This is a genomic window from Echinicola sediminis (assembly GCF_054777495.1).
Window position 1 is genome coordinate 57,672 of sequence record NZ_BAAHAP010000004.1, and the last position, 44,559, is coordinate 102,230.

The following is a 44,559-nucleotide window of genomic DNA, read 5'->3' on the forward strand; positions in this document are numbered from 1 at the left end:
ATTGGCGCAGCTTTGCTGGCCAAAAAGAACGGCTATGAGGTGTTTGTCTCAGACGGGGGCAAAATAAATTCAGAGAGAAAAGAGAAGCTGGAAAAGGCCGGGATAGATTATGAGGAGGAGCAGCACAGTGCCGATAAGATCCTAAGTTATCCGGAGCTGATCAAAAGCCCAGGGATTCCTTTTTCAAATCCTATCGTCTCGGAAGCCCAAGAAAGAGGTGTTCCTGTGATCGATGAATTGGAATTTGCCTATGGTTTTACCAATGGAAAAGTCATTGCCATTACCGGAACCAATGGAAAGACCACGACGACTTTGCTGACTTATCACTTGCTGAAGAAGGGGGGCATTGATGTGGGCATGGGAGGAAATGTAGGACAAAGCTGGGCTGCTCAGCTAGTGGATGGAGACCATGAATGGTGGGTGCTGGAAGTAAGCAGTTTTCAGATTGATGGCTTCAAGACGCTCAAACCAAAGGTGGCCGTCCTGACCAATATTACACCGGACCATTTGGACCGGTATGGTTATCAATTGGATAAATACATCCATGCCAAGTTGAATTTGTTGAAACAGATGGGAGAAGAAGATCATTTCATCTATTTCAGGGAAGATAAAAATATCTGGAAGGGCCTGAGTGAACTGATAGTGAAGCCGAAGATACATGAGGTCTCGCTGGAGAAGATTGTGAAAAACGGTAGTTTTTTCAACGGTACAGAGGTGAAAATAAACTACTGTGATCACATGATTTCGGTGCCCGAAAGCGGAATGGCCTTGAGGGGAAACCATAATATGCTGAATGTGATGTGTGCTTCCAATGCAGCTTTGCTGGCAGGTGTGGAAGAGAAGGCTATTGTGGAGGGACTGGGAGATTTTAAGAATGCTCCCCATAGGATGGAAAAGGTGGAGGAGATCAATGGAGTCCTTTTTGTCAATGATAGTAAGGGAACCAATGTGGATGCCACCGTTTATGCCTTGTCCGCCTATAAGGAGCCATTGGTGTGGATAGCAGGAGGGGTGGACAAAGGAAACGATTACAAAACACTAATGCCTGAGGTAAAGGATCATGTGAAAACGCTGATTTGCCTTGGAAAAGATAATAAAAAGCTGAAGGCAGCTTTTGAAGGTGTGGTGCCGGAAATTCTGGAAACACAAGATATTCAGGAAGCCGTAAAGTGGGGGCTGGATAAGGGAGCAAAAGGCGATGTGGTCTTATTGTCTCCGGCTTGCGCCAGTTTTGACCTGTTTAGAAACTATGAGGACAGGGGAAATCAGTTTAAGGAAGCAGTTAGAAAATTGAAGTCATAAGGAATGGTAGCCGTCAAAGCATGGATCGATAAAAACTTGAAAGGAGACCCCGTCATCTGGGGGATCGTGCTGGTGCTTTCCATCATCAGTATTTTGGTGGTGTATTCGGCGACCGGTTCACTGGCTTATCGAAGAATGGGCGGTAACACCGAAGCCTATCTGATCAAGCATTCTTCTTTGGTGTTGCTGAGTTTGCTGGTCATGTGGGCCGCGCACCGATTGCCTTATAAGTTCTATTCCAAATTGAGCTTGATGGCTTTATGGGTGTCTGTACCTTTGTTGGCTTTTACCTACCTCTTTGGCTCCAATGTCAATGATGCCAATCGGTGGCTGACCATTCCGCTGATCAACCAGGCTTTTCAGCCTTCGGATTTGGCCAAGTTGGCCCTGATTGCGGCAGTGGCGGGGATGCTGGCCAAAAGGCAGAAGAATATCCAGGATTTCAAGAAAACCTTTATTCCGGTGATGATCTGGATAGGGATGATCTGCATGCTGATAGGCCTGGCCAATATGTCCACAGCAGTCATGCTGTTGAGCACCTGTTTATTGCTGATGTTTATTGGGCGGGTACCGGTGAAGTTTTTGATTGCCGTTTGCCTGATAGGTTTTCTGGCCCTGACCTCGGCGATTTTCCTGGGGCAGCGTGGAGGGACGTTCTTTTCAAGGATAGAGAATTTTATGTCTGATGAGGAAATTCCTTATCAGGCACAACAATCTTATATGGCCATTGCTACCGGCGGTATTGCCGGTAAAGGTCCTGGAAACAGTGAGCAGAGAAATTCTCTGCCCCATCCCTATTCCGATTTTATCTATGCCATCATCATAGAGGAATATGGTATGATCGGGGGAGGAGTGGTACTGTTTCTCTATTTGGCCTTGCTCTACCGTGGGATGCGGGTGGTGGCGGTTTCCAACCGGCCATTTGGGGGGCTGTTGTCCGCAGGGCTGAGTTTTGCCCTGGTGATTCAGGCGATGGTAAACATGGCCGTGGCCGTGGGGCTAGGGCCGATTACCGGTCAGCCTTTGCCCTTGCTGAGTATGGGAGGAACCTCTTTGTTGTTTACAGGAATTTCTTTGGGGATCATCCTCAGTGTAAGCCGGGGGGATCAGGAAGATGGTTTTGCCGGTGATGGAAATGCCGTGAGAAAAAATGTCATGCAAATGGCACAATAAATAAAAGCGTATCGAAAAGAAGGAAACATATCGCATCATGATCAGTGGTGGAGGCACCGGAGGACATATTTATCCGGCCATCGCCATTGCCAATGCCTGGACGGAAAAATTTCCCGAAAGCGAGATCCTTTTTGTTGGGGCGGAGGGCAAGATGGAAATGCAAAAGGTACCTGAAGCGGGATACACCATTGAAGGCTTGCCTGTGGCGGGCCTCCAAAGGAGCTTGACGCTGAAAAACCTGAGTTTTCCCTTCAAGCTTTGGGAAAGCATCAACAAGGCCAAAAGGCTGATCAAGCATTTCCAGCCCCATGCGGTAGTCGGTGTGGGGGGCTATGCGAGCGGACCATTGCTCTATGTGGCTCAGGGAAAGGGCATTCCTACCCTGATTCAGGAGCAAAATTCCTATGCGGGCCTGACCAATAAATTATTGGCCAAAAGGGCCCAGGCTTTTTGTGTGGCCTATGACGGAATGGAAAAGTTTTTTCCGAAAGACAGGATACATTTTACCGGTAACCCGGTAAGGAAGGATATACTGGACCTGGAGGATAAAAAGGCAAAGGCATTAGCGCATTTTGGCTTGGATGCAGAAAAGCCGGTGATACTGGTGCTGGGGGGAAGTTTAGGAGCCAGGACGATCAACAATGCCGTGGTGGCATCCATGAGGCATTTTGAAGAAAAGGGCTATCAGGTGCTTTGGCAGACGGGCAGGTTTTATTTTGAGGAGATGACCACAAAGCTCAAAAAGTCTGGGCTTAAACATATTCATGCACTTGAGTTTATCAGAGAGATGGATATGGCCTATGCAGCAGCTGATGCGGTGATTTCCCGGGCCGGGGCACTTTCCGTGTCTGAACTGAGCCTGGTGGGCAAACCGGTGATATTTATCCCTTCGCCCAATGTGGCAGAGGATCACCAAACCAAGAATGCCCAGGCCTGCGTGGAGCATGATGCTGCATTGATGTTGAAAGACAGCGAGGCGGTGGAGGAATTGTCGGGCAAAGTAGACGAATTGATGGAGGATCCTGCCTTGCAGAATCGATTAGGGAAAAATATTAAAAAGATGGGCAAGCCGAATGCAGCCCAAGAAATAGTTAAGGAATTGGAAGCTTTGATCAAATGAAGTGGGATAAATTACATAGCGTATACTTCTTAGGAATCGGCGGTATTGGGATGAGTGCCATTGCCAGATGGTTTAACCATGTGGGGATACCGGTAATGGGGTATGACCGTACACCTTCACCTTTGACCAAAAAGCTGGAAGAGGAAGGAATGCAGATTACCTATGAGGATACAACAGATACGATTCCCGGTCAAATTAAGGATGATCAGGAGAACGTGTTGATTGTCTGGACACCTGCCATTCCCAAGGACAGTGTACAGCTGAACTTCTTTAGGGACAATGGATTTGACCTCAAGAAGCGATCAGAGGTATTGGGCATGATTACCCACAGCATGTATACAGTAGGCGTGGCAGGTACCCATGGTAAGACCACTACTTCTTCCATGGTGGCCCATATGCTGAAGCATGCAGGAAAGAATATAGCGGCATTTTTGGGAGGACTTACCCAAAACTATGAGAGTAATCTGATTCTACATGATGAGGAAACTGAGGAAAAGCCCATTGTGGTAGTGGAGGCAGATGAGTTTGACCGCTCCTTCTTGAGACTGCACCCTAATGTGGCGGTAGTGACAAGTGTAGATGCTGACCATCTGGATATCTATGGTGACGCTCAGGAGCTTACCCGGAATTTTGAACAATACATTGGCTTGCTGCCGGAAGACGGCTTGTTATTTATTCAAAAAAATGCGCTGGAAAAGCTGAATAGGAACGGTTTTGGCGGTTTGACCCTGCGTCAATACGGGCTAGGAGAAGGAGAGGTCAGAGCGGAAAATATCAGTGCAGGTGTGGCCTCATTTGAGTTTGATTATGTAAGTGAGGAAAGCACGATTAAAGGGTTGGTTTTAAAAGTTCCAGGTTTTCACAATGTGGAAAATGCATTGGCATCCATTTCCATTGCCTTGCATTTTGGCATAGAGGAGGAACTTATCCGTGAGGGTTTGAGCACTTTTAAGGGCGTAAAAAGGAGGTTTGAAATCAAACGACAGGATGAAAAAGGGGTTTTTATCGATGATTATGCCCATCATCCCGAGGAGATCAAGGCCTTTTTGGGCTCGGTAAAAGCAATGTATCCGGATAAGAAGCTTACGGCCATTTTCCAGCCGCATCTGTTTACACGTACCCGTGATTTTGCGGAAGGTTTTTCTGAAGCCCTTTCCATCGCGGATGAAGTGATTCTATTGGAAATTTACCCTGCCAGAGAATTACCCATAGAAGGGGTAAATGCTGCCATGCTGATGGATAAGATTACTGCTGAGGAAAAATCCCTTTTAAGCAAAGAAGAGCTGTTGGGGGTTTTGGATCAAAAGCGGCCTGAAGTTTTGGTGACTTTGGGAGCGGGAGATATAGACCGACTGGTGGAGCCGATCAACAAGCTAATAGAAGGATGGGATTAATGAAGTTCAAAATAAAGCAATCGGCAGTCTTTACCGCGCTTTTGTTGGTGTTGGTCGTCTTTATTGGCTTTGTGGAAAAGAAAGGTGCTGAAAGGAGCTACCGCGGCTTGTCGGTGAAGGTCAAAGGCATCAGTGATGTGTATTTTGTGGAGGAGGATGAGATCAGTGCCATGCTCTTGAAGGAGTTTCCAGCTTTGTCCAAAGGGGAAAAGCTGCAAAACATTGAATTGAGGACATTGGAAGAAAAGGTGGAGAGCCATCCTTTTGTCAAGAACGCGGAAGTGTACACGGACCTGAAAGGGGAGGTGTTGGTGGCCATAGATCAGTTCAGGCCCATCGCCCGTATCAGCCGGCCGCTTGCAGCGGATGGCTATGTTTCAGCAGAGGGCCTGATATTGCCCACTTCGGCGCATTATACTTCCAGGGTACTTATCATCAACGGGGCCCGGGCGGATGAGCTGCTGGCCGCCAAGGATCTTAACAAGGAGTACAAGGACCTGTTGGACCTGATCTATTTTATAGATAAAAATGAGTTTTGGAATGCTCAGATAGCCTCAGTAGAGGTGGATAGAAAAGGTAAAATCAAGCTTTACCAACAGGTAGGAAGACAGGTGATTGAGTTTGGTAAGCCGGTGGACATTGAAGAAAAGTTTGAAAAAATAAACCTCTTTTATGAGGAGATTATACCCGAAAAAGGCTGGGAGGCCTATAGCAGGGTAAACGTGGAATTTAAGGATCAAATCATTTGTGAATAATTGATATAGCTATGGAAACTGAAAAATTAATCGTAGGACTGGACATTGGAACCACGAAGATCTGTGCGATCATCGGGCGCAAAAATGAGTTTGGCAAACTAGAGGTACTCGGTATGGGCAAAGCCGTGTCTGACGGGGTTATCCGGGGGATCGTCACCAATATCGATAAGACCGTCAATGCCATCCAGAAAGCGGTGAATGAGGCCGCGGATATGGCCGAGGTGGATATCAGGGAGATCATCGTTGGGATCGCCGGCCAGCATATCCGTAGTTCCGTACACCATGGAGTGATCATCAGAAATACCAAAGACGATGAGATCACCATCGAGGACGTACGCCGCCTTTCCAATGACATGGAGAACATTGTGGTTCCTCCTGGTAATACGATTATCCATGTGATGCCACAGGACTATACTGTAGATTATGAGGATGGCATCAAGGATCCGGTGGGCATGTCCGGAGCCCGTCTTGAAGCAGATTTTCACATTATCACTGCCCAAACCACAGCTATAAATAATATCAACCGATGTGTGAAAAGAGCCGATCTTCATTCCAAGGATTTAATCTTGGAACCCCTTGCCAGTTCGCTTTCAGTCCTCAGCGACCTGGATAAGGAGGCAGGGGTTTGCCTAGTGGATATTGGCGGGGGAACCACCGACATAGCTATTTTCTACGACAATATCATTCGCCATACTGCTGTGATTCCTTTTGGGGGTAATATCATTACTTCCGACATCAAGGAGGGCTGCTTGGTCATGCAAAATCAGGCAGAACTTCTGAAAACCAAGTTTGGCCGCGCCATCACGGAAGAGGCCAATCCCAATGAGATTGTATCTATTCCGGGATTGAGAAACCGTCCGCCAAAGGAGATCTCCGTAAAGAACCTGGCCAGTATCATTGAAGCCAGGATGGAGGAAATCATTGAAATGGTGCAGTCAGAAATCATGACCAGCGGATTATATAAAAAGCTGGCAGCGGGCATCGTGCTTACCGGAGGCGGTTCTCAACTGCAGGGAGTAGGCCAGTTGTTTGAGTACATGACAGGGCTTGATACACGCATTGGATATCCCAATGAGCATTTGGGTAAATCCAAAATTGAGGAGGTGAAGAGCCCTATGTATGCCACTACAGTCGGTTTGGTACTGGCCGGGTTTAAGGCTTTGGACGACCGCGAAGATTATTACCGACAGCGTCAGTCTATTCCGGTAGGGACCAAGCAGGAAAGGGCCAAGATGGAAATGCCAGGAAAGGATATTTTTGGTAGTATCCGGAAAAGACTCAAGGACTTCATCACCGATGATATTGGGGATGAGGGGAATTATTGAGCCGGTTGATTGTAAGATTTTAGAGACAACGAAAAGTATTTAGAAATAACAGTTCACCAAAATTGAGGAAATAATGTCAGAGATTATGAAAGATTACAAATTTGATATTCCTAAAAACCACAAGTCTATCATCAAGGTGATAGGTGTAGGTGGAGGTGGTTCCAATGCCGTGAACCACATGTTTGGTCAAGGGATAAAGGATGTGGAATTTGTGGTAGTCAACACAGATGCACAGGCCTTAAAGAGTAGCCCAGTGCCTTTAAAACTTCAGATCGGGACCAACCTGACCGAAGGTTTGGGTGCCGGAGCAAACCCTGAAAGGGGCCGGAACGCAGCGCTGGAAAGCAAAGAAGAAATCAGGGAGCTTTTGGCTGACAATACCAAAATGGTCTTTATCACTGCCGGTATGGGTGGTGGTACGGGTACCGGTGCGGCCCCTGTGATTGCCAAAATCGCCAAGGATATGGATATCCTTACCGTGGGGATTGTGACTGCCCCCTTTATTTTTGAAGGCCGGAAAAAAACCGGTGCCGCCCAAAGAGGGATCGAGGAATTGAGAGACAACTGTGATACTGTCCTGGTGATCCTTAATGACAAGTTGCGGGAGGTATATGGTAATCTGCCTATCCGTGCGGCTTTTGGTAAAGCGGACAATGTATTGACTACAGCTGCCAAGTCCATTGCAGAGATTATTACGGTTCATCAGGATGTAAACGTCGATTTTGAAGACGTAAAGACGGTAATGAAGGACGCAGGTGCTGCCGTGATGGGCTCTGCTACTGAAGAGATGGAAGGCAGGGCTATCAAAGCAGCAGAGAAGGCCATCGCTTCTCCGTTGTTGAACAATGTGGATATCAAGGGGGCACAAAAGATCCTATTGTCCATCATGTCCGGCGAGGAAGAAGAACTTTCTATGGATGAACTGAGCGAAATCACTGAATATATCCAAGACAGAGCTGGAGATGATGCTGAGGTGATCTTTGGTCAGGGCATTGATCCGGATTTGAAGAAGTCTATTCGTGTGACCGTGATTGCTACAGGTTTCGAGGCAGGTGAATTGGCTAAAAAGGAGACAAAGGAAGAGCCTGAGGTGGAAGAGAACACCAAAAAAGTAATCGACCTGGACTCGGGAAAGACGACTAAGGTGGAAGAAGAGAGTTCTGCCGCAGCAGGTCAGACATTTACGTTTACGATCCAGCAGCCTACTCCTGCAGAACAAAAACCTGTGCAGACGCCAAATCCTCAGCCGGTAAACAGGCAGTCGACTACTTCTGTGGAGGTGGACGAGAATGAGAACGAGGCGCCAAATGCTTCCCATGAGAGTGACTTCGAGTTTGTGCCTGCCAGTTCTACTCCAGATAGGAAAGTGACGCCATTGTACGAGGAAGAAGAAACACAGCCACAGCAGCCTATGTCATCCAGACCTGAGGAGCCTAGCACTGCCAGTGGCGCATATGCAAATGATTATTACGAGCAAATCAAGCAGAAAGCCATGCAGCGAGCACATGAGCGATTTGAGCGTCTTAAAAACCTTCGGGCAGTGAATCAAACCCCAGAGGAGTTCAAGGAAAAGCTGGATACACCTGCTTATTTAAGAAAAAATGTAAAACTCCAGGATGTGCAACATAGCTCAGAAACCAATATCTCAAAATTCAATCTTAACGATGATAATGAGATTCTGGGCAATAACCGGTTTTTACATGATAATGTTGATTAATTAAAAGTTGATCAGCATTTCCGCTTGGGTTTTCAAAAGGTCTATGTAAAACTTGTTGGTGAGCAAGTTATTAGACATGTTTTCCTCAATTTTGGCAAGTTTTGGCTTATTGGCCAGGACATGCATGCCCAAGTAATGGAATATGTCGGTAAGGTGGCTCAGAGCGATGCCACCGCCGCCTATTCCTGAGGATAATCCCACCAGTGCACATTTTTTATTCCTGAAAGTGTTGGGATAGGTCATACCATCTATAAATGACTTTAATATCCCTGGAAAAGATCCATTATATTCTGGAACGATAAAGACGAATTTATCCCCATCCTTTATCTTGTCATGAAGTTCATTATAGGCTTCGTTTTGTCCGTTGTTTTCGTACAAAGCTGAAAAAACAAAATCATCAGGAAGGTCCCTTAAGTCGATCAGTTCCGAGTCCGTGCTCATTTCCTGAAGGATTTCCTGATAGTGATTGCCGATTGTTTTGGAAACGGCATTTTTTCGGTTTGTGCCGATAATTATTTTTATCATGGATGAATTACTTATACTTGCAAATCTGATGTCTTTAATACAATATCGCTGAAGATAAAGTTTCTGATGCGGTTTGGAATCATCGCCTTAGTAGTCTTTTGGCGGGGCTTTTGAAACTGTAAGATGTCAGAAATACCGATTTTCAAGACGTAATCGGTTTCAAAAGTAAGATGTAAATCATTTCATAACCAAATATTAATGACAAAAGCGACAGAATTACCTTACCTAACCAAAATCAAGGAAGCTGCTGAGTATATCCAGGGAATTTGCAACTGCCAGCCAGAAGTGGGGATTATAATAGGAACGGGCTTGGGCAACCTGGTCAAGCACATTGAAATTGAGAGGGAAGTGGATTATACCGATATTCCTCATTTTCCGGTTTCCACGGTGGAAACCCACAGCGGGGTATTGATTTTTGGAAAGTTGGCAGGTAAGCAGATTGTAGCGATGAAGGGACGCTTTCATTATTATGAAGGCTATGACATGAAAGAGGTGACCTTTCCAGTTCGTGTGATGAAATTATTGGGGATTCATCACTTGATGATATCCAATGCCGCCGGGGGACTGGATCCCGCTTTTGAAGTTGGGGATGTGATGATCATTGATGATCATATAGACCTGTTTCCAGAGAATCCCCTCAGAGGAAGTAATCTAAATACTTTTGGCGTGCGTTTTCCGGACATGAGTGAACCTTACGATCTGCAATTGGTGGAAAAAGCCATCCAAGTGGCGGGGAAAAAGGGGATCAAGGTGCATAGGGGAGTGTATGTGGGGGTTCAGGGACCTAATCTGGAAACCCGGGCAGAATATAAATACCTAAGGACCATAGGTGCAGACGCTGTGGGCATGAGCACCGTTCCCGAGGTGATCGTAGCCCGACAGATGGACATGCCAGTGTTCGCACTTTCCGCCATTACCGATCTTTGCTCCCCGGAAAAGGTGAAAAAGATTTCCATCCAGGAAGTGATCGCCGCAGCAAGTATCGCTGAACCAAAAATGGTAAAGATCATCAAAGAACTGATGGAAAGTTTGTAGAGAAGGCATGGGCTGGAATTCTTTCAGATACTTAAAGGGAGGATTTTAAAAGCGCCTGTTTTTTTGTAAGTTGAGGAATGGCAACTTACAGACTAAAAATTTTAGAAAAGGAGCCGGTGACACATGATGTCAACCGGTACAAGTTGGAAAAACCTCGGGGCTTTCAGTTTACCCCTGGACAGGCCACAGAGGTGAGTTTGCTAAAGGCAGGGTGGGAAGCGGAAAAGCGTCCCTTTACATTTACAAATTTACCCTCAGATGATTATTTGGAATTTACCATCAAGTCCTACAAAGGACATGAAGGAGTGACCAAGCGCCTGGGAGAAATAGAAGTAGGGGAGGAGATAGAAATAGGAGATCCCTGGGGAACGATAAGTTTTAAAGGGGAAGGAGTTTTTATAGCTGGGGGAGCTGGTATAACCCCGTTTATCTCCATTCTCAGGAGTCTGAGGAAGAAAAACAAGATTGGAAACAGTGCCCTGATTTTTGCCAACAAAACCAATGAAGACATCATCCTTTATGAAGAACTTAAAGCAATACTAGGGCACAAGTTTTTTAACATCATTTCCCACCAAAAGGACACTGCTTATGACAAAGGTCTGATCGATAAGGAATATTTGAAAAGAAAGATAGGGGATTTTGACCACCAGCATTTTTATGTGTGTGGCCCCAGTGGCTTTATGAAAGCGGTGATGGGCAGTTTGAAAGAGTTGGGAGCCAAACCGGATGCCTTGGTTTTCGAGAAGTAGAATGGATATAACCACGGAGGGCTCAAAGGTTTCACGGAGGACTCAACGTTTTTATTTAAAAGATTAACTAGTGCTATGTTAAGCGTGATTTGCCGATACTTTTCGGAGTCACCTTCTTGTTAAATCGGTTACCTGCCTCCCGCAGGTGCGGTTTGTTTACCTTGCCTACCGGCAGGCAGGACTGATGGATTTCACATAACTAAACGTGATTTTTCAGTTAAGCAGTTAAACAAGCAGCCTTGTCCCGCATAGCGGGACAGCTGCCTAAACTGTTAAACCCGTTCCACCCAATATCTCGAAACAAAGGATTCGACATGTTTAAAACGCCTGTTTACGATTAACTTAACACCAGGCATAACATCATCGGTTAGGCTTAGGGAATAGCTTTTCTAACAGATGAGCTTGTCGGGGGTGACAAATCCGGACAGTTCCCAATTGAGGTGGGCGCTTATGACTGTTAAAAGTAGTCCTTCCTATCAAAGGGGAGGACTTTTATGTTCTCAATCTCTCTTGATTATGTGTTGAGCTGTGTGAATCCATCTGGGGAGACAAGCTGTTGACCGCTGGCCGTTGTCCCTGAAAAGCCGAATTTAACCACAGAGGGCTCTAAGTTTTTATTTTAAATGGTTTTGAAAAGTTTAATGAGATTCCATATAGTCCACTGTAAGGTAGCTTAGCGCCCTTACGCCTAAAATCAGCCCTGATTCATCAATGAAGAAATCCGGTGTGTGGTGGGCCGCTACTTCTGTAGGATCTTTGCCTTTTGGCATTCCTCCCAAGAATATAAATAGGCCTGGGGCTTCCATTTGATAGTAGCTGAAGTCCTCGGCGCCTGTTATAGGGTCGTGGTAAATGATGTTTTCTTCACCCGCTACAGTTTTCAATGTGTTGACCATCTTTTCGGTGAGTTCAGGATCGTTGATGGTGGCAGGATAGATTTTCTCGATTTCCACATCGACATTGGCTCCTGCTGCCTCCCCTGTTTTGGTGGCGATGTCTGTAAGCCGTTGATGAATAAGTTCTTGTTGCTTTGTTCCATAGGTTCTTATCGTGCCGAGCATTTCCACTTTTTCTGGGATGATGTTTTGCCTGACACCCCCATGGATACTGCCGATAGTAACGATGGCGGGGTTTTCTGTAATGTTTACATTTCGGCTGATTATGGTCTGGAGGGAACTGATGATCTGGGCAGAAGTGACAATGGGATCGACAGAGGACCAGGGATAGGCTCCGTGGGCCTGTCGGCCGTTTACGGTGAGTTTGAGGTTGTCCACTGCGGCCATGGCGGGACCAGATCGGTATTTGATTTTGCCTACTTCAGTCTGGGAGTTGATATGCAATCCAAATATGGCATCCACTCCATCCATAACCCCTTCCTCGACCATCTGTTTGGCTCCCCAAGAGGTCAGCCCTTCCCCAAATACCCCCTCCTCGGCCGGCTGGAAGATGAATTTTACGTTTCCATGTAACTCCTCTTTTATACCGGCAAGTAGTTCAGCAATTCCCATTAGGATGGCTACATGTGTATCGTGGCCACAGGCATGCATGACGCCGATTTCCTGGCCATTATAGTTAGTGGTTTTGGTGGACTTGAAGGGCAGGTCATTTCTTTCTGTAACCGGCAGGCCGTCCATGTCTGCCCTCAAGGCAACTGTTGGGCCGGGGAAGCCCCCTTTTAATAATCCCACCACGCCGGTTACCGCCACTTTTTCAGTGACCTCCAACCCTAGGGATTTCAGGTGGGCGGCAATTAGTCCGGCCGTCCTTGTTTCCTGATTGCCAAGCTCAGGATGCTCATGAATGTCCCTTCTCCATTCGATAACTTTGGCCTCTAGGGATAAAGCTTTTTGGTCAATGGTTTGGTGCAGAGGGGATTGGCCGAAAACCATCGGGCAAAGTAAGGAGAAAACTAAAAACAGGTATATTTTTTGCATGGTGCTTGCGTTGAATTTGACTAAAATAAGGAAAAGATGATATGAATTGAAAGAGTGGTTTAAGAACTTTTAATAAGTTTTTAGTTTGAAATTGTTTTTTTCCTCCCAAAAAAGGGACAATTTGTGATGATTTTCATTCAAGCCGCTTTCCTAAAACCTAATTAGATGTCTTTGGAAGTCAACACACTGAGCAAGTATTATAAGGATCAAAAGGCCCTGGATCAGGTAAGTTTTAAAGCAATACCGGGTCAGGTGCTGGGCTTTTTGGGGCCTAATGGGGCGGGTAAATCCACCACCATGAAAATTGCCGCAGGTTATTTGCTTCCGGATGAGGGCGATGTTTTGGTCCACGGTATTTCCGTGATCGAAAAGCCAAAGGAAGTAAGTAAATTGATCGGCTATCTCCCGGAACACAATCCCCTTTACCTGGAAATGTATGTCCGGGAATTTTTGACCTTTATGGCAGGAATGTACGGTTTGCGGGGGGCGAAGGCCTCCGAGAGGGTGAATGAGGTGATTGCAAATTGCGGCCTTGAACCTGAACAGCACAAAAAGATAGGGGCTTTGTCCAAAGGTTACCGTCAACGGGTCGGCTTGGCCAAGGCATTGGTGCATGATCCAAGCGTGATTATTTTGGATGAACCCACCACCGGACTGGATCCGAATCAGTTGGTGGAAATCAGAAAGCTAATACGGGAAATCAGCAAGGAAAAAACATTGATATTGAGCACCCATGTGATGCAGGAAGTGGAGGCTCTCTGCGATAAAGTGGTCATTATTCATAAAGGTAAGGTAGTTGCTCAGGATTTGATAGCGAAATTAAAAGCCGTAGAAGGAGAAGTAATTCTCTATTTGGAAACGCAGGAAAGACTAGAAAAGAGATGGTTTGAAGGGATGAAGGGGCTAAGCCAGTTAAAGGTTTTGGGAGATAGCTATTATCAGTTTTCCACTAGCGATGCCCCGGGGCTTCGCAGAGCTATTATGGAACTTGTAAACAGCAGACAACTTTCGCTCATAAGCCTGCGGCAGGAAGAAAGGAATCTGGAAACTATTTTTCACCAGCTTACAGGGACACGGGTATGATCAGTTTGGTGTATAAGGAATTCAACGCTTTTTTTAATAACCTCACAGGCTACCTTATCATTTCGGTCTTTTTGGTGGCCTTGGGACTGCTGGTATGGGTTTTTCCGGATACCAGTGTATTGCAGTATGGCTTTGCGGATTTGGAGGCCATGTTTGTCTATACCCCTTATGTATTTGTTTTCTTGGTTCCGGCAATTACCATGCGGATGATCGCCGAGGAGAGAAAAAATGGTACCTGGGAACTGCTGATGACTTCTCCGATCAAGCCCTATCAAATCGTCATAGCCAAATACCTTGCTGCGGTACTGGTGATAACTCTCGCCTTACTGCCTGGCTTATTGTATTACTATAGCGTTTATCAATTGGGTGATCCTGTAGGAAATATCGATTCTGCCGGATTCTCGGGTTCTTTTATAGGAATGGTATTGATTGGGGCGGTTTTTGCCGCAGTAGGGCTATTTAGTTCTGCTTTGACAGATAATCAGATTACAGCTTTTGTGATTGGGGCTTTTCTTAGTTTTGTCCTTTATTTTGGCCTTTCCTCACTCGCCAATTTAATGGAAATGAGCCCTTTTGTGCTTTTGATAGAAGAGCTGAGTTTGGGCTACCACTATGAGCGTATGAGCAGAGGGGTGATTGCCGGCAGTGATTTGTATTACTTTTTAGCGTGGATCATTTCAATGGTTGTTTTGACCACACTTTTGATCAGGAAACAATGAGGGAAGCTAATCAACATATCAGGAATGTTAGGCAGAAAGGAGTGGTGAAAAGCCTTGTGCTGCTGCTGTTCATATTAGGGGGCTTAACGGCAATGAGTGTTTTTTTGGATTTCAGGATGGATTTAACGGAAGAAAAGCGCTATTCTTTACATCCTGCCACTAAGGAAGTCTTGGGTAATTTAAAGGAACCCTTGGAAGTGGATATTTTACTTACTGGAAAGCTTCCCGGTGGAATGAGAAGGTTTCAGAAGAACATCGAAGAGGCTGTGGAGACCTTTAATGCTTACAGTGCCGAGCCGATCCATTTTAGGTATTTCGACCCATTGGAAATAGATGGGGCAAAAGAGCAGGAAGAATACATATTGTATTTGTCAGAATTTGGGATCAATCCTACCAACCTGTTTGCTTCTGATGGGGGAGGTCAAACTTCCAGGTTGATCTTTCCCGGTGTGATTATTCGGAATGCAGCATATGAGACGGGAGGTTTACTTTTGAAAGGGGAAAAAGGCATGTCTCCAGACGAGATGCTGAATCTTTCGGTAGAAAACCTGGAGTATGAACTTGTCAATATGATCAAAAAGCTGGAGCATGGAGACAAGCCCGCAGTGGCCATGATCACCAATCATGGGGAGCTCCAGGGAGATGAGGGTTTTGGTATTGTGGAGGCTTTAGGAGAAGAATACGAGGTCTATAAGGTTCCGCTTCTTCAGGCAAAAGAGGTAGAGGATCTGTTAAGTTTTGATGCTGTAATCGTGGCTGGCCCCAAAGACACTTTTAAGGAAAGGGAAATTTATTTGCTTGACCAATACTTGATGGGTGGCGGAAAATTGCTGATTTGCGTAGATCCTTTGGCTGTAAGTATGGAAGATGCGGGAGGAGAGGGGACTTTGGCTCTGGGCTTTGATACAGGATTGGACCGTTTGCTTTTTAATTATGGGGTCAGGATAAATAAGGATTTGATCCAGGACATGAATTTTGGCTATTACCCCGTTGTGGCAGGGCAATTTGGAGACCAGCCCCAGATCAGTCCGCTTCCCTGGCCGTTTTTTGTGGTGGCCAACAGGATGGGAAAGCATGTCATCACAAAAGGATTGGATCAGTTGATGTTTCGCTTTGTCAGTTCTTTGGATACTGTAAAGGCTGAAGGAGTTACAAAGACCCCTTTGGTTTTTAGCGGTAGTTATAGCAGGACCTTGCCGCAACCGGTCAGGGTAGCTTTTCAGGACATGTCCACTGAGCCGGAAATCAGTAAGTTTAATCAGCAACATCTTCCATTGGCCTATTTGCTGGAGGGGCGGTTTGCCTCCTTCTACAAAAATCGGTTTTTGCCTGAGGAATTTGAGGGAGATGATACTTTTAAAGAAAGCACAGAAAACGGATCCATTGTAGTCATTGGGGATAGTGATTGGATCCAAGGAAGACGCAATATGCAAAATGGAAATCCGTATCCATTGGGGGTTGATCCTTTTTCGGAGACCAATTATGCTAACCGGGAGTTTTTACAAAATACCATTAGGTACCTTATTGATCCGGATGGAATTATGGCCAGCAGAAGCAAAGTGCTTAAAATCCGCCCTTTGGATAAGCGGAGGGTGGAAGAAGAAAAGGTCAAATGGCAAGTGATCAATATTGTCCTGCCGGTGGTCTTGATTTTTCTGTTGGGCATGGCAAAGATTTATTTAAGGAGAAGAAAGTTTGCCGTAAAGAAGTAGATATTGCCGGAGTCAAAAGAGAAGGGGATTTTTTTTGGTCAGAAATCTTAATGGGGTACCCGCTTTTATGATTTTATTTATAAATTTACCCTGTTGAAAACTAATTGGAATAAAAGCCTTGGATCAAAACCTTGAATTGAGTTTATTGTTTGAAAATGTTCACTCGATTTTTGTGTTTTGACCTTAAATAACTAAATCATATTCGCATGAAATTTATTGTTTCTTCTTCTGCTCTTTTGAAGCAACTTTCAGGAATCAATGGGGTGGTGACCACCAATCCGGTTGTGCCGATATTAGAAAACTTCCTTTTTGAGATCAAAGAAGGTAAGCTGACCATTACGGCCTCCGACCTGCAGACATCGATGATGACTGAGATTGATGTGGAAGCAAAGGAAGATGGAAATATAGCCGTGCCCGCGAAGATCCTTATTGAAACACTTAAGAACCTTCCCGAGCAACCTGTGACCTTCAGTATTGACCATGATACTTACAGCGTAGAGATCAGTTCTGACAATGGTCGCTATAAGTTGGCCGGGGAAAATGCTACGGATTTTCCTAAGATACCTTCTGTAAGCAATGCCACAGCAGTGGACATGTCTACAGAGGTGCTGAGCAGTGCGATCAACAATACCATCTTTGCGACCAGCAATGATGAGCTTCGACCAGCCATGACCGGTGTTTATGTGAATCTGAGCAGTACCAATGCCACTTTTGTTGCAACCGACGGACACCGTTTGATCCGTTACAGAAGGGTGGATATCGCTGCACAGGATGCTGCCAGTATCATTATCCCAAGGAAGGCGTTGAATTTGTTGAAGTCTACCCTACCTTCCGAAAATGTTGCGGTTACCGTGGAGTTCAATAACTCCAATGCTTATTTTAAGTTTGGCAATATTCAAATGATCTGCCGTCTGATTGATGAGCGCTTCCCGGATTATGAAAACGTGATTCCGGTGGACAATGAGAACAATATGACGATTGACCGAATCGAGTTTTTGAGTTCTTTGAAGCGTATTGCGATCTATGCCAATAAAACCACCCATCAGGTACGTCTGAAACTGACGGGAAGCGAACTTCAGATTTCTGCGGAAGATTTGGATTTCTCCAATGAGGCGAATGAGCGACTTTCTTGTGAGCACGATGGAGAGGATATAGAAATTGGCTTCAACGCGAAGTTTTTGGTAGAAATGCTCAACAATATTGCAGCAAAGCAGGTAACCTTAAAATTCAGTGCCCCGAACAGGGCCGGTTTGATTGTGCCTAGTGACAAAAATGACAATGAAGACATTTTGATGCTGGTGATGCCTGTTATGTTGAATAACTACGTTTAAGGTAAAGGACGATTGCCTGTCCGTCCAAAAAGATCGATGAAGTAATTTCTTTTATGATTTTGTGGACTGGATTTTACATCATGACTTTTGTCTCATAAGGAAATACAAAAAAAATAATACCCAAGGCCCCGCTTTAAGGCGGGGCCTTTTTTATGCGTAAATTTTTTGGCCAAATGAAAAGTTGGCGTCCTTGGTAATGAGAACCTTAGTTAGGGTAAATCGGTCTTATGGGTCACAGCGTAACCGATGCTTATAGAAAGGTCCCTAAGATTTTTCTTCTTGCGACTTTGCAAGTCTGGTAAGCGACTTTTTTGACCTATTTTATATTATAGGATAATAAAAGAGTAATATGTATTCTATTGATTTTCAAATGATTGAAAAAAATAACATATGATTTAATATCATTGTCTTGTTTCAATGTTAACTAAATGTTAACTTAATTAACATGTAATTAACATTGAAAGGAGGGAAGGTGAAAAGGATATTACTCATATGGACAGCATTATTTATCATTGTTTATCATGCCGCTTCTCAAGAAGGTGGTGATAGATTTTCCATTTTCGAAAGTTTTGAAGAAGAACAGCGGTTTTCAGATAAGGAAAATGCATTTGTTCTGTTGTCTGCATTACATGCAGATGAAGACGCCCAAAACTTAGATGGATACCATAAATTAATAGAGAAGCTGGATAAGAAATCCTCTAAAAAGCACCATGTCAAATGGTTTTTGGAGGAAATGTTTTATAAGTCCCATCAGTTGGTGTTGAAGGAATATAAGAAGCACAGTACGTTCAATGAGATGTTGGCAACAGGCGCTTATGATTGTGTAAGCGGTTCTGCATTAATGGGGCTTTTATTGGAAAGGTATGAATTCGATTACCAGATCATTGAAACGGATTTTCACGTGTTTGTATTAGTTAATGACGGTGACCGTAGCTATGTTTTGGAAAGTACAGAGCCAAGGAATGGCTTTATTACCGACCCTCAAGAGGTTTCTGATTATATAGCTTCTTTCAAACCCGTCAGCAGTCCTTCAGCAAAAGTAGCCAAAACCTTAGCGGGAAGGGTTGAAGGAACTCAGAAGGTACAGAACAGTATTTACAAGGCAATCAGCTTGAAAGAGCTAGCAGGCTTGCAATATTATAATGATGCGATTCATCATTTCAATGAAAATGACATGGAAGTGGTGCAAAGTCAACTGATAAAAGCTGCCGAAATTTATCCTTCAGGTAGGGTAATGGCATTTTTCGATTATGTCGCGGGGCAGAAAAAGGAATTAGCGAGGAGATAAATTTTTTTAGACTATAAAAAAACCGAGGGTAACTCCTCGGTTTTTTTATTTAATCAATTCTTACGATATCAGCCCCCAGTGCATTTAGCCTTTGATCGATATATTGGTAGCCCCTGTCGATCTGTTCCACATTATCAATGACGGAGGTGCCTTCTGCAGATAAAGCAGCGATGAGCAGCGAAACTCCCGCTCTGATGTCTGGAGAGGTCATCCGGATACCTTTTAAGGGGTATTTTCTGTCCAGTCCGATTACTGTAGCCCTGTGAGGGTCACATAGAATGATCTGTGCCCCCATGTCAATTAGTTTATCGACAAAGAAAAGCCTGCTTTCAAACATTTTTTGATGGACTAATACGGTTCCTTTTGCCTGGGTGGCGGTGACCAAGACAATGCTTAGCAGGTCAGGTGTAAAACCAGGCCAAATGGCATCAGCAACCGTAAGTATTGACCCGTCTATAAATGTCTCAATTTCATAATGTTTTTGAGCCGGAATATAAATATCATCACCTTTGAATTCTATCTGGATACCCATCCGTTTAAACGTGTCGGGGATGATCCCCAGACGATGGATCTGGGCGTCTTTGATCGTGATTTCTGACTGGGTCATCGCCGCTAGACCGATGAAAGAGCCGATTTCGATCATGTCAGGAAGCAGGGTGTGTTCCGTTCCCCCGAGTGTTTTTACCCCTTCTATGGTAAGGAGGTTAGAGCCCACACCGGTAATTTTGGCCCCCATGCGGTTAAGCATGTCACAAAGCTGCTGTAGGTAAGGTTCACAGGCAGCATTGTAAATGGTAGTTTTTCCTTCCGCCATCACTGCGGCCATCAGTATATTGGCGGTGCCCGTTACCGAAGCTTCATCCAAGAGCATGTAAGCCCCTTTGAGGCTCTTGCCGTCAATATTGTAAATTTCCTGTTGGGAATCATAGTGGAATTTGGCGCCGAGTTTTTGGAAACCGACAAAGTGGGTGTCCAGTCTTCTTCGGCCTATCTTGTCCCCGCCCGGTTTGGAGATTTTTCCTTTGCCAAACCTGGCCAAAAGAGGGCCAAGAATCATTACAGAGCCCCTCAGGGATGAGGCCTTAGTCAGGAATTTATCGGAGTCGAGATAATCAAGGTCGACCTTGGATGCGTTGAAACGGTAGCTCTCGGGGCCGATTTTGTCCACAGATACCCCCATGTCTGCCAATAATTCAATTAACTTATTGACATCTCGGATGTTTGGTATTTTATGGATGACAACATCTTCATCGGTCAAAAGTACGGCGCAAAGTATTTGGAGCGCTTCATTTTTAGCGCCCTGAGGGGTGATTTCGCCTTTAAGTTTTAATCCCCCTTTTACTCGGAATGAAGACATTTAGTTTCTGCGTTTTTTAAAGTTGCCCCCGTTGTTTCTTCTTTTATTGACTCTTCTGCCACTGTTGTGCTGTGGTTCGTTGGTTTGAGTTCCGGTCTTGAAATCCCTTCTGGTGCTGGTCTCAAAGAGCGAGTTTTCCTTTACTTTTTCCAGGTCGATGTGTAGTTTCTTTTTGGAGAGGGTTTTGATATCATCGATGATAATGGCGTCATCGAAATTTTCTCTGTTCCAAGTAGAGTGGAAGCTTCTCATTAATTGGCCGATATAAATGATGGCAGCTTCTTGCTCCTCGTCATCTTCAATTTCAATTGCCTTTTCGATCAGCTTTTCGATGTTTCTCCCGTAATGCTTGAATTTCACTTCTCCTTCCGGGTATCCTACCACCTGGGGCTTTTTGCCCAGAAGTTCTTTTTCAGGCATGGGGAAAGGGCTGTCCACATCTAGTTTGAAGTCCGACATGATAAACAGATCGTCCCAAAGCTTTTGGTCGTTTTCTGCTTTTAGCTGAGGATTAAGTTGTTTCATTAATTCCACCAGGGTATAGGACTGCTCAGTCCGCTTGGCTTTATCAGGAACGGTGGTGATGTAATCCACCAGTTTCTGAATGTTTTTTCCGTATTCTTTCAAAATTACTGAGTGTTTATGCTTTTCGTTTTCTTTCATAGCATCCCCTGTTGATGAACGATTATTTCAAGTTACGAAAAAATGTCGTTACATGGGGTATGGGGTATTATGATACCTTTAAAGATTTCACAGAAATCCAGGTGTTTAGAGGCGTTAAGTCTCTTGCTTTAGGATTCCACAATACGAAGCTTAGCAAAGCTAAGTAATAATGTCTTATCTCCAAAATTGTCAAAACCTATGGTGGCTTTTTTATTGAGGCCTTCCACTTCTACCTTAAGTACTTTGCCATAGCCAAACTTCGGGTGTTCGACTTTCATACCCTCGGCCAAGTTATTGGTGTTTGACGGCTTGAAGTCAGGGCTTGGGGTATGTATTTTGGCCGTGGTGTTTGGTCTTACTGAAGGCTGCTTTTTCAAGCCGATAAAACCTGTTTTGCCCTCTCGGCCATTTTGCTGTCCGTAATGTCCGCTTCCAAAATGCTGGCCTTTTCTTTTAGTTACTTTTATACAGTTGGGATCGATTTCTTCCAGGAAACGGCTGGGTTCGCAGTTGAGCAATCTTCCAAACCGGTAACGGGTAATGGCATAACTAAGGTAAAGTTTCTCCATGGCCCTGGTAGAGGCTACGTAAAAAAGCCTTCTTTCTTCCTCCAGGTCTTCACGGCTTTGCATCATCATCTGTGAGGGGAAAAGATCTTCTTCCAAACCTACCACAAACACTTCCCGAAATTCAAGACCTTTTGAGGAGTGAATGGTCATGAGTGTGACCGCATCCATATCATCTTTGTCACGGTCATTGTCTGTAAGAAGAGCGATTTCCTGTAGGAAGGCCCCAAGTGATTTCTCTTCATTTTCAGGATTGTCCACGTATTCCTTGATCGCATTCAAGAGCTCTTGGACGTTCTCATAGCGGTTAAGGCCTTCAATGGTTTTGTCCTCATACAGTTCCCTTAGCAGTCCCGACTGCTTGGCTATGGTGGAGGCTGCCTCATAGGCGTCTTTGCGTTCGGTTTCCATGCGGAAACTTTTGATCATGGTGGCAAAGTCGGCAACAGCATTGGCTGCCCGCCCGGTGAGAAAGCTCCCGGAATTGTCCACGACCTGCCATAGAGGGATGTCATGTTCATAGGCAGCGACCAGCATTTTTTCCACACTGCTCAGCCCTATGCCCCTCTTGGGGAAGTTGATAACACGCTTGAAGGCCTCTTCATCGTCTTGGTTGACCACAAAACGCATATAGGCCATGAGGTCCTTGATTTCTTTTCTTTGGTAAAATGACAGTCCCCCCACGATCTTGTAGGTGATGTTCATCTTTCTGAGGGCTTCCTCAATAGCTCTGGACTGGGAGTTGGTCCTGTAAAGGATAGCAAAATCGCTGTTTTGCAGTTTTTTGTTGTTTTTCTCCTCGAATATGGTGGACGCCACCATTCTTCCTTCCTCGTTGTCAGACGCTGACTTGATCAGTTCGATCAGTTCCCCGCTGTCATTATGTGTCCAGACGTTTTTCTTTAACTGTGCCTTGTTTTTGGCAATAATGGAGTTGGCTGCTTCCACGATGTTTTTCGTGGAGCGGTAGTTTTGCTCCAGTTTTACCACCTCTAGGTCTGGGTAATCCTTTTCGAAGTTGAGGATGTTCTGTATATCTGCTCCCCTAAAGGCGTAGATACTTTGTGCATCATCCCCTACCACACAGATGTTTTGGTGTACTGCCGCTAGTTTTTTGGTAATGAGGTATTGTGACAGGTTAGTATCCTGAAACTCATCTACGAGCACATACCTGAATCTTTGCTGATATTTGTTCAGGACATCAGGATGGTCCCTGAAAAGGACATTCGTGTAAAACAGCAGGTCATCAAAGTCCATGGCAGAGGACTTGAAAAGCCTTTTTTGATAAGTACGGTAAATTTCTCCCATCCGGGGTTTTAATGCTGCTTCGTCGTCAGCCTTTATATAGGGGTCATTCAGGTAGTTTTCCCAGCTGATAAGTCTGTTTTTTGCACCTGAAATCCTCGAAAGCACCGTGTTGGGTTTGTAGACTTTGTCATCCAGCTTCATTTCTTTGACGATTGTTTTGATCAGTGATTTACTGTCATCAGCGTCGTATATGGTGAAGTTGGAAGGGAATCCCAGTCTTTCGGACTCCACGCGAAGGATCTTGGCAAAGATGGAGTGGAAGGTGCCCATCCATGTATTTCTGGCTTCCAGGCCGATCAGGTTTTCTATCCTGCTTCTCATCTCGTTGGCTGCCTTATTGGTAAAGGTCAGGGAGAGAATCTGAAAGGGATCGACTCCTTTGGCGTGGATGAGGTGGGCAATACGAAAGGTGAGTACTCTCGTTTTGCCGGATCCTGCGCCGGCGATAATCATCAATGGCCCTTCTGTGTGTTCTACTGCTGCTCTTTGTGGGGGATTTAAACCTTCTAAATAATCCATACTTCTTCCTCCTATAAGCTTCAAAGATAATGTTTATAAATGGAAAAACTGAAGTAAGTTTCTGTCACTTACTGTTTTTCCACCTGTTGTGTGACCAAAGGTACAACGCGGGCTGTTCCCGGATGTTTTTTTCGGTCAATTCTATGAATTTGTTGGTGATGCTATGTTTTTCGGCATCATGCGGTGGTTCAGATACAAAGAGGTAGGTGAATTTATAATGGCCTCTTTTTAGCTTATGTACTTCTGCAAATATAACGGTCAGGTCAAAGCCTTTGGCCAATTTTTCTGCTCCCTCAAAAAAACCGGTCTCGCGGTGCATGAATTTAGCGTGGTAACGCTGGTCTTCCCTGTTTGGACGCTGGTCCGCAGCAAGACCGATAAGCCGTGGATGGTTACGGTGTTTGAAGAAGTGTCTTTGGAAATCCTTCTTCTCGACCAGGTATCCGCCAAACCGGTTTCTGATCGTCTTCATCAGTTTTTCAAAAAAAGGATTGGAAACTTTCTGGTAGACAATTTCGATTCTTTCGTCCACCAATGCCCGTACAGCCAGTGGATGCCCTTCCCAATTAAAAAAGTGGGCGGTAAGCCCGACGATTATCTTTTTACGTTCTAAAAGGCCTCTCAGCAGGTCCATGTTCTCCAGTTGAAACCGTTTTTCGATTTCCCGCTTTCCCATGGTCATTAATTTGATGGTTTCCGCAAAAGAGTCGGTCAGGTTTCTGTAGAATTCCCGCATGATTTTTTTACGCTCCTCAATGGACTTTTCTGGAAATGCACAAGAAATGTTTTTCCACACCACTTTTTTTCTATATCCTATGACATAATAAGCTAGAAGGTAAAATGTATCGGATATAATATATAAACACCAAAGCGGCAGGTAAGAAATTAATCGGAATGCAAACATTAAAAGCTGTGTTACGTTAAATTCGTCCTAATTGAAAGGAGAAAGGGGTGCCTTCGTGGCTCAAAATAAATGAAAACAAGTGAATTCTTTCAAAAAATTAGTGATAAATTAAGTCAATGATTACTTTTGAAACTTATGTCTGAGGTACAAAAGAAAAAATATTCCGACAAGGAAAAGAATAACATATTCGACAATGAGTTTATGCCGCACATAGACTCGATGTACAATTTTGGCTTCAGACTAACCTTTGATGAAGATGACGCCAAAGATTTGGTTCAGGATACCTATCTTAAAGCATACCGCTTTATAAACTCCTTTGAGCAAGGTACCAATGCGAAGGCCTGGCTTTTTAGGATCCTGAAAAACAGCTTTATCAATGAGTACAGGAAGAAAAGTAAGCAACCTTCTAAGGTTGATTACCAGGAAGTTGAAACTTATTACAACTCGGATAGTGTTGATTACAATATCACTTCAGATTTAAGGGTCGATGCGGTAAAGGATATGTTGGGCGATGAGATCTCCAATGCCCTGAACAGCTTGGCCGTTGATTTCCGGACAGTAATTATACTGTGTGACTTGGAGGGCTTCACTTATGAGGAGATGGCCAAGATCCTGGACATCCCCATAGGGACAGTGAGGTCAAGATTACACCGGGCGCGGAACTTATTGAAGGAGAAATTGCATTCTTATGCTAAGGATATGGGGTATGATACTGATGAAGAGTAATTTGTGTTTGAAAGCGAAAAAAAATTATCATGGATAAAAAAGTAGACTCATCCGGAGAAAGGAAACTTAAATGCGGTGACGTGAGCAAATGCTTCCAACTTTTGGAGAGTATTTTGGATGGTGAAGATAAGGAGGCCTCAAAGGAAGTACTGAAAGAAAAGCTGTCAAAGTGCCAGCCCTGTTTCGAACATTACCATTTGGAGCAGGCCATCAGAGAAGTCCTTAAGAATAAGTGCACCAAGCAGACCGTGCCAAGCGAACTGGCTGCAAGTATTCGCCAAAAAATAGAAGATATAAAATAAGCATTCACCACCATGCCTTTCGGAAAAGCTTTTATTTTTTCGGCGCCATCAGGTTCCGGAAAAACCACTATTGTAAAACATTTACTTTCCACCCGTGAAGACCTGGGGTTCTCCATCTCTGCCTGTACGCGTGATAAACGGGGCCGGGAAGAGCAAGACGGAAAAGACTATTATTTTTTAAGCCCGAAAGAATTCAAACAAAAAATAGACGAGGAAGCCTTTGTGGAATGGGAAGAGGTGTATGAGGGTAATTTTTATGGTACGCTCAAATCAGAAATCCAAAGAATCTGGGACAGTGGCAAACATGTGATATTTGATGTGGATGTCAAAGGCGGGCTGAACCTGAAAGAGTATTTTGGAGACCGCGCTTTGGCCATTTTTGTGAAGGTCCCATCGATGGACACACTGGCCGAGCGGCTCAAAGACCGGGGGACAGAATCAGAAGAAAGTCTTTCGAGGCGAATCTACAAGGCAAAGTTTGAGATGTCTTTTGAAAATAAATTTGATACTACATTGGTCAATGATGACAGAGAAAAGTCCTTCGCTTTGGCAGAGAAGCTGATCAATGACTTCATTGATAAATAAGGGAAATTGAAAGTCGGTTTATTTTTCGGTTCATTTAATCCTATACACATTGGGCACCTGATCATAGGTAATGTCATGAAGGACAGGACCGATCTGGATGAAGTGTGGTTTGTGGTTTCTCCTCAAAACCCTTTTAAAAAGCGCAGAGGGCTCTTGCATGAATTTGATAGACTCAGGATGGTGGAACTGGCCATTGAAGGGAATTATCACTTTAGGGCAATTGATGTGGAGTTCCATATGCCAAAGCCGAGTTATACCATTGATACCTTAACGTATTTGAAGGATAAGCACCCCAATCATGATTTTAAGCTGATTATAGGAGGTGATAACCTCACTCATTTTCACAAATGGAAAAACAGTGACCAGATTTTGCAGCACTATGGATTGTATGTGTATCCTAGACCGGGCGAATCTGTGGATTATGAACATCCCAATGTCGAGTTTGTAGAAGCGCCGCTTATCGATATTTCAGCTACTTTTATCCGCAAATCCATGGAAGAAGGAAAGTCGGTTAAGTACCTTCTGCCTCCTTTGGTAGAAGATTATATAAAGGGGAAAAAATTTTTTGAGTAGTAGTATTATTTATCGGAATATGGTTATCCCCAAAGACACCAGTAGCTCTAAATTAGCAAACCATCTCTCACAACTTGTTCGCCGTGGCAGGAATGCACAGAAACTCACAGAAAAGGTTTTTTAATTCCGTGGAATTCTGTGGAATCTGTGAGAAATAAATTTACTGGTGTAATTCCGGAGAATCGTAAAAAGAAAAGCCTTGAAAGTGCGATCACTCCCAAGGCTTTTACTTATTGTTTGATTAGGGTTTTATTTTTTTAACGATCCAATTGCCTACTGATCTTCCTTGGTCCTGTCCTCGGGTGATCGCATCCATAAAGTGGATACCTCCATACAGTCTTGAGATGGCCGCTTCATTAGCTGCCTGTGCGAAGGAATCATAGCTTCTGGCCTTTAGCCCATACCTTTCTTCAACGCTGTCAGAATAGGTGAAGTTATCCCCAAAGAAATGGGTCAATACTACCGAAGCGGCAGTGGAAACGGTGCTATGGCCGCTCAAGTACTCTGGGAAGGGAGGGGTCTGCAAAAAGGGAGTCCAGGTAGGATCGATGTATTTTCGAATGGCAGTTTCTGGCCTAATACGGTGGCTTCTATATTTTTCATCCCAACAGGCAATAAAGCCGTCCATAAGTGTAAGGGCCAAAAGGGTGTTTGTTTTCATGGTTTCCCCAAATGACAGATTTGCTTTTCTGCAGGCAATGTCCGTTATACCCATCCAATGGGCTCCGGGAGATATTTTTTTCATTCCCACCATCAGGTGGCCATTGTCTTGCAAAGCAAAAGGGTTACAGTCCCAAAATGCAGCGATTTCCTTGTTTTCATCGGATAAGTTTACCTCATAAACCTCTTTGGTGATTTTGTAGAATTCGGAATTTTTTTCCTCGGAAAAGGGGATAGGCGGAGCGGGTTTGAATTGGGCAGCAGAATCCAGAAAGAATGGTCTAACGGTATTGAAGTAAGGTTCTACAGGAGAAAAATAGCCTGGAGGGGTTGGATACCAGCTTCCCGGAGTCTCTAATGGTGTATAGCGGGGATAGTTGCTGATCAGGTTGTAGTTGTCTGTTTTCGCATAATTAAGGATTTCCTCAGCGATGGCTTTTGCATATTTCTGGGATTGTTCAATAACAGTTTCCGAAAACCCCATTTGCCTGCAACTGTCCAAGATGGCCTTTTCAAATTTTTCCAATTCACTGCCCGAAGGCTGCATTTTTTTTGCCGTGTTGACCATGGCTAGAACGGCACTTAGCTTGTAGGATTGCTCCGGCAAACCTTCGGGTTTGGGAATCTTGGGATATTCGTTCAGTAAACCATGGAGTGTTTTGAACTCAGGATGATTTTGGGAGACTGTTTCATATCCTGCCAAACAGGCATAAGAAAAGAAGCGGGCAGCCAAAGGAGGATTGGTGACATCATGGATCATTAACTCCGTCATTTGCTGGGTCACTTCTCCAATATAAGCAACAGGAAGTTCGGGGGTGTTTTCCTTTTTTTCCTGACAGGCTATCAGCAAGGCCAATAGGGCAAGAAAGCAGAGAAAGCGATTAAGGTAATTCATTTTATTGTTTGTTTCGGGGTAAATTCAAGAAGTGGATGATTCATTTGGTACTGGAATAGGCTTCCAGCCCTTTTTGGTTGATGCCGAAGAGCCATTTATCCTGCAATTTAATAATGCTTCGCACATCTCCTTTCAAGGCAAATCCGGATTGATCCTGAGGCAGCGCAATAAAACTGCCTTTTCCATCCCCCTTCAACAGTAAACCGTAGTTGGCATCGTATTTACCAAAGCGCAGTCTTGCTTCTTGGATATTACCACAAAGCAAGAGGTCTTTGTTTCCATCACCATCAAAATCTGCACTGGCCATGGCCATGATAGGTGCATTTTGGGCTGGGAGGGGAAGTTTTGCCAACTCCAGCTTTCCAGAACTTTTGCTTAGAAAGATACTTGTTGTTAGATGGTTGGCCGAAAGGGTGGTGGCACCTTTTAACTCTTCAGGGGTAAAAATATCCACAAGCTGGGCTTCAGCATAGCTTTTATAATCAGGAAACCGGGTTCTCATCTTGGCGATTTGATCCAGCAACTCATCTCTGGTGACGTAGGGATAGTTTACGCCCTGTATATAACAAGTTAATATAGGATCGATAGAACCGTTGTCATCGAAGTCCTTGAATACCATTTCTGCTGGTTCTTGAGGGCTGGCATGAACCTGGGTGTTGGTGCCCTGGTTTCCTATGACCAAGTCTGGTAGCTGATCACCGTTTAGGTCTTCCAAAAGTAGCGTGTTCCACCAGCCTGAGTAGGATTGGTCAAAGAATTTCTCTGTCGTATTATGGAGCTTACCGTTTTTAAGGGTGTGGGCGGTGATCGGCATCCATTCACCTACTGTAACCAGTTCATGTTGTCCATCGGCATCAAGGTCTGTCCATGCGGCATCGGTAAGCATTCCTGGATCGTATAAATCAGGAGCAAGCTCTTGGGTTTGATCGGTGAAGTTCCCCATGCCATCATTGATGAGCAGGTAGCTTCGTGGAGCTTTCGGGTACATGCCGGGAATCACCCTGCCGCCCACAAATAGGTCAGGGGCATTATCACCATTGATATCGGATAGGGTTACACAGCCGGAGCTGGTAAGCATTTTAGGTAAGGCATCGGACGATTTGGTGAGATTCCCTTTGCCGTCATTGAGGTATACTCTGTCCTGAAGTTTAGGATCCGTCGGCAGGAAGTTACCATAACCACCGCTACAGACATAGAGGTCCAAATGTCCATCTCCATTGAGATCAGCAAAGGCAGCATCGGTATCTTCGCTGTCTTGGTCTAAAATGAAAGTAGCCGTACTGCTTTCGCTGAATTTACCGTTTTTATGTTGGAGAAAGAGGCGAGATGGCTCTCCTGAGGCTCCACCGACAAACAGCTCTTCAAAACCATCTCCGTTCAGGTCAGCTTTGGCCATCACAGGGCTGCTGAAAGAAAGAGGATTGACCATAAGGGGCTGTCTCTTGAAATCGTTGACTTTGGAAGCATGAAGTTTTATCGTGACGGGCGGGACAGCGGGGGAGAATAGGGGTGCATTGGATGGAGAACCGATGTTGTTGACTTCTGCCTCCGCTTCCGAAAGAGAAAGGGTTTGGTTGGCCTTGATGTTTTTTAATACTTGGATCTTGCCGCTGGGCCAGGTGACATAGAGGGAGTCGACAATTTGTCTTTCCCCCAGACCAAAATGTAATACAGGGGAGACACTGGACTGGTAGCCTCTGGAGGGCATCTGTTCCAAGTACATGGACTGGCCGTTTTTAAAGACAGTAACTTGGGTTCCCAGGCCAAATGTGTTTTGACTTTCTCCTTGCAGTTTGATTTTAAGGAAATTGTTTTTTGTCTGTTTATTGCTTTGATTTTCAAATACAAAGGCTGCCTGGTTGATGTTGTTGACGACGATGTCCAAGTCTCCATCATTGTCAAGATCGGCGTAAGCAGCACCATTGCTGTTAGAAGGGTAGTCCGTCCCCCATTCCTTGCTGGCTTTGGCAAAAGTCAGGTCACCATTGTTTTTAAAAGTATAATTGTGGAGGTTGGAAGAGGGGATTTGTTTTACCAGATCAAGGACGTTTTGTCTTCTGATATTACCATCATTGTTTTGAACATAATCTCCCATAAACTTCAGAAAATCCATGTTGGTGTAGTCACGGAGGTAGCCATTAGTGATGTAAAGGTCTTTCCAGCCATCATTGTCAAAATCAGCAAATTGCGCCGACCAGCTCCAGTCCGTATTGGAGATCCCGGAAAGCTGCCCGATTTCGCTGAAAGTTTGGTTCCCATTGTTGACTTGGAGCATGTTACGCATGTACTGGTGATGGAAGCCGGCATTTACTTTGAAATCAAATTTCTCATAATTATCCGGAGCCATGAGCAGTTTCTGGCGCTTGTTATCTTCGGGAAGCATGTCCAGGGTAAGCAGGTCGGGCAGTCCGTCATTGTTGATGTCGGCTACGTCATTTCCCATTGAGAAATGCGAAGTGTGTCCCATTTTATTGCCGATCTGATCCGTAAAAGTACCGTCTTGGTTATTGATATACAGGTAATCCGGAGCAGTATAGTCATTGCAGATGTAGAGGTCTGTCCAGCCGTCACCGTCAATATCTGCAGCGCCGGTTCCGAGTCCATAAGACAGGGCAGAGTTATGGATTCCTGCTTCTCCGGTCACCTCGGTAAATTTGCCATTGTCGTTGCGGAATAATTGGGAGCCAGCAGGGTCTGTTGTTTTCATGATTGCCGCCGTGCTGGCTTCATCGAGTATCGGTAGGGATTTGTGGTTGTGGTTAAGGAGAAATAAATCCAGATCCCCATCTTTGTCGTAGTCGAAGAAAGTGCCCAGGGTACTGGTGGATGTACTGGCGATACCGTAGTCCTCTGCCTGCTCTGAAAATTGCGGAATGCCGTTTTCATTAACCCCTTCATTGATAAACAGCTGGTTTTTTCTTTTTTCCGGCCTCAAGTTGCCTGAATAGCAGACATAAATGTCCAGTCTCCCGTCTCCGTTTACATCAGCCATGGTGACACCGGTTTTCCACGGGCCGTTTCTGCCCGCTGTTCCTGAGGTTTCCGTGATGTCTTCAAAGACCATATCTCCCTTGTTGAGATAGAGTTTATTGGATACCATGTTTCCTGTAAAATAAATGTCTTCCAACTCATCCCCATTGAGATCACCTATGGCCACACCTCCTCCATTGTAAAAGTATTCGTACATCAGTACATTGGTGTTAAGCCCTTCTGTAAGGGTATTTTGAAAAGTGATTTTGGTTTTATCCGGGTCTAGTAGGTTAAAAAGTGTAGGGGCTTCAGGCTTTTGTTCTTCCTGATCTGGCTGGGTTTGGCACTGGATGAAGGCAAAGCAGAATAAGACTAATAAGGTTTTTGTTGGGTAGATTTTTGTCATAGGACTACATTCAGTTCGTTTAAATATAAAAAAAGAATCCATACTTATCGTGATGAGTAAGTACAGATTCTTTCTTAAAAAAATAAACAACAGGTTTAGGGTTTATTCACTATAGCCGGGGTTTTGGATCAATGCCTGATTCCGGTTCATTTCGTCCCTATGAATAGGTAGGAAATACATTTTATCCAACCACCTTCTATTTTCCTTGCCGGGGTCGATTTCGACCACTTGGTAGGAATAATTGTAAATTTCGGGAGCGTATCGATAAAGCTCCAAGCTTTGTCCCGCCTTAAAGGTGCCCACGATGCTGATACCGTTCGCATTACGGCCAAGGGTTTCTTCAGGGATCATCCAGCGCCGGGCGTCATGGAAGCGTTGCTCTTCATAGGCCATTTCCACTCTTCGTTCATTTCGGTAGCGCTCCATTAAAGCCTCACCCGTATCGTTTATTTCTGGCATGCCCACGCGGAATCGGATTCTGTTCAGCCAAGTTCTGGCCTCTTCTTCCTGTCCAAGTTCGATACAGGCTTCCACATAATTGAGAACAGCCTCCGTATACCTGATTACAGGCCAAGGGACTTCTTGCCAGGTGTTTTGGTCCACGATGGCAGGATCCGGGTCAATGAATTTCCTCGTATAATATCCCGTAAAGGAGCCGTTCCAGTCTTCAATTGGGCCATTTCTGGTGTCCAGTCCAAAGTGCGTAGTGGTCTGGCCATTTTGGATGATTTCATATTGACCGGTCTGTATTTGACCAAGGGGATCCCTTGGCTGGTTGGCAGAGGATCTGGGCTTCCATTGGGAACCATCGTAAAGAATGGAGGCGTAGAATCTGGCATCCCTGTTGTCATAGGGCGCCTCGGCATGATCAGGATTGTCCCAATCAAATTCGGTACCGTCCATCATCTCGTAATCATCCACGAAATGCTGTATAGGGGTGTTGCCCGCCCAGTTGTTATAGCCATTGGGTCCGTTGAAAAGTCCCTGACGGCCGCCGTTTTCCTGTTTAGCGTTGATGAAGTAACGGGCAAAAATCAATTCGTTTTCCCCTCCGTTTCTGGAAAGAGAGTTATTGATATAGTTTTGGATACCGTCTTCATGACTGACCGGAGCGGTAAGGTTCAGGAGATTGCCATCGTCATTGTCCAAAACGGCTTTGGCAGCATCCTTGGCCTTTTGCCACCGCTGCATTCTATCACCTGAGGTATAACCAAGGAATTCAGGATTGGAAAAGCCCGCGATCAATGAGGAGTTGCTGGAAGCAGTCGGGATATCGTGAAGGTCACTCGCAGCGTATAGCAAGACTCTTGATTTCAATGCTAAAGCCGCTATTCTGTTGGTCCTTCCGGAGGCCATTGATTTTCCTGAAAGGAGTGAAGCGGCATCATCCAAGTCCTGAACGATGTAGTTGACACATTCCTCCCAAGTGTTTCGGGCGGCATCATAGGTTTCTTCCCCTAATTCATAAGGTCTGTCTACAATCGGGAAAGCACCATAGTACCGTAACAACTGGTGACTATAATACGCCCTCATGAATTTGGCTTCTCCCATCAATCGGTCCACAAGGCCGTTGTCGTTCGATATCTTCGGCTCTGTGAGGTTTTGGATAGCCACATTACACGAACGGATATAGCTATACATATTTCCCCAAGCCAGGGTATTGTTTACCCAGCCGATGTCAGCAGGGTTGGACCTGGCCTCAGTAATCGTAGTGATGCCCCTGCCAGGGTGGGTGAAAATGGCCTCATCCGTAAGGGAGGCTAACATTTGTTCGTCAAATCCGCCATTGCCAAGCCCCCGATAAATATCCGTAACCGCTGCTTCTGCCAAAGCCGGGTCGGCCCAAACGGCAGATTCGGAAACTTCACCTAAAGGGTCGGTATTGACAAAGTCAGCATTACAGCTGGAAAGTGCCCAAGAACTCACCGCCACTATTGCCAGATAGGTTATATTTTTAAGTTTATTCATCTTCTTGTCAATTTTGATTAAAAGGTAACAGAAAGGCCTGTGTTGATCACGCGGGCTTGAGGGTAATACTGACCGGTAGAAGTACCAGATTCAGGATCTAGGATTTCAAGCTTGTTCATGAGGTTAAACAGGTTCAGTCCATTGGCGAATAATCTAAGATTGCCGATACCCACTTTCTCTCCAATGGCTGTTGGGAGTGTGTAGCCTATTTCGAAGTTTTTCAATCGGATATAATCCGCTTTTCTGAACCAATAGGTGTTTCCGTTGGAATAGTATTGGTCACTTCTGTTGGCAATTCTAGGATGGGTGCTGCTAGGGTTATCCACTGTCCATCGGTTTTGGTAAATGTCCAGGAAGTAGTTACCGATATTTCCTGATTCTCCCGCACTGATGTACTGTCTCGCACCGAAAGCTCCTTGGAAGAGGATCGCAAGATCGAAGTTTTTATAAGATGCCGTTAGGTTCACGCCTCCCTGGAACATAGGGATATTGTTGTGATCCATCCGCACCCTATCATCAGGTGTAATCGCGCCGTCATTATTATAGTCGACATATTTCATGTCTCCAGGGCGCAATTCATTGGTGATGGCCGAATAGTCCAGAGTTTCGTTATCAATAGAGGCTTGATCAGGGAATACACCATCATATTGATAAACCAAGAAGGTGTTCATGGGCTTGCCTGTGGACCGTTGCCAATCAGGTGCGCCAGGGGCCTCGTCCCAGAAAAGGATTTTGTTTTTCGCATAACCACCATTGACACTGGCGCTGTAGTTAAAGTCTCCTGCCCGGCCACGGTAGCCCATTTGGAAGTCAAAACCGGAGTTGGCCACTTCACCGATGTTTTCCGCAGGTAGGGAAAGTCCGGTGCTCTGGGGAACAGAGGCATTTTTTCTCCAAAGGATATTGGTCCGCTTGTTATAGAAGTAATCCATTTCGAAGAAAATTTTGCCATCAAACAGCTGGCCTTCAATACCGATATTGGAATTGTTGGCAATCTCCCAGGTAATGGCGGTGTTGGGTACCCTGGTTTCGAATAGGGTTTTGGTTTCTACACCGTCGATGATATAACTGTTGAATCCATAGGTGGAAAGGAACTGGTATTCCTGCAGGGTGTTTTCAAAGAAAATCTGGTCATTACCCATTTGTCCCCAGCTACCACGGATTTTGAAGAATTCAAGGGCAGGGATGGCGCTTTTGAAGAAATCCTCTTCAGAAGCTACCCAGCCCAGCATGATGCCAGGGAAGAAACCGAACCGGGTATCTTCTGGGAAGATGTAGGAAGCATCGTATCTCCAAAGAAACTCGGCAAGGTATTTTTCTTTGTAATTATAGGCTGCACGTCCGAAGTAGTTCAATCGGGCCCTTTCATAGGCTCCACCACCATTGTCCTTTTCCAGGTCACCACCTGCAAACATTTGATCAATGGCTGTTGAAATGAAATACCTTCTGAAGGCATTAAAGTTGTCGCCTTCTTCTGTTTCGCGGTTTGTACCTGCCAGGATGTTGACAGTATGCACCTCATCAAAGGTCTTTTCATAGGATACCACCCCGCCCAATAAAATGTTCAGCTGGTTGAAATGCTCTTGGCGTAATCTTGGCTCGGCAGGCCCTCTTTTACTTGCTACCAATACGGGAGTTACACCGTCATCTTCAAAACCGTTTCCTCTTTCATACAGGGTCCATGGGGTTTCCCATCTTTTCAGGTCCCTGGAAAGCTTATCCACTGCGGCAGTACCAACAAATTTCAATCCTTCTACCCCAGGGATTTTAATGGTAAGTTCTCCATTGGATTGGAAGTAATCCCTCTTGTCGCGGTCATAGCCGGTTTGGTTGGTAGTGATGACCACAGGGTTTTCACCGTTTTCGATGTCAGGGCCTGGAAGTCCGTTTGGCCAATAAGCCGGCTGGTGAGGCTTGCCTCTTACCTGCATCCGGAAGATGGCTCCTGCGGACCTGGTGGGGAAAAACCTGAATTCCTCTCTTCCTAGCACTCCCAGTTTTACACTGATATAATCGTTGATTTTGGCATCGAGGTTGATCCTCATGTCGTATTGCTTATAGCCAGTAGCAGAATTTTTGTAGTAGGCATCCTGGTTCTGATAGCCCAAAGAGGCCAAATACTTGACATTTTCGCTGCCACCGATCAACTGAAGGTTGTGCTTTGACTGAGGTGACCATTCCTTCAAGGTGGCATCGTACCAATCTGTATTAGGGTAGTTCCAAGGATCATTGCCTGCACGGTAGGCTGCGATGTCTTCCGGGGTGAAAGGTGCTGCCCTTTCCTGACCATTTGGTCGGGTGTATACGCCAGAGGTCTTGTAAGCTTCATTGGCTGCAGACCATTCTTCCACAGGAAGTTCGTATACACTAAGGTCGTTAAGCATTTGCGTGTACTGTGCGGCATTGGCCATTTCAGGAACCACGGTAGGCTGGCCCCAACCTTGGTTAAACTGGTAGGAAAGCTGTGGTTTTCCTGATGTTCCCCGCTTGGTGGTTACGAGGATTACCCCGTTGGCAGCCCGCGAGCCATAGATGGCAGCCGAGGCATCTTTCAATACAGAGATACTTTCTATGTCGTTTGGATTGAGTCTTTCAAAGCCCCCTGCTCTTGCAGGAACCCCGTCAATTACGATCAAAGCATCGTTATTTCCTAATGTATTAGAGCCACGGATCCTGATTCCAGAACCATCATAGCCCGGTTCACCGCTCCTGTTTACGGCTACTACCCCGGCCATTCGTCCTGCAATGGAGTTGGAGACGTTGGTGGCAGGTGAACGAGCAAGTTCAGCACCCTTCACGGAAGCCACAGAACCGGTAACGGTTTCTTTCTTCTGCTCACCGTATCCTACCACCACCACTTCTTCCAATGCTTGGGCATCCTCGTAAAGGGTGATGTTGATTTCGGTATTGTTGCCGACAAGAACTTCTTCGGTTTTGAAACCGATAAAGGAAAACAATAAGGTCGCTCCATCAGCTACATTGATGGTGTATTTTCCATCCATGTCGGTAATGGTACCGTTGGTTGTGCCTTTTTCCAGCACCGTGACTCCTGGGAAAGGTTGGCCCATCTCATCAGTGACCACCCCTTCTACAGAGGCCAAAAATACCACCCTTTCTTCTTTGGGCTCCTTTTTCTTTGGGCTGTTTTTGATATTAATGACTTTGTTGACTTGTCGGAAGGTTAACTCTCCTTGGATGGAGGCTTCCACTAATAAGTCATAAATGGACATTGTCTTTCCTTGATAGGAGATGGAAGTGTTGAGATTGACTTCCTCGTCGTAATAGCTAAAAGTATAATCGGTCCCGTTTTCAATGAATTCGATGATCTCCTTTAGCGTGTTATTGCTTTTGTTCAGTGTAAGGAACCTTTCCTTTAAGGATTGATCTCCTTGGATATTTGAACCGGAAGCCCCTGCTGTATAGGGACAGAAAATTTGAAAAACCATTATCAGGGAAAGTATACCCAGATAAAAGGTCTTTTGGGGTAAACATTTTGTTCGCATAATTTTGGGTTTTAGTTTGATTAAAGAATACCGTTCATCAAGTAACTGTACTGTGACGGTCAGGGGAATTAGGGCCGACAACCTGGATCGTTATCGGTTTGTTTTCATAGGCAGTTCAGTTAAAGGTTAGGGTTACCATATCGTCTTGAATTTTATAGTTGAAGTCTTTGCCGTAATTCATGCTGATGAGTACGTTTTCCAAATACTCGTTTTTGAATTTTCCTGTAAAGTTCCATTGTGGAGGGATTGTGCCTTCTACCTTTATTTCCACATTGTACCAACGTTCGCATTTTTTAAGCACTGTTTCCAGATCTGCTTTGTGGAACTGCAGGATCCCGTTTCTCCAAGAAATCCATTTTTCAGGGATGTCCCTGAATGGTTGAGGGTTTTCCTCCCCGCTCAGTGGGCCTAAAGCCCAGCCCGGGTTTAGAAATTCGGTGATGTGGAGATCGGTATTCTCTTCTATCTTTACCTTCCCCTCGGCAAGGAAGATGGTGGGCAGCTTGGACTCAGGATAATAATTCACATTGAATTCTGTTCCCAGTGCCGTGGTACTCACTGCTCCCGTTTTTACTACAAAAGGACGGGAACGGTCTTTGGCCACTTGGAAATAGGCTTCTCCTAAAAGATTAACGACCCTTAATGAGTCCGAAAAACCCGGGTAGTAAGAGATCTCACTGTCGGAATTGAGCCATACAATGGTACCGTCCGAAAGCACGATTTTCGACTTTTGGCCTTTAGGGTTTTGTTTTACGGTCATGCAGCGTTTTTCTGGACCTCGAGGGGGAGTATCAGTTGAAATCATATGATAGGCAAGACCTACCAGAAAAAAGATTCCTATTGCAGCAGCATATCCCAACCACTTTCTGTGAGCAGTCCTGCTGGTCTTTTCAACAGACTTCAAAGAGGTGGAGGTGGTTTTCCCTTGGTGGGCATCAACGAAGTCTTTTTTCTTCAAAAAGTTTTGATAAACCCTCGATTTGTTGGAGTATTCGTCTTTAAGCAGGGTGTTTTTCCAGATGTTTTTGAGCATTTCGAATTCTCGTCGGTTACGCTCATCTTTTTCCAGCCAGCTTTTGAGCAGCAGTATTTCTTCTGCATTGGCCTCACCTGAAAGGGTTTTACTTATTATTTGGTGTATATCTATATGATCCATTAAAATGATATGTCAGATGTTGGTCGTGGAAATCTTTTGATGGAGACTTCTGTTATTAAAGACACAAAAATTGGAGGTGTACCCTGTAGTGCTTGGAGATTTTTTTTAAAAAAGATTACGGTTGTATGAAACCTGGCAGTATTACAATACGGATTCTATAGATAGAGTGGGCAGGTAAAATTAAGTCTTTGAGGAGGCTTAAGTATCTGAATGCTAAAAGAGACCAGGTGTCGATGGCTATTGGAAGGTAATGGCTTTTTACTATTGGCAGGGAAGGGGGCACTTCGAGAAGCTCAGTGAATGGATACAAACAGCTTCCAAATGAATCAACTTCCAAAATTATTAAAGAAACCAGCTATATTACGTGCAGAAAGCTCGTCTCCCTGAATAACCTTGCTGAAAGTCTACCTTTAGTCAATAAAATAATAAGCTAAGGAAAATAGGAAAGGTTTTAAGGCTGGTGTAAAAATCGAGCGGTTGATCTTTTGTTTTTATCAAGTCGCTTCTTAGTTTTTTCAAGGCGTTGGAAACATGCATCTCCACCGTTTTTTCTGAGAGGTCGAGTAAGGTGGCAACCTCTTTGTATTTCATGCCATCTTCTTTGACAAGCTTGAACACCAACTTGCATTTTTCGGGTAGGTTTTCAATGCAGGTATTGATGCTGTTCAGCTCTTCCCTACTAAAAATACTGTCTTCCGGGGTAATAGGATCAACGAAAACTTTGTGGTCAAGATCATGAATATAGAGACTGTCAATTCCCTTCTTACTTCGTAGATGATTAAGTGCCTGCCTTTTTGTGGCGACGAACAGGTATTGGGAAGGATCGTTGATGTCTTTTAATTTGGTTCTGTTGACCCAGAGCTTTAAAAATAAGTCTGATACAACCTCTTCTGCCACCATGGGGTGCTTCAAATAAAAAAGCGAAATCTCAAATAAGGTCGAAAAGTAAATGTCGAATAACTCCTTAAAAGATCTTTCACAGCCTTCATCGGAGATTTTCGTGATTAACCGTTTACAGTTTTTTTTATCGATCATTCTGGGGAATCCTACAGAGGTTTTTTGGGTTTTAAGGGCGCTTTCGCAAAAGCGGCAACTAAATGTAAATAAAATAAGATTGATAAAAAAGTGATGAAGTTTTTGCTGTTTAAGGATTGGCGGTATGATATTTTGGTTAAATGGTGTTATTTGTAATTTAAGTTTATAAAAAGGTGTTTGTTCTATTGGCTAGGTGAGCAGAAAAAAAATGCAAGGGAGGGAGGGGAGATTCAAATACTAAATGCAAAATTTTGTTTTTGTTGCATACAGGGGTATATTTAAAGCGTAAGGTTTAAATAAATGGAAAAGAATTGGCAGCTCTTGGCTGTCCGTTCTTTGCTTTAATGGCTTCTTTGGAAGCTTTTTTTATGCCCAATAAAATTTCTGCCGTTTAGAAAGGGGAGCTGTCAAAGAAAAATACAGACTTTGGCAATGGGAATTCGGAGAAAGAAGATGAGCGGTATACAGCTGTCTTGTGGATACAAAAAAAGCCCGATCTAGATGCGGGCTTTCATTGTGGTAAGCGTATTTTTTATCTTATACTTTCATGATTTCACCTTCTTTTTTCTCTAGAAGGGCGTCGATTTTACTGGAATATTGATCAGTAAGTTTCTGTACGGTATCCTCAGCTCTTTTAATCTCATCTTCTGCCACGCCGTCTTTTTGAAGCTTTTTAAGTGAATCATTGGTCTCTTTTCGCACATTTCGAATGCTGATCTTTCCATTTTCGCACTCGTTCTTCACCTGCTTTACCAGAGACTTTCTCCGCTCTTCGGTCAATGGCGGGATGGTCAATATGACAATTTCCCCATTGTTTTGAGGTGCAAGTCCCAGGTCAGAGTTAATGATGGCTTTTTCGATTTCTCCAATGAGGTTTTTTTCCCAAGGTTTGATGGATAGGGTTCTTGCGTCAGGAGTGTTTACTGATGCCACCTGCTGTATGGGGGTAGGGGCACCATAATAGTTGACCATGATTCCGTCCAACAAGTTGGGCATCGCTTTACCTGCCCTTATTTTCAATAACTCATTGGCAGTGTGGTCCACCGACTTCTGCATGAGTGCTTGGGCTTCATCAAGTTCTAGCTGTATCTCTTCCATTGTTATATTGCTTATTTTGACGTAATTAATGTACCGACTTCTTCTCCTTCTACCAGATCAAGCAAATTTCCTGCCTTGTTCATGTCGAACACGATGATCGGCAAATTGTTTTCCTGGCAAAGTGTAAAAGCTGTCATGTCCATGACATTGAGATTCTTTTCGTATACTTCCTGGAAAGAAATGTTGGTGTATCTTTCCGCGGTTTCATCCTTTTCAGGATCAGCTGTATAAACGCCATCTACCCGGGTTCCTTTCAGTACTACTTCCGCCTCGATTTCAATAGCTCTTAAGCTGGCCGTGGAATCCGTAGTGAAATAAGGGTTGCCTATACCTGCTCCAAAAATTACAATTCTTCCTTTTTCCAAGTGCCTGATCGCTCTTCTTCTGATAAAGGGCTCACAAACACTTTCGATTTTGATTCCAGACATTAACCTGGTGTACATTCCGTTTTGCTCCAAAGAGCTTTGCAGGGCCATGGCATTGATCAAGGTGGCCAGCATGCCCATGTAGTCTCCTTGGACACGGTCTATACCAACTTTTTCTCCCTGTACGCCCCTGAATATATTTCCGCCTCCGATGACAATGGCGATCTCACATCCCAGTTCTTTTACTTTTTTTATCTCCTGGGTATACTGCTTCAGTTTGTTGGAGTCAATACCGTATCCGTTTTCCCCCATCAAAGCTTCACCACTGAGTTTCAGCAGAATTCTTTTGTACTTCATAATGTCTGTTTGATTAGCCAAGCGCTAATTTTGATTGATTAAAGAAAAGATAAACTCGACAAATATAAATTCTTGCTCTTAGAAAAGTAAGTCTAAGATTCTAAAATTGTATCAATACTTGATTTTTTTCTACGCTGTCCCCTTTTGTTACCATTATTTTGCGGACTGTTCCGTCTCCTGGGGACTTTAATACATTTTCCATTTTCATGGCTTCCAATATCAAAACAGGCTGTCCTTGCGATACTGTATCTCCGGGTTGGACCTTGATTTCTAGGATCAATCCGGGCATGGGGGCGGCAAGGGATTCAAACTGCTGGTTGACTTGTCCATTCATGCCAAGTTTTTCAAGCAGAAGGTCAAATTTGTCCTTTACCTGTACCTCTGCGCTTTTGCCATTGATCTTCAGGCTTAATCTTTTTTGGGCATGGTCTATGTTGACCAGTTCGGCCCTGTACGATTTATGGTGGTATAGGATGTGAAAATGCCGCTTGTCTATAGCTTGGATATCCCAGTGGATGGATTTTCCATTGACCAAAAAATCATCCCCATTTTGTTCAACACTAAAGTTTTCTTCGTTTATGGTTACTGAGAACATTTGATTTATTTTAGCATGAAAATATACAATTTATTTTAAAAGGTCTTTATGAATTTGAAATTCTATTGTGGGGCGGTATTGGCCGGAGGGCTGTTTTTCTCCTGTCAGTCTCAGCAAAAAGCCGTTCAGCCAGATGAGATAGGGAGGGTGCCCGTACAAATCGAACAAGTAGAAAGGGCTACAGATCCGGTGGACTTGATTAGGGAAAAAGAAAGTGCCATTGCTGCCTATCGTGCTACACCGGAGAGAAAATTTGACCTCTTGGATACCGAGTTGGACTTAGGTTTTGACTTTAAGGAAAAGCTTGTCCATGGAGATGCGGTGCTGACATTGAAGCCTTATTTTTATCAGCAGTCGGAATTGATCGTGGATGCCAAGGATTTTGATATCCATGCGGTCAATTTGCTAGAAGGAGAGGAGGAAATTCCCCTTGGACTTAGGTATGACGGTAAGCGCCTCAAGATTTACCTTCCTAGTATTTATTCAGCAGAAGATACCTTGAGGGTAAGGATCAAATATACAGCACATCCAAGCAAGACAACGGAATCGGGAAGTCAGGCAATAACAGACACCCAAGGACTTTATTTTATCAATCCGGATGGAAGCGAAAATAAACCTGTTCAGATTTGGACCCAAGGGGAGACTGAGCATAATTCCAAATGGTTTCCCACGATAGATGCTCCCAATGAAAGGGCTACCCACCGTCTACATGTTACCGTAGAAGATAACTACACCACCATAAGTAATGGGAAACTGTTGGGCCAAACAGACAATGGGGATGGTACCAGGACAGACCACTGGCTAATGGATAAGCCGCATGCCCCTTATTTGGTGGCCATGGTAGTAGGGGAGTTTGCTAAAATAGAGGACCGGTGGGAAGGACTGCCTGTCAATTATTACGTGGAGGAAAAGTACAAGAATGGCGCCGCAGAAGTGTTTAAGAACACTCCCGAAATGATGACTTACTTTTCCGATCTTTTGGGAGTTCCATTCCCCTGGCAGAAATATGATCAGATAGTGGTAAGGGATTTTGTTTCAGGAGCAATGGAAAATACCACAGCCTCCATTTTTATGGAAGAGCTTAATATGACTGAGCGGGAAGCTTTGGATAATGAGTACGAGGGGATTATCGCTCATGAATTGTTTCATCAATGGTTTGGGAATTACGTGACCACTGAATCTTGGTCCAACCTGCCGCTTAATGAAGCCTTTGCCAATTATGGTGAATACTTGTGGTATGAACACCATGAGGGGCGTGATGCAGCTGACCTACATCACATAGGGGAGATGGAAACGTATTTTTGGGAATCGGAGGAAAAGCAAGTTGATTTGATCCGGTATGAGTACGAGGACAATGAGGACATGTTTGATAGTCATTCTTATGCCAAGGGAGGCAGGGTGTTACATATGTTGAGGGACTATCTAGGGGATGAGGCTTTTTTCAAGGGATTGAAGGCATACCTGAGTGAAAATGCTTTCAAATCTGTCGAGATCCATGACCTAAGGCTGGCCATGGAGGAAACATCCGGTAAGGACCTTAACTGGTTCTTCAACCAGTGGTTTATGGCCTCGGGGCATCCTGTTCTTGATGTGAAATTTGATTATAGCCAACCAGAAAATTTGCTATTGACAGTGATGCAAAAGCAGGATCTTAATAATACGCCACTCTATGTAATCCCCTTTGAGGTGAGCTGGTACGTCGATGGGGAACGGTGTAGCAAGCGCTTTGTGCTGGATCAGGCTTTCCAGCAATTTGCCCTTGAAAACGGAGAGGAGATAAGTTTGGCTTATTTTGATGAAAAGAAGACTTTACTGGCGGAGATAAATAACCAGCTAACTACTGCACAATGGTTGGAGCAGCTCAATGGGACTGAATTTGCGGTTTCAAGGTACGAGGCTTTGGACAGTCTTTCTTCCAAGGAGCTGGATGATGGTATTCTTCTGGATTTGATCAATGTAGGACTCGATGATCCGTTTGGACCGATCAGGGAAGTGACGCTAGGTAAGTTTAAGGACTTTTTTTCTCGGTTTGGCCTGGAAGGAAAGGTATTGGAATTAGCTGCGAGGGATGATAGTAACAGTGTAAGGGCCAGTGCCATTGAAGTGCTCTCAGAGATAGCTGTGACTGATTACAGTTCGCGTTATTTGGAGTGGCTGGAAGATTCTTCCTACTATGTGGCAGGGGCGGCACTAAATGCCTACTTGAACAGTGCTGCAGGTACTATGGAAAAGGAAAGGATTGCCTCATCGCTGGAAGAGGAAGAGAACATCCGGATCTTGGTACCCATTGTGGATTTTTATACAAGGGAGCAGGTCATGGGTAAAGGAGCGTGGCTGCATGAAAAATTTGACATCACACAGGGACAAAAGCTGTATTACCTTATAGGCTATTATGCGGATTATTTTTCTAGGTTAACTGAAGAAGGAAGTGAAAAGGCCATTGATAAATTGTATCAGGCAGCAATGAAACACCGTCTTCCCTATGTGAGGTTGGCGGCCTTCCAAGGGCTTTTTGGCTTTATAGATGATGAAGGAGTGCTGGAAAAACTGGAAGAGATCCATGAAAATGAGAAGGACCCAGAGATCAAAAAAGCAGAGGCGTATTTTTTGCTTCCAAATTTCAGTGAAAATTAATCTCCTGATTACGAAAAGCTTAATAAAAAAGGGCCAAAAAACTTCAGTAATTTTTGGTCAATGTTTTGAATGTTTCAGAAAAGGGTATACCTTTGCCATCCGTTAAGACAAACAAAAAACGAACAAAAGAGTTCGGAACTGTCTTTCGAAATTGAAATGTTGAATCGGGGGAATACCAAAGCGGCCAACTGGGACGGACTGTAAATCCGTTGACTTATGTCTTCACAGGTTCGAATCCTGTTTCCCCCACAC

The 44,559-nt window shown here is 44.5% G+C and carries 34 protein-coding genes and 1 tRNA gene (1 of these 35 cut by a window edge); 20 read left to right on the top strand and 15 right to left on the bottom strand.

The window, feature by feature from the left end:
- From murD to ftsZ, 7 genes are all read left to right on the top strand, one after another.
- Nucleotides 1–1,302 carry the 3' portion of a Mur ligase family protein gene (gene murD, locus ACYVAA_RS02025; protein ID WP_460538353.1) on the top strand. The gene continues 39 nt to the left of window position 1, outside the view, so 1,302 of the gene's 1,341 nt are visible here — the last part of the coding sequence; the start codon falls outside the window, past its left edge; its stop codon occupies nt 1,300–1,302.
- A 3-nt stretch (nt 1,303–1,305) separates the two neighbouring features.
- Entirely contained in the window at nt 1,306–2,475 is a 1,170-nt protein-coding gene (locus ACYVAA_RS02030; protein WP_460538354.1) for an FtsW/RodA/SpoVE family cell cycle protein, read from the top strand.
- A gap of 10 nt (nt 2,476–2,485) precedes the next feature.
- Nucleotides 2,486–3,595, top strand: a complete 1,110-nt coding sequence (gene murG, locus ACYVAA_RS02035) for an undecaprenyldiphospho-muramoylpentapeptide beta-N-acetylglucosaminyltransferase (RefSeq protein WP_460538392.1) — start codon at nt 2,486–2,488, stop codon at nt 3,593–3,595.
- Nucleotides 3,592–4,989, top strand: coding sequence for a UDP-N-acetylmuramate--L-alanine ligase (gene murC / locus ACYVAA_RS02040; RefSeq protein ID WP_460538355.1), 1,398 nt, complete (start codon nt 3,592–3,594; stop codon nt 4,987–4,989). Before murG ends, murC begins: the two co-directional genes overlap by 4 nt.
- A complete protein-coding gene (locus ACYVAA_RS02045; RefSeq protein ID WP_460538356.1) occupies nt 4,989–5,744 on the top strand; it encodes a cell division protein FtsQ/DivIB in 756 nt (251 codons plus the stop codon). Before murC ends, ACYVAA_RS02045 begins: the two co-directional genes overlap by 1 nt.
- 11 nt (nt 5,745–5,755) lie before the next feature.
- Nucleotides 5,756–7,069, top strand: a complete 1,314-nt coding sequence (ftsA, locus tag ACYVAA_RS02050) for a cell division protein FtsA (protein WP_460538357.1) — start codon at nt 5,756–5,758, stop codon at nt 7,067–7,069.
- 85 nt (nt 7,070–7,154) lie between these two features.
- The gene (ftsZ, locus tag ACYVAA_RS02055; RefSeq protein ID WP_460538358.1) at nt 7,155–8,786 is read left to right on the top strand and encodes a cell division protein FtsZ; all 1,632 of its coding nucleotides are present in this window, start codon (nt 7,155–7,157) and stop codon (nt 8,784–8,786) included.
- Here the strand turns inward: ftsZ and ACYVAA_RS02060 are convergent, their stop codons facing one another.
- On the bottom strand, nt 8,787–9,311 hold the full coding sequence (locus tag ACYVAA_RS02060; protein WP_460538360.1) for an NADPH-dependent FMN reductase: 525 nt from the start codon (nt 9,309–9,311) through the stop codon (nt 8,787–8,789).
- Between the two features lie 198 nt (nt 9,312–9,509).
- On the opposite strand from ACYVAA_RS02060, the gene ACYVAA_RS02065 reads away from it, so the two are divergent.
- Both ACYVAA_RS02065 and ACYVAA_RS02070 read left to right on the top strand, forming a co-directional pair.
- Entirely contained in the window at nt 9,510–10,346 is an 837-nt protein-coding gene (locus ACYVAA_RS02065; protein WP_460538361.1) for a purine-nucleoside phosphorylase, read from the top strand.
- Between the two features lie 77 nt (nt 10,347–10,423).
- Nucleotides 10,424–11,095, top strand: coding sequence for a ferredoxin reductase domain-containing protein (locus tag ACYVAA_RS02070; protein WP_460538362.1), 672 nt, complete (start codon nt 10,424–10,426; stop codon nt 11,093–11,095).
- Between the two features lie 638 nt (nt 11,096–11,733).
- Here ACYVAA_RS02070 and ACYVAA_RS02075 read toward each other — a convergent pair.
- A complete protein-coding gene (locus ACYVAA_RS02075; RefSeq protein ID WP_460538363.1) occupies nt 11,734–13,029 on the bottom strand; it encodes an amidohydrolase in 1,296 nt (431 codons plus the stop codon).
- 165 nt (nt 13,030–13,194) lie between these two features.
- On the opposite strand from ACYVAA_RS02075, the gene gldA reads away from it, so the two are divergent.
- The 5 genes from gldA (at nt 13,195) to ACYVAA_RS02100 (ending at nt 19,162) form a co-directional block, all read left to right on the top strand.
- Nucleotides 13,195–14,112: a gliding motility-associated ABC transporter ATP-binding protein gene (gene gldA, locus ACYVAA_RS02080; protein ID WP_460538365.1), complete on the top strand. Its 918-nt coding sequence runs from the start codon at nt 13,195–13,197 to the stop codon at nt 14,110–14,112.
- Complete coding sequence (gene gldF, locus ACYVAA_RS02085; protein ID WP_460538366.1) at nt 14,109–14,831, top strand: ABC-2 transporter permease; 723 nt, start codon at nt 14,109–14,111, stop codon at nt 14,829–14,831. The genes gldA and gldF overlap by 4 nt, the downstream gene beginning before the upstream one ends.
- Nucleotides 14,828–16,543 carry a motility-associated ABC transporter substrate-binding family protein gene (gldG, locus tag ACYVAA_RS02090; protein WP_460538368.1) on the top strand — a complete coding sequence of 572 codons (1,716 nt, stop codon included), beginning with the start codon at nt 14,828–14,830 and terminating at the stop codon, nt 16,541–16,543. Before gldF ends, gldG begins: the two co-directional genes overlap by 4 nt.
- 206 nt (nt 16,544–16,749) lie before the next feature.
- A complete protein-coding gene (dnaN, locus tag ACYVAA_RS02095) occupies nt 16,750–17,874 on the top strand; it encodes a DNA polymerase III subunit beta (RefSeq protein WP_460538369.1) in 1,125 nt (374 codons plus the stop codon).
- A gap of 472 nt (nt 17,875–18,346) precedes the next feature.
- Nucleotides 18,347–19,162: a hypothetical protein gene (locus ACYVAA_RS02100; RefSeq protein WP_460538370.1), complete on the top strand. Its 816-nt coding sequence runs from the start codon at nt 18,347–18,349 to the stop codon at nt 19,160–19,162.
- Between the two features lie 49 nt (nt 19,163–19,211).
- On the opposite strand, the gene murA is transcribed toward ACYVAA_RS02100, so the two are convergent.
- The 4 genes from murA to ACYVAA_RS02120 form a co-directional block, all read right to left on the bottom strand.
- On the bottom strand, nt 19,212–20,519 hold the full coding sequence (murA, locus tag ACYVAA_RS02105; RefSeq protein WP_460538371.1) for a UDP-N-acetylglucosamine 1-carboxyvinyltransferase: 1,308 nt from the start codon (nt 20,517–20,519) through the stop codon (nt 19,212–19,214).
- Nucleotides 20,520–21,182 (bottom strand): DUF4290 domain-containing protein, encoded by a 663-nt coding sequence (locus ACYVAA_RS02110; protein WP_460538372.1) that lies wholly within the window; start codon nt 21,180–21,182, stop codon nt 20,520–20,522.
- A 128-nt stretch (nt 21,183–21,310) separates the two neighbouring features.
- Nucleotides 21,311–23,575 carry an ATP-dependent helicase gene (locus ACYVAA_RS02115; RefSeq protein WP_460538393.1) on the bottom strand — a complete coding sequence of 755 codons (2,265 nt, stop codon included), beginning with the start codon at nt 23,573–23,575 and terminating at the stop codon, nt 21,311–21,313.
- Between the two features lie 64 nt (nt 23,576–23,639).
- Entirely contained in the window at nt 23,640–24,479 is an 840-nt protein-coding gene (locus tag ACYVAA_RS02120; RefSeq protein WP_460538373.1) for a lysophospholipid acyltransferase family protein, read from the bottom strand.
- Nucleotides 24,480–24,614: 135 nt separating this feature from the next.
- On the opposite strand from ACYVAA_RS02120, the gene ACYVAA_RS02125 reads away from it, so the two are divergent.
- Genes ACYVAA_RS02125 through nadD form a run of 4 tightly spaced genes read left to right on the top strand, consistent with a single transcriptional unit; the run spans nt 24,615 to nt 26,665 of the window.
- Entirely contained in the window at nt 24,615–25,205 is a 591-nt protein-coding gene (locus ACYVAA_RS02125) for a sigma-70 family RNA polymerase sigma factor (RefSeq protein ID WP_460538374.1), read from the top strand.
- Between the two features lie 29 nt (nt 25,206–25,234).
- Nucleotides 25,235–25,507: an anti-sigma factor gene (locus tag ACYVAA_RS02130; RefSeq protein WP_460538375.1), complete on the top strand. Its 273-nt coding sequence runs from the start codon at nt 25,235–25,237 to the stop codon at nt 25,505–25,507.
- 12 nt (nt 25,508–25,519) lie between these two features.
- On the top strand, nt 25,520–26,092 hold the full coding sequence (gene gmk / locus ACYVAA_RS02135; RefSeq protein ID WP_460538376.1) for a guanylate kinase: 573 nt from the start codon (nt 25,520–25,522) through the stop codon (nt 26,090–26,092).
- Nucleotides 26,093–26,098: 6 nt separating this feature from the next.
- Entirely contained in the window at nt 26,099–26,665 is a 567-nt protein-coding gene (gene nadD / locus ACYVAA_RS02140; RefSeq protein WP_460538378.1) for a nicotinate (nicotinamide) nucleotide adenylyltransferase, read from the top strand.
- A gap of 241 nt (nt 26,666–26,906) precedes the next feature.
- Here nadD and ACYVAA_RS02145 read toward each other — a convergent pair whose 3' ends face one another.
- The 9 genes from ACYVAA_RS02145 to ACYVAA_RS02185 all read right to left on the bottom strand — a co-directional run bounded on the left by ACYVAA_RS02145 (nt 26,907) and on the right by ACYVAA_RS02185 (nt 41,673).
- On the bottom strand, nt 26,907–28,220 hold the full coding sequence (locus tag ACYVAA_RS02145) for a vanadium-dependent haloperoxidase (protein ID WP_460538379.1): 1,314 nt from the start codon (nt 28,218–28,220) through the stop codon (nt 26,907–26,909).
- A gap of 40 nt (nt 28,221–28,260) precedes the next feature.
- Entirely contained in the window at nt 28,261–31,596 is a 3,336-nt protein-coding gene (locus ACYVAA_RS02150; protein WP_460538380.1) for a VCBS repeat-containing protein, read from the bottom strand.
- Between the two features lie 102 nt (nt 31,597–31,698).
- A complete protein-coding gene (locus tag ACYVAA_RS02155) occupies nt 31,699–33,564 on the bottom strand; it encodes a RagB/SusD family nutrient uptake outer membrane protein (protein WP_460538381.1) in 1,866 nt (621 codons plus the stop codon).
- A 17-nt stretch (nt 33,565–33,581) separates the two neighbouring features.
- Nucleotides 33,582–37,067: a SusC/RagA family TonB-linked outer membrane protein gene (locus ACYVAA_RS02160; protein ID WP_460538382.1), complete on the bottom strand. Its 3,486-nt coding sequence runs from the start codon at nt 37,065–37,067 to the stop codon at nt 33,582–33,584.
- 115 nt (nt 37,068–37,182) lie between these two features.
- Nucleotides 37,183–38,223 (bottom strand): FecR family protein, encoded by a 1,041-nt coding sequence (locus tag ACYVAA_RS02165; RefSeq protein WP_460538384.1) that lies wholly within the window; start codon nt 38,221–38,223, stop codon nt 37,183–37,185.
- A gap of 414 nt (nt 38,224–38,637) precedes the next feature.
- Entirely contained in the window at nt 38,638–39,258 is a 621-nt protein-coding gene (locus ACYVAA_RS02170) for an RNA polymerase sigma factor (RefSeq protein ID WP_460538385.1), read from the bottom strand.
- A 537-nt stretch (nt 39,259–39,795) separates the two neighbouring features.
- Nucleotides 39,796–40,356 carry a ribosome-recycling factor gene (frr, locus tag ACYVAA_RS02175; protein WP_460538386.1) on the bottom strand — a complete coding sequence of 187 codons (561 nt, stop codon included), beginning with the start codon at nt 40,354–40,356 and terminating at the stop codon, nt 39,796–39,798.
- An 11-nt stretch (nt 40,357–40,367) separates the two neighbouring features.
- Nucleotides 40,368–41,078 carry a uridine monophosphate kinase gene (gene pyrH / locus ACYVAA_RS02180; protein ID WP_460538387.1) on the bottom strand — a complete coding sequence of 237 codons (711 nt, stop codon included), beginning with the start codon at nt 41,076–41,078 and terminating at the stop codon, nt 40,368–40,370.
- Between the two features lie 100 nt (nt 41,079–41,178).
- Complete coding sequence (locus ACYVAA_RS02185) at nt 41,179–41,673, bottom strand: acyl-CoA carboxylase biotin carboxyl carrier protein subunit (RefSeq protein ID WP_460538388.1); 495 nt, start codon at nt 41,671–41,673, stop codon at nt 41,179–41,181.
- 48 nt (nt 41,674–41,721) lie between these two features.
- Here ACYVAA_RS02185 and ACYVAA_RS02190 point away from each other — a divergent pair, with 48 nt between their 5' ends.
- Both ACYVAA_RS02190 and ACYVAA_RS02195 read left to right on the top strand, forming a co-directional pair.
- Entirely contained in the window at nt 41,722–44,307 is a 2,586-nt protein-coding gene (locus tag ACYVAA_RS02190) for a M1 family aminopeptidase (RefSeq protein ID WP_460538389.1), read from the top strand.
- A gap of 166 nt (nt 44,308–44,473) precedes the next feature.
- Nucleotides 44,474–44,556 (top strand) — tRNA-Tyr (locus ACYVAA_RS02195).
- Nucleotides 44,557–44,559: the final 3 nt, after the last annotated feature.

Bases quoted from the DNA above. Each gene is read 5' to 3' on its own strand.
- ACYVAA_RS02030 (WP_460538354.1), top strand. From the start codon at position 1,306: ATGGTAGCCGTCAAAGCATGGATCGATAAAAACTTGAAAGGAGACCCC.
- murC (WP_460538355.1), top strand. From the start codon at position 3,592: ATGAAGTGGGATAAATTACATAGCGTATACTTCTTAGGAATCGGCGGT.
- ACYVAA_RS02045 (WP_460538356.1), top strand. From the start codon at position 4,989: ATGAAGTTCAAAATAAAGCAATCGGCAGTCTTTACCGCGCTTTTGTTG.
- ftsA (WP_460538357.1), top strand. From the start codon at position 5,756: ATGGAAACTGAAAAATTAATCGTAGGACTGGACATTGGAACCACGAAG.
- ftsZ (WP_460538358.1), top strand. From the start codon at position 7,155: ATGAAAGATTACAAATTTGATATTCCTAAAAACCACAAGTCTATCATC.
- ACYVAA_RS02060 (WP_460538360.1), bottom strand. From the start codon at position 9,311: ATGATAAAAATAATTATCGGCACAAACCGAAAAAATGCCGTTTCCAAA.
- ACYVAA_RS02065 (WP_460538361.1), top strand. From the start codon at position 9,510: ATGACAAAAGCGACAGAATTACCTTACCTAACCAAAATCAAGGAAGCT.
- ACYVAA_RS02070 (WP_460538362.1), top strand. From the start codon at position 10,424: ATGGCAACTTACAGACTAAAAATTTTAGAAAAGGAGCCGGTGACACAT.
- ACYVAA_RS02075 (WP_460538363.1), bottom strand. From the start codon at position 13,029: ATGCAAAAAATATACCTGTTTTTAGTTTTCTCCTTACTTTGCCCGATG.
- gldA (WP_460538365.1), top strand. From the start codon at position 13,195: ATGTCTTTGGAAGTCAACACACTGAGCAAGTATTATAAGGATCAAAAG.
- gldF (WP_460538366.1), top strand. From the start codon at position 14,109: ATGATCAGTTTGGTGTATAAGGAATTCAACGCTTTTTTTAATAACCTC.
- gldG (WP_460538368.1), top strand. From the start codon at position 14,828: ATGAGGGAAGCTAATCAACATATCAGGAATGTTAGGCAGAAAGGAGTG.
- dnaN (WP_460538369.1), top strand. From the start codon at position 16,750: ATGAAATTTATTGTTTCTTCTTCTGCTCTTTTGAAGCAACTTTCAGGA.
- murA (WP_460538371.1), bottom strand. From the start codon at position 20,519: ATGTCTTCATTCCGAGTAAAAGGGGGATTAAAACTTAAAGGCGAAATC.
- ACYVAA_RS02110 (WP_460538372.1), bottom strand. From the start codon at position 21,182: ATGAAAGAAAACGAAAAGCATAAACACTCAGTAATTTTGAAAGAATAC.
- ACYVAA_RS02115 (WP_460538393.1), bottom strand. From the start codon at position 23,575: ATGGATTATTTAGAAGGTTTAAATCCCCCACAAAGAGCAGCAGTAGAA.
- ACYVAA_RS02120 (WP_460538373.1), bottom strand. From the start codon at position 24,479: ATGTTTGCATTCCGATTAATTTCTTACCTGCCGCTTTGGTGTTTATAT.
- ACYVAA_RS02125 (WP_460538374.1), top strand. From the start codon at position 24,615: ATGTCTGAGGTACAAAAGAAAAAATATTCCGACAAGGAAAAGAATAAC.
- ACYVAA_RS02130 (WP_460538375.1), top strand. From the start codon at position 25,235: ATGGATAAAAAAGTAGACTCATCCGGAGAAAGGAAACTTAAATGCGGT.
- gmk (WP_460538376.1), top strand. From the start codon at position 25,520: ATGCCTTTCGGAAAAGCTTTTATTTTTTCGGCGCCATCAGGTTCCGGA.
- ACYVAA_RS02145 (WP_460538379.1), bottom strand. From the start codon at position 28,220: ATGAATTACCTTAATCGCTTTCTCTGCTTTCTTGCCCTATTGGCCTTG.
- ACYVAA_RS02150 (WP_460538380.1), bottom strand. From the start codon at position 31,596: ATGACAAAAATCTACCCAACAAAAACCTTATTAGTCTTATTCTGCTTT.
- ACYVAA_RS02155 (WP_460538381.1), bottom strand. From the start codon at position 33,564: ATGAATAAACTTAAAAATATAACCTATCTGGCAATAGTGGCGGTGAGT.
- ACYVAA_RS02160 (WP_460538382.1), bottom strand. From the start codon at position 37,067: ATGCGAACAAAATGTTTACCCCAAAAGACCTTTTATCTGGGTATACTT.
- ACYVAA_RS02165 (WP_460538384.1), bottom strand. From the start codon at position 38,223: ATGGATCATATAGATATACACCAAATAATAAGTAAAACCCTTTCAGGT.
- ACYVAA_RS02170 (WP_460538385.1), bottom strand. From the start codon at position 39,258: ATGATCGATAAAAAAAACTGTAAACGGTTAATCACGAAAATCTCCGAT.
- frr (WP_460538386.1), bottom strand. From the start codon at position 40,356: ATGGAAGAGATACAGCTAGAACTTGATGAAGCCCAAGCACTCATGCAG.
- pyrH (WP_460538387.1), bottom strand. From the start codon at position 41,078: ATGAAGTACAAAAGAATTCTGCTGAAACTCAGTGGTGAAGCTTTGATG.
- ACYVAA_RS02185 (WP_460538388.1), bottom strand. From the start codon at position 41,673: ATGTTCTCAGTAACCATAAACGAAGAAAACTTTAGTGTTGAACAAAAT.
- ACYVAA_RS02190 (WP_460538389.1), top strand. From the start codon at position 41,722: ATGAATTTGAAATTCTATTGTGGGGCGGTATTGGCCGGAGGGCTGTTT.